The 56,995-nt window shown below is 69.8% G+C and carries 46 protein-coding genes (2 of these 46 cut by a window edge); 24 read left to right on the forward strand and 22 right to left on the reverse strand.

Going from position 1 to position 56,995, the window contains the following annotated elements:
* A protein-coding gene (locus tag D7Y04_RS29870; protein WP_121761471.1) for a hypothetical protein crosses the window boundary here: on the forward strand, positions 1-1,309 show its final stretch. It extends 1,808 nt beyond the left edge of the window; 1,309 of the gene's 3,117 nt are visible here — the last part of the coding sequence; its start codon lies off the left edge, out of view; its stop codon occupies positions 1,307-1,309.
* On the opposite strand, the gene nadD is transcribed toward D7Y04_RS29870, so the two are convergent.
* The 5 genes from nadD to D7Y04_RS29895 form a co-directional block, all read right to left on the reverse strand.
* Positions 1,306-1,866: a nicotinate (nicotinamide) nucleotide adenylyltransferase gene (gene nadD / locus D7Y04_RS29875; RefSeq protein WP_120598149.1), complete on the reverse strand. Its 561-nt coding sequence runs from the start codon at positions 1,864-1,866 to the stop codon at positions 1,306-1,308. The two genes, D7Y04_RS29870 and nadD, sit on opposite strands and share 4 nt — an antisense overlap.
* Before the next feature lie 10 nt (positions 1,867-1,876).
* On the reverse strand, positions 1,877-2,551 hold the full coding sequence (locus D7Y04_RS29880; RefSeq protein WP_121761472.1) for a hypothetical protein: 675 nt from the start codon (positions 2,549-2,551) through the stop codon (positions 1,877-1,879).
* Positions 2,552-2,558: 7 nt separating this feature from the next.
* Positions 2,559-3,749, reverse strand: coding sequence for an exo-beta-N-acetylmuramidase NamZ domain-containing protein (locus tag D7Y04_RS29885; protein ID WP_121761473.1), 1,191 nt, complete (start codon positions 3,747-3,749; stop codon positions 2,559-2,561).
* A gap of 44 nt (positions 3,750-3,793) precedes the next feature.
* A complete protein-coding gene (locus D7Y04_RS29890; RefSeq protein WP_121761474.1) occupies positions 3,794-5,077 on the reverse strand; it encodes an adenylate/guanylate cyclase domain-containing protein in 1,284 nt (427 codons plus the stop codon).
* Positions 5,078-5,144: 67 nt separating this feature from the next.
* Positions 5,145-5,879 carry a hypothetical protein gene (locus D7Y04_RS29895; RefSeq protein ID WP_120599754.1) on the reverse strand — a complete coding sequence of 245 codons (735 nt, stop codon included), beginning with the start codon at positions 5,877-5,879 and terminating at the stop codon, positions 5,145-5,147.
* Between the two features lie 75 nt (positions 5,880-5,954).
* Between D7Y04_RS29895 and D7Y04_RS29900 the strand changes: the two genes are divergently transcribed.
* The 7 genes from D7Y04_RS29900 (at position 5,955) to D7Y04_RS46610 (ending at position 20,308) form a co-directional block, all read left to right on the forward strand.
* Positions 5,955-8,360, forward strand: coding sequence for an endonuclease MutS2 (locus D7Y04_RS29900; RefSeq protein WP_120599755.1), 2,406 nt, complete (start codon positions 5,955-5,957; stop codon positions 8,358-8,360).
* A 79-nt stretch (positions 8,361-8,439) separates the two neighbouring features.
* Entirely contained in the window at positions 8,440-10,626 is a 2,187-nt protein-coding gene (locus tag D7Y04_RS29905) for a putative metal-binding motif-containing protein (RefSeq protein WP_120599756.1), read from the forward strand.
* A gap of 56 nt (positions 10,627-10,682) precedes the next feature.
* Positions 10,683-12,929 (forward strand): putative metal-binding motif-containing protein, encoded by a 2,247-nt coding sequence (locus D7Y04_RS29910; protein ID WP_121761475.1) that lies wholly within the window; start codon positions 10,683-10,685, stop codon positions 12,927-12,929.
* 56 nt (positions 12,930-12,985) lie between these two features.
* The gene (locus tag D7Y04_RS29915; RefSeq protein WP_121761539.1) at positions 12,986-15,163 is read left to right on the forward strand and encodes a putative metal-binding motif-containing protein; all 2,178 of its coding nucleotides are present in this window, start codon (positions 12,986-12,988) and stop codon (positions 15,161-15,163) included.
* 132 nt (positions 15,164-15,295) lie between these two features.
* The gene (locus D7Y04_RS29920; RefSeq protein WP_121761476.1) at positions 15,296-15,880 is read left to right on the forward strand and encodes a DUF642 domain-containing protein; all 585 of its coding nucleotides are present in this window, start codon (positions 15,296-15,298) and stop codon (positions 15,878-15,880) included.
* Between the two features lie 273 nt (positions 15,881-16,153).
* Positions 16,154-16,741 (forward strand): DUF642 domain-containing protein, encoded by a 588-nt coding sequence (locus D7Y04_RS29925; RefSeq protein WP_121761477.1) that lies wholly within the window; start codon positions 16,154-16,156, stop codon positions 16,739-16,741.
* A 186-nt stretch (positions 16,742-16,927) separates the two neighbouring features.
* A complete protein-coding gene (locus tag D7Y04_RS46610) occupies positions 16,928-20,308 on the forward strand; it encodes an ATP-binding protein (RefSeq protein WP_121761478.1) in 3,381 nt (1,126 codons plus the stop codon).
* 4 nt (positions 20,309-20,312) lie between these two features.
* Here the strand turns inward: D7Y04_RS46610 and D7Y04_RS29935 are convergent, their stop codons facing one another.
* A complete protein-coding gene (locus tag D7Y04_RS29935; RefSeq protein ID WP_121761479.1) occupies positions 20,313-22,718 on the reverse strand; it encodes an ABC transporter permease in 2,406 nt (801 codons plus the stop codon).
* 167 nt (positions 22,719-22,885) lie between these two features.
* Between D7Y04_RS29935 and D7Y04_RS29940 the strand changes: the two genes are divergently transcribed.
* The 4 genes from D7Y04_RS29940 to D7Y04_RS29955 all read left to right on the forward strand — a co-directional run bounded on the left by D7Y04_RS29940 (position 22,886) and on the right by D7Y04_RS29955 (position 25,426).
* Positions 22,886-23,668: a class I SAM-dependent methyltransferase gene (locus D7Y04_RS29940; RefSeq protein WP_120598739.1), complete on the forward strand. Its 783-nt coding sequence runs from the start codon at positions 22,886-22,888 to the stop codon at positions 23,666-23,668.
* A gap of 15 nt (positions 23,669-23,683) precedes the next feature.
* Positions 23,684-24,142, forward strand: a complete 459-nt coding sequence (locus tag D7Y04_RS29945; RefSeq protein ID WP_120598740.1) for a YdeI/OmpD-associated family protein — start codon at positions 23,684-23,686, stop codon at positions 24,140-24,142.
* An 80-nt stretch (positions 24,143-24,222) separates the two neighbouring features.
* On the forward strand, positions 24,223-24,867 hold the full coding sequence (locus D7Y04_RS29950) for a hypothetical protein (protein WP_147477219.1): 645 nt from the start codon (positions 24,223-24,225) through the stop codon (positions 24,865-24,867).
* Positions 24,868-24,910: 43 nt separating this feature from the next.
* The gene (locus D7Y04_RS29955; protein ID WP_120598742.1) at positions 24,911-25,426 is read left to right on the forward strand and encodes a hypothetical protein; all 516 of its coding nucleotides are present in this window, start codon (positions 24,911-24,913) and stop codon (positions 25,424-25,426) included.
* On the opposite strand, the gene D7Y04_RS29960 is transcribed toward D7Y04_RS29955, so the two are convergent.
* The gene (locus D7Y04_RS29960; RefSeq protein WP_121761481.1) at positions 25,393-26,355 is read right to left on the reverse strand and encodes a bifunctional 2-polyprenyl-6-hydroxyphenol methylase/3-demethylubiquinol 3-O-methyltransferase UbiG; all 963 of its coding nucleotides are present in this window, start codon (positions 26,353-26,355) and stop codon (positions 25,393-25,395) included. The genes D7Y04_RS29955 and D7Y04_RS29960 overlap by 34 nt on opposite strands.
* 24 nt (positions 26,356-26,379) lie before the next feature.
* Positions 26,380-27,408, reverse strand: coding sequence for an NAD(P)-dependent alcohol dehydrogenase (locus D7Y04_RS29965; protein WP_233601635.1), 1,029 nt, complete (start codon positions 27,406-27,408; stop codon positions 26,380-26,382).
* Positions 27,409-27,519: 111 nt separating this feature from the next.
* Here D7Y04_RS29965 and D7Y04_RS29970 point away from each other — a divergent pair, with 111 nt between their 5' ends.
* Entirely contained in the window at positions 27,520-28,428 is a 909-nt protein-coding gene (locus D7Y04_RS29970; protein ID WP_121761483.1) for a LysR family transcriptional regulator, read from the forward strand.
* On the opposite strand, the gene D7Y04_RS29975 is transcribed toward D7Y04_RS29970, so the two are convergent.
* The gene (locus D7Y04_RS29975) at positions 28,421-29,644 is read right to left on the reverse strand and encodes an MFS transporter (RefSeq protein WP_121761484.1); all 1,224 of its coding nucleotides are present in this window, start codon (positions 29,642-29,644) and stop codon (positions 28,421-28,423) included. The two genes, D7Y04_RS29970 and D7Y04_RS29975, sit on opposite strands and share 8 nt — an antisense overlap.
* Positions 29,645-29,721: 77 nt before the next feature.
* Here D7Y04_RS29975 and D7Y04_RS29980 point away from each other — a divergent pair, with 77 nt between their 5' ends.
* A complete protein-coding gene (locus D7Y04_RS29980; RefSeq protein WP_158627608.1) occupies positions 29,722-30,615 on the forward strand; it encodes a LysR family transcriptional regulator in 894 nt (297 codons plus the stop codon).
* A 4-nt stretch (positions 30,616-30,619) separates the two neighbouring features.
* Here the strand turns inward: D7Y04_RS29980 and D7Y04_RS29985 are convergent, their stop codons facing one another.
* From D7Y04_RS29985 to D7Y04_RS29995, 3 genes are all read right to left on the reverse strand, one after another.
* Entirely contained in the window at positions 30,620-31,501 is an 882-nt protein-coding gene (locus D7Y04_RS29985; RefSeq protein ID WP_121761486.1) for a sigma-70 family RNA polymerase sigma factor, read from the reverse strand.
* Positions 31,488-31,949 carry a carboxymuconolactone decarboxylase family protein gene (locus D7Y04_RS29990; protein WP_120598749.1) on the reverse strand — a complete coding sequence of 154 codons (462 nt, stop codon included), beginning with the start codon at positions 31,947-31,949 and terminating at the stop codon, positions 31,488-31,490. Before D7Y04_RS29990 ends, D7Y04_RS29985 begins: the two co-directional genes overlap by 14 nt.
* A gap of 99 nt (positions 31,950-32,048) precedes the next feature.
* Positions 32,049-32,510, reverse strand: coding sequence for a carboxymuconolactone decarboxylase family protein (locus tag D7Y04_RS29995; protein WP_120598750.1), 462 nt, complete (start codon positions 32,508-32,510; stop codon positions 32,049-32,051).
* Between the two features lie 117 nt (positions 32,511-32,627).
* On the opposite strand from D7Y04_RS29995, the gene D7Y04_RS30000 reads away from it, so the two are divergent.
* Positions 32,628-33,239 (forward strand): pyridoxamine 5'-phosphate oxidase family protein, encoded by a 612-nt coding sequence (locus D7Y04_RS30000; protein WP_121761487.1) that lies wholly within the window; start codon positions 32,628-32,630, stop codon positions 33,237-33,239.
* A 3-nt stretch (positions 33,240-33,242) separates the two neighbouring features.
* Here D7Y04_RS30000 and D7Y04_RS30005 read toward each other — a convergent pair whose 3' ends face one another.
* From D7Y04_RS30005 to D7Y04_RS30015, 3 genes are all read right to left on the reverse strand, one after another.
* Positions 33,243-34,277 carry an ABC transporter ATP-binding protein gene (locus tag D7Y04_RS30005; protein WP_172817028.1) on the reverse strand — a complete coding sequence of 345 codons (1,035 nt, stop codon included), beginning with the start codon at positions 34,275-34,277 and terminating at the stop codon, positions 33,243-33,245.
* Positions 34,277-35,935, reverse strand: a complete 1,659-nt coding sequence (locus D7Y04_RS30010; RefSeq protein ID WP_121761489.1) for an iron ABC transporter permease — start codon at positions 35,933-35,935, stop codon at positions 34,277-34,279. The genes D7Y04_RS30005 and D7Y04_RS30010 overlap by 1 nt, the downstream gene beginning before the upstream one ends.
* 463 nt (positions 35,936-36,398) lie before the next feature.
* Complete coding sequence (locus D7Y04_RS30015; RefSeq protein WP_121761490.1) at positions 36,399-37,445, reverse strand: ABC transporter substrate-binding protein; 1,047 nt, start codon at positions 37,443-37,445, stop codon at positions 36,399-36,401.
* A gap of 158 nt (positions 37,446-37,603) precedes the next feature.
* Between D7Y04_RS30015 and D7Y04_RS30020 the strand changes: the two genes are divergently transcribed.
* Positions 37,604-38,596: an aldo/keto reductase gene (locus D7Y04_RS30020; protein ID WP_121761491.1), complete on the forward strand. Its 993-nt coding sequence runs from the start codon at positions 37,604-37,606 to the stop codon at positions 38,594-38,596.
* Between the two features lie 73 nt (positions 38,597-38,669).
* The gene (locus D7Y04_RS30025; RefSeq protein ID WP_120577795.1) at positions 38,670-40,028 is read left to right on the forward strand and encodes a family 16 glycosylhydrolase; all 1,359 of its coding nucleotides are present in this window, start codon (positions 38,670-38,672) and stop codon (positions 40,026-40,028) included.
* A 60-nt stretch (positions 40,029-40,088) separates the two neighbouring features.
* Here D7Y04_RS30025 and D7Y04_RS30030 read toward each other — a convergent pair whose 3' ends face one another.
* On the reverse strand, positions 40,089-41,297 hold the full coding sequence (locus tag D7Y04_RS30030; RefSeq protein ID WP_121761492.1) for a polysaccharide deacetylase family protein: 1,209 nt from the start codon (positions 41,295-41,297) through the stop codon (positions 40,089-40,091).
* A gap of 102 nt (positions 41,298-41,399) precedes the next feature.
* On the opposite strand from D7Y04_RS30030, the gene D7Y04_RS30035 reads away from it, so the two are divergent.
* From D7Y04_RS30035 to D7Y04_RS30050, 4 genes are all read left to right on the forward strand, one after another.
* A complete protein-coding gene (locus D7Y04_RS30035; protein ID WP_233601636.1) occupies positions 41,400-42,269 on the forward strand; it encodes an ABC transporter substrate-binding protein in 870 nt (289 codons plus the stop codon).
* The gene (locus D7Y04_RS30040; RefSeq protein ID WP_121761494.1) at positions 42,266-43,060 is read left to right on the forward strand and encodes an ABC transporter ATP-binding protein; all 795 of its coding nucleotides are present in this window, start codon (positions 42,266-42,268) and stop codon (positions 43,058-43,060) included. Before D7Y04_RS30035 ends, D7Y04_RS30040 begins: the two co-directional genes overlap by 4 nt.
* Positions 43,057-43,992, forward strand: coding sequence for an iron ABC transporter permease (locus D7Y04_RS30045; RefSeq protein ID WP_121761495.1), 936 nt, complete (start codon positions 43,057-43,059; stop codon positions 43,990-43,992). The genes D7Y04_RS30040 and D7Y04_RS30045 overlap by 4 nt, the downstream gene beginning before the upstream one ends.
* Positions 43,993-44,134: 142 nt before the next feature.
* On the forward strand, positions 44,135-44,974 hold the full coding sequence (locus D7Y04_RS30050; RefSeq protein ID WP_121761496.1) for a tetratricopeptide repeat protein: 840 nt from the start codon (positions 44,135-44,137) through the stop codon (positions 44,972-44,974).
* Positions 44,975-44,995: 21 nt separating this feature from the next.
* Here D7Y04_RS30050 and D7Y04_RS30055 read toward each other — a convergent pair whose 3' ends face one another.
* The 3 genes from D7Y04_RS30055 to D7Y04_RS30065 all read right to left on the reverse strand — a co-directional run bounded on the left by D7Y04_RS30055 (position 44,996) and on the right by D7Y04_RS30065 (position 50,044).
* Positions 44,996-45,214, reverse strand: a complete 219-nt coding sequence (locus tag D7Y04_RS30055; protein WP_171807549.1) for a DUF3185 family protein — start codon at positions 45,212-45,214, stop codon at positions 44,996-44,998.
* Between the two features lie 50 nt (positions 45,215-45,264).
* Complete coding sequence (gene rnr, locus D7Y04_RS30060) at positions 45,265-48,516, reverse strand: ribonuclease R (protein ID WP_121761497.1); 3,252 nt, start codon at positions 48,514-48,516, stop codon at positions 45,265-45,267.
* 127 nt (positions 48,517-48,643) lie between these two features.
* Entirely contained in the window at positions 48,644-50,044 is a 1,401-nt protein-coding gene (locus D7Y04_RS30065) for a protease inhibitor I42 family protein (protein ID WP_121761498.1), read from the reverse strand.
* A 162-nt stretch (positions 50,045-50,206) separates the two neighbouring features.
* On the opposite strand from D7Y04_RS30065, the gene glp reads away from it, so the two are divergent.
* From glp to D7Y04_RS30080, 3 genes are all read left to right on the forward strand, one after another.
* Positions 50,207-51,436 (forward strand): gephyrin-like molybdotransferase Glp, encoded by a 1,230-nt coding sequence (gene glp / locus D7Y04_RS30070; RefSeq protein WP_121761499.1) that lies wholly within the window; start codon positions 50,207-50,209, stop codon positions 51,434-51,436.
* A 122-nt stretch (positions 51,437-51,558) separates the two neighbouring features.
* Positions 51,559-52,233 (forward strand): GTP cyclohydrolase II, encoded by a 675-nt coding sequence (gene ribA / locus D7Y04_RS30075; protein ID WP_121761500.1) that lies wholly within the window; start codon positions 51,559-51,561, stop codon positions 52,231-52,233.
* A gap of 34 nt (positions 52,234-52,267) precedes the next feature.
* Positions 52,268-53,074, forward strand: coding sequence for an MBL fold metallo-hydrolase (locus tag D7Y04_RS30080; protein WP_120596764.1), 807 nt, complete (start codon positions 52,268-52,270; stop codon positions 53,072-53,074).
* Positions 53,075-53,080: 6 nt separating this feature from the next.
* Here the strand turns inward: D7Y04_RS30080 and lipB are convergent, their stop codons facing one another.
* From lipB to D7Y04_RS30095, 3 genes are all read right to left on the reverse strand, one after another.
* Positions 53,081-54,166: a lipoyl(octanoyl) transferase LipB gene (gene lipB, locus D7Y04_RS30085; protein WP_121761501.1), complete on the reverse strand. Its 1,086-nt coding sequence runs from the start codon at positions 54,164-54,166 to the stop codon at positions 53,081-53,083.
* Positions 54,163-55,923, reverse strand: a complete 1,761-nt coding sequence (locus D7Y04_RS30090) for a ClpX C4-type zinc finger protein (RefSeq protein WP_121761502.1) — start codon at positions 55,921-55,923, stop codon at positions 54,163-54,165. The genes lipB and D7Y04_RS30090 overlap by 4 nt, the downstream gene beginning before the upstream one ends.
* Positions 55,924-56,022: 99 nt before the next feature.
* A protein-coding gene (locus D7Y04_RS30095) for a dihydrolipoamide acetyltransferase family protein (RefSeq protein ID WP_120596762.1) crosses the window boundary here: on the reverse strand, positions 56,023-56,995 show its 3' portion. The gene runs 290 nt beyond the window's last position; only the last 973 of its 1,263 coding nucleotides appear in the window; its start codon lies off the right edge, out of view — the gene reads right to left on this strand; its stop codon occupies positions 56,023-56,025.

Consider the following 56,995-nt stretch of genomic DNA (forward strand, 5'->3'; position numbering starts at 1 on the left):
GACCGCACCGGCACCGGAGACGGAGGCCGCCGCACAGGGCACGGAGGCACAGGAGGGCTTCGTCGCCTTCCCAGGCCAGCCCGCGCCTCCGACGGATGCCCCCACGCAGGCCGCTGCCGACGTCCCCCTGGCACCGGTGGCGCCGCCGCCCCTGCCCGTGGATCCCGCCCATGACGTGGACGCGCCCGTGACGCCTCCGGCCGTCGTCGGCCACGCGGTGGACGTGCTGACCGACGAGCCCTACTCGCCGCTCGAAGGCTTCTTCATCCCGAACTACCGCGTCCCCTACTTCTACACGGTGCCCAACGACGTCGACGAGAACGACCCGTACTTCGCGGGTGGCATCTCCATCGCGGGCCAGGACCGGTTGGGCTTCAACGCCTACGCGCTCACGCTGACGTATGACATGAAGGAGAAGCAGCCCGGCGTGTCGTTCGCGTACGGCAACGCGATGCTGTCGCCCTTCTACCTCCAGGTCTCCGCGTCACGCCTGCGCGAGAACGAGCGCACGGACCTGCAGGCCACCGTGTTCGCGTCCCGCACGTTCTGGACGACCCCCGTGAGCTTCGGCGTGCTCGCGCTCGACCGCCGCTTCGACGCCACGGATCGCCGGCCGTCCATCACCACGCGCCTCATCGGACCGGAGGTCGCCGCGTCGTACTTCGCCGGAGAGGGCACGTCCTACGGCGGCACGCAGCGCGGACTGGGCCTGTCCGTGAGCGGCGGCATCTTCCCGAAGGCCTTCGCGCGCGACTCCACCGTGGGCGACGTGCGCCTGGGCGTGGACGGCTACCTGGGCGGCCTGCCCTTCATCGGCAAGGACAACCTCCTGCTCTCCGTCGCGGGCCGCGCCCTGCCCGGCGCGCCGGATGACCTGCTGGAGGTCGGCGGAATCCTCCCGGGCCAGGCCTTCTTCATCAACCGCGACAGCACCACCGAAGGGGGCCTGCCGCTCCAGCTCCAGCCGGGCCTCGCCTTCAGCGAGTACCTGCGCGGCTACGAGGACCACACCTTCCGCGCGCGCAACGTGCTGCTCGCCAACGCGCGCTACCGCTACCGCTTCATCATCGACTACGGCTGGGCATCCACCCTGTGGGTGCTGCCGTCCCTCTTCGTCAGCCAGCTGGAGCTGGACGCGTTCGGTTCGCTCGCGCGCACGGACAACCGGACGAACCACGGAGCGGTGGGCGGCTCCGCCACGCTGCGGCTCACCATGGGACAGGCCTACGCGCTCTCGCTCTTCTACCAGTACGCCCACCGCTTCGATGACGGCTTCGGCGACCTGCACATCATCGGGATGACCTTCTAGCGAGGCCCGCGCAGGCCATACAGGCCTTCATCGCGCGCCACCTGGAGCACCGCGGAGGGCACCAGCTCCGACGGCTCCAGGCCGCGCGTCAGCTGGTCGCGCACCTGCGTGGAGGACACCTCCGCCAGCGGCGGCCCCACCGTGTCCGGCGCCGGGTAGCCCGCGCGGTAGAGCACCGTCACGTGCGCCATGCGCTGGATGCGGTCGAAGTCCTTCCACTGCGGCAGGTCCCTCAGGATGTCGCTGCCGATGATCAGCGAGAACCGCGTGTCCGGGTGGCGCTCCACCAGGTACGCCAGCGTGTCCACCGTGCGTCCGCCGCCGCCCAGCTCGCGCTCCACCAGGCTCGTCTGGAGCCAGCCGGACGTCTCGCGGCAGAGCGCCTCGCACATGCGCACGCGCGCCTCGAAGGGCTCCAGCTGCTTGCCGAACGGATGGTGGAACGTGGGCATCAGCCAGACGGCATCCACGCCCTGCGTCGCGTGGACGTAGGAGGCCGCCATCAGGTGGCCCACGTGCGGCGGGTTGAACGAGCCTCCGAGCAGCGCGACCTTCACGGCGGGCCTCTTATTTGACGGTGAGCTTCGTCGAGCGCGAATCGACCAGCAGCACCCGGGGCGGCAGCACCAGGTGTCCATCCAACCGGAACGCGGAGAAGCTCAGGTTGCGCTCCGCCTTCTCCAACAGGCCGCACGTCTGCTCCGCGGCCCCCACCAGCCGGCCCGGCGTCACGAAGTAGCGCGGGCCAATCTGCACCACCGCCGGCTCGGACTCCTTGCCGTGGATGAACACCTGCGCGTTGAGCAGGTCGTCTCGCACCAGGTCGTTCTTGTCATGCACCACGCAGCAGAGCGTGTCCCCCACCAGGTCCATGGCCTTGTTGGCCACGGCGGGGTCCCGGTACGCCAGCGAGTCGCGGTCCGGCACGCGCACGAAGCGCTCCATCACCAGCCGCCGGTCGTCCTCGGACGCCAGGTCCGAGGGGGCCTCGCGGGACGCGGGCGTGCGCCCGAGGCCGTCCTGGGGCGCCACCAGCCACTGCGTCACGTCCGCCAGGAAGTCCGCGTCCGAGTACTCGCGCCCTCCCCGGCTCTTCTTGCGGCGCCACAGCACCCACTCATCCAGGTCCGTGTAGCGCGCGCCGGTGAAGAGGAAGCGCCGGGCGCCCTTCGCACGCAGCAACTCATAGGCGGCGTCGAAGGCGTCCAGGTCGCCATGCGTATCGGAGAAGACACCAATCACGTGGAGGTCACCGCGAGGAAGCGTACAGCAGGGCGGGCTCGCGGCGCTTGCGGAAGGCCTCCGTCTGCGCCTCGAAGCCTTCGAGCATCCGGTCCAGGGACCACCCCTCCTCGATGCCGCGACGCACCTGGTCGGTGCCGCACAGCAGGTCGAACGCGGGCACGTCCTCCACGAACTCGTACGCGTCCGCCCGCCAGGCGAACTGCCCCGGCCCGATGTCGTGCAGCGCCTGGGTGATGGCGATGCCCGTGCGCAGCGGCTGGAACGACTTGCGGTCCGTGACGTGGATGAAGGCCCCGCTGCACGACTGGCCCGTGTACTTGTCGAACGTGGGGGTGAAGCCCACCGGACGGAACGCCACGCCCGGAAGCCGCTCCCTGTCCAGCCGCGCCATCAGCTGATCCGTGTCCACCCATGGCGCGCCGAACTGCTCGAAGGGCCGGCAGGTACCGCGGCCTTCGGACACGTTGGTGCCCTCCAGCTGGCACATGCCCGGGTACACCAGCGCCGTGTCCGCGGTGGGCATGTTGGGCGACGGCGGCAGGAACGGCAGGCCCGTGTCGCTCCAGTGCATGTCGCGCGTCCAGCCCTCGCACGGCACCACCGTGAGCTCACAGCCGAAGCCCTCCTGCGCGTTGAACAGCCGGGCCAGTTCCCCCGCCGTCATGCCGTGGCGGTTGGGCAGCGCGTACAGCCCCACGAAGGAGCGGAACTTCTCCCCCACGAGGTTGCCCTCCAGCGTCACCCCATCCAACGGGTTGGGCCGGTCCAGCACGTAGAACGGCACGCGGGCCTGGGCCGCGGCCTTCATCGCCAGGGCCATGGTGTAGACGTAGGTGTAGTAGCGGCTGCCGACGTCCTGGATGTCGAACACCAGCGCGTCCAACCCCTTCAGCCACTCCTGGCGCGGGGAGAGCGACTCGAAGGTGGAGCCATAGAGGCTGTGCACCGGGACGCCCGTCTTGCGGTCGCGCGCCTCGTCCACGGCCACCATGTACTGGGCTTCACCGCGGATGCCGTGCTCCGGCCCGAAGAGCGCCGCCAGCGTCACGCCGTCCGTGCCGGCCAGCAGATCCGCCAGGTGGCGGAAGCGCGAGTCCACGCTCGTGGGATTGACGATGGCGCCCACGCGCTTGCCCTTGAGCGCGGAGAACCCCTGCGCCGCCCACACATCCAGTCCCGTCTTCACCTTCGTCACGTTCAGTCGCCTCGTCCCGCGGATACGCGCGGGCGCAGGAAGGGTCAGTTCGCGGGGAGACGCTTGAGCGCGTCCGCCGCCGCCTGCTTCGAGTCACACGTGCCCAGGCCGAGGAACCCTCCGGACGACCCTTCGTTCGGGCCTCCGTCGTCGGCCAGGGACTTCAGCGCGCCGCGCGCGTCCTCCAGGCGCAGGCTGCCCACGGCCGTCGCCGCGCTGGAGCGCACGCCGCACTGTTCGTGCTTCAGCAGCGAGATGAGCCGGGACTCCGCGCGGCTGTTGCTGTCCTTGCGCACCGCCGCCGCGTAGAGGCCCACCGCGGTGCCCCATTTGCCCTGCGCTTCATCCAGCCGCCCATTGAGGTAGTTGCGCTGGTCCGCATCCTCCAGATTGATGAGCCGCCGCGCTTCGCTCACGCGCTGGGTCTTCTCCGGGCCGGAGGCACCCTCCACGTCGCGGATGGCCCGCATCGCGGGGCCGCCTCCGCTGACGAGCAGCCCCCCGCCCACCAGCACCACCCCCAGCATCCCCGCGCACACGCCCCAACCCGCCACGGTGGACGACACCTTCGTCGTGATGGCGGGCGGCAGCTTCGCGTACACGCGCGCCCAGAGCGCATCCGTCGCGGTGCGCGCCTGCTTGCCCAGCACCGTGGCCCGCTGCCCCACCGCCACCGCGCCCGCCGCCGCGCGCTGACCCAGGTCCAGGTTCGAGTCCACGCGTGCCAGGGCCAGGTTGCCGTAGGGCGGCAGCGAGGCCGCCTCTTCCGGCGAGGGCAGCACCGCGTCGGGCGCCGCCGGCGCCAGCACCCGGTAGGGCGCGCGCGGCACGCGGAAGACGCGGATCTTCCCGGGGATGCCCTTCAGCTCGAACGAGCCCACCTCCTGCGACGGAACCTCCGCCTTGTTCATGGAGAGGTAGACGGCCTCCGTGAAGAAGACCTCGTCCGCGTCGGTGATGCCCTCCACGCGGGCGGCGATGTTCACCGGCTCGCCGAAGATGTCGTTGTTCTCCACCCGCACCTCGCCCACGTTCACCGCGACGCGCACGTGGATCTGCTCGTCCTCCAGCAGATGCCGGTTGTGGTGCCAGAGCCGGTCCTGGATGGCGATGCCGCTCAGCACCGCCTGGGTGGGGGACTCGAAGGTGACGAGGAACGCGTCCCCAATCGACTTGATGATGCGTCCACCGAACGCCTTGAACAGCGGCGCGAGCAACGCGTCGTGCACCTGGAGCAGACGCTGGTTCTCCTCCAGCGTCTGCCGACTGGTGCGTTCGGTGAAGCCCTTGATGTCGGTGAAGACGATGGCGAGGTTGGCGGTCTTCAAAGCGGGGGCAGTGTATGCAGCGCGTCGCGCGAAGCAATCGCCACGGACCGCGCCCCGCCGCTCGCTGTCAGCGCTTTGAAGGTTTGAGGGCCCGCATGTTGCGCTTCTCTGGCGCCGTCAGCTGCGCCCTCACCTTCGCTGCGAGCTGGGGCCTGTCCGTCCGCTCGTAGAAGGCCGCCAGGGTCCTCAGGACGCCCGGGTTGTCCGGCTGGGCGTCGCGCGCGGCCAGGAACTCCCGCTCCGCGTCCAGCGTGCGGCCCTGCTTCTCCAGCACCGCCGCCAGCTGCATGCGCACCTGCACCCACGCGGGCCGGGACTTGGACAGGGGGCGGTAGTGCAGCTCCGCCTTGAGCCAGTCCCCCGCCTGCGCCCAGAGGCCCGCGAGCCGGAAGCGCGCGTCGTCATAGGACGGGCGCAGGGTCACCGCCTTCTCATAGGCGCGGATGGCGTCGAAGGTGGCGCTCTTCTCCTCCAGGAGCTGCCCCTGGAGGAAGTACACGCGGGGGTTGTCCGGGGCCTCGCGCAGGGCCGCGTCCAGGTGGCTGCCCGCGCGCGCCAGCTCCGGGGCGCTGCCTCCCTTGAGGAGCAGCCGCGCGGCCTCGAGCCGGGGCAACTCCCAGCGGGGCTGGTTGGTAATCAGCCGCTCCAGGGCGACGAGTGCACCCGCGTCGTTGCCCGAGGTCTCCAGCGCCAGCGCATCCGCCAGCGGACTGGGGGCCGGAGCCGCTTGCGCCGTCAGGACCGGAGAGGCCGGTGCGTCGGACGCGCCCGCCAGCAGCGCCGCCACGAGAACCCACATCATGGTTGGCAGATAGCAGGTCCCGGTGGGCCACCTCAATACTTCCTCTTGACGGACACCCGGCCTCGCATGAAACCCATGAGCGTGCAGATTTCCCAAAGGACGTTGGAAGACCTTGGTTTCCCGGAAGTGCTCCGCGCGCTGACGCAGCGCTGCCGCACCGAGCCAGGAAGGGAGCGGGTGCTGGCCCGTCCATTCCTGGACACCGAGACGGAGGTGACCGAAGCGCTGGCGCTCGTCGACGAGGCCCGCTTCCTCTCCCAGCAGCAGTTCTCCATGCCCCTGGGCGGCGTGACGGACCTGCGCACCGCGGTGGGCCACGCGGAGAAGGGCGGCGTGCTGGAGCCCCGCCAGCTCATCGACGCGGCCCAGCTGCTCTTCGCCTTCGCCCGCACCCGCGAGGCCCTGGACGAGCGCAAGGAGCGCGTCCCCCGCCTGGTGGAGATCTCCAAGCGCCTGCCCTTCCTGGAGGCCATGGCGCGCCGGTTGGATCAGTGTTTCGAACCGGACGGAACCATCTCCGACCGCGCCAGCCCCGAACTGAAGGAAGCGCGCGACCGAGCACGCGGCCTGCACCGGCGGATCAAATCGCGCCTGGACGAGATGCTCCACGACCTGACGTTCACCACCAAGCTGCGCGAGAACTACTACACGCTGCGCAACGGGCGGTACGTGGTGCCGGTGGTGTCGAACTACCGCGCGGAGGTGGACGGCATCGTCCACAACGCCAGCCAGACGGGGCAGACGCTCTTCATGGAGCCCCAGGCGATGGTGGGCCTGGGCAACGACCTGGCCATCGCGCAGTCGGAGGTCGCGGAGGAGGAGCTGAAGGTCCTCCAAGAGCTGAGCCGGCTCGTGGGCCGCGAGTCCGCGCGCATGCTGGAGGGCCTGGAGGCGGTGGCGGAACTGGACGAGGTGGAGGCCATCGCCATCCTGTCCGCGGACCTGGACGCCACGACGCCCACCTTCGTGGATGTGAAGGAACTGCAGCTGCGCGCGCTGCGCCACCCGCGCCTGGTGCTCAAGGGCACGGAGGTGGTGTCCAACGACGTGACGCTCACCGAAAGCGCCCGGGCGCTGGTGGTGTCCGGCCCCAACGCGGGCGGCAAGACGGTGACGTTGACGGGCGTGGGGCTGTGCGCGCTGATGCTGCGCGCGGGCCTGCCCATCCCGGTGGGCGAAGGGTCGCGGATGCCGCTGTACCGCTCCGTGCACTCCACCGTGGGAGACACGCAGGACCTGTCCCAGGGCCTGTCCTCGTTCAGCGGCCACGTCACCCTGCTCCGCGACATCCTGGCGGCGGTGGGGACGGACTCGCTGGTGCTCATCGACGAGATCGCCTCGGACACGGATCCGCGCGAGGGCGCGGCCATCGCCATCGCGGTGCTGGAGGAGCTGTTGGGCAAGGGGGTGTACGTCCTGGTGACGACGCACCTGGAGGAGCTCAAGGCGCTGGCGCACATGGATCCGCGCTTCCTCAACGCGCGAGTGGGCTTCGACTCCAAGCGGATGGCGCCCACGTTCCGGCTGCAGATGGGCGCGTCCGGCCAGTCGTCCGCCATCGACGTGGCGGCGCGGGTGGGCCTGCCCACCTCCGTGTGCGAGCGCGCGCGGGAGCTGTCGCTCAACGCGGGCGGCCCGCTCACCAAGGCACTGGCGGCGGCGGAGGACGAGCGGCGCAAGCTCTCCGAGGAGCTGGAGAAGGCGCGCATCGCGGCGAAGGAGGCGGAGGCCCTCCGCGCGGACCTGGAGAAGCAGAAGGTCGCCTTCGAGCGCGAGCGCAAGGGCCGCATGATGCAGTTCAACGAGGACGTGCACGCGGCCAGCGAGCACGCCGCCCAGGAGGTCCGCGACCTGCTGGTGAAGCTGCGCTCGGAGCAGAACGAGAAGGCACTCTCCGAGGCACGGCAGCAGTTGCAGCAGCGCTCGGACGAGGCGCAGAAGCGCGCGGCGGCGGCCAAGGCGGAGCTGTTCCAGGTGGAGGCCCCGGGGCCCGCGACCCTCAAGGTGGGCGCGTGGGTGCACCACTCCGGCCTGGGCCGGGACGTGGAGATCCTGGAGCTGACGGAAGGCCAGGCGGTGGTGTCCGCGGGCGGCGCGCTGAAGATGCGCGTGGCCACGACGGAGCTGTCCGGTTCGCGGGGCAAGAAGCCGCAGCAGGCGAAGTTCCCGGAGCAGCGGAAGGGCGAAGCGGCCCTGAAGCGAGCGGCCTCCGCTGCGCCGTCGCAGGTGGAGGCCACGAACTTCCGCTGCGACGTGCGAGGCATGCGCGCGGACGACGCGCTGGCGGAGCTGGAGACGTTCCTGGACCAGGGCCTGCGCAAGGGTGAGGAGGCCGCGCTCATCATCCACGGCCACGGCACCGGAGCCCTCAAGCAGGCCATCCGGGACCACCTGGCCGCCTCGCCCTACATCCGCATGTTCCGCCCCGGCGAGAGCCACGAGGGCGGCGACGGTGTCACCGTGGTGGCCCTGCGCGGCTGAGTTCCCCTGTTGACGGGGAGTCGGGGTCTTACCGGCCCCGCTCCCCTGCCCCGGGAAGTGTTGAGTACAGTGCAGCGCCATGTATCGGCTCTGCCTGTTGGGATGTGTGGTGTTCCTGGCCGCCTGTGGGGAGAAGGCTCCCGACGAAGGCGCCATCCGTGTGTCCGTGAAATACGGCACCTTCAAGCCCGCGTGCGTGCGCGTGGAGGTGGAGGACACGAACGGGCATGGGGACCGGACGGACATCCTCTCCAGTCAGTTCAAGAACGCGGAGAAGAACGAAGTCCTGGTCGCGGTGCGCCGGAAGGCGGACTGGGACACAGCGCTGAACGTGACGGCGTCTTCATACGCGTCCGCGACCGCGACCGGTTGTGACGGCCCCTTCGTGGAGCAGCATTCGAGCGGTGGGCCCCTCTCCATCGTCGCCAAGAAGTTCACGAACTTCGATGTGAAGTTGAAGGCGACGGACGGGGATGGGGACGGCCATCTGGCCGGGGCCATGTGGGACGAGCCCGAGGACTGCGATGACTCGGACCCGGCTAGGTACCCTGGCGCCGTGGAGACCTGTGGTTCGACCGTGGACTTCAACTGCAACGAGCGGACGGGCTGCCAGGAGGCGAACTGCTGGGGCAATCCTTGCGACGACGGCAATGCCTGCACGACGGGGGACCGCTGCGAGGGCTCGGGCCTGGATGCGAAGTGCGTGCCCACGCAGACGACGATGTGTACCCAGCCCACGGGCGTCTGCGACGCACGTCAGGCGTGCAATCCCGCCTCCGGACTCTGCGAGGCCACAGAGTCCACGGTCGGCAAGACATGTGACGACGGGAACCTCTGCACGAACGCAGACAAGTGCGGGGCCGACGGGAAGTGCGCGGGCACCGCGCGCACGTGCGACAACACGACGGCTCAGTGTCTGGCCAATCAAGGTTTGTGCAATCCGGACACTGGCAATTGTGTCTTCACCCCGCTTCCGGCCACCACCTCCTGTCAGGACCCGCTCACGTGCACTACGGGCGACCACTGCGATGGAAGCGGAAACTGCGTGGGCACGCCTGGAATCTGCACGCCAAATCCCTGCTATCGCGTGAAGCAGCAGTGCTCGGCGAACAACGAGTGCGAATACGAGGTGGACCTCAACGGGGCCTGCACGACTTCGGGTGGAGTTCCAGGCGTGTGCATGGCGGACGCCAGCTGCTCTTCGTTCCCCTATCAGCCCTCCAACTTCGATCCGAACACCATCGCGGGCGCGGACATTGGTGAGCTCAGGACCTCCGGGAATGTGACGTTCGATACCACCAGTCGGACCTGGTCTCCGCAAGGCCAGGTCCCGACCCGGGACACGATCAAGTTCGTGCTGCTTGACCAGGGCGCCGGAAACCCACAGGCCGTGCTCATCCCGGTGAAGGTCCTTGAGCTGAATGGAAGCCTCACCATCACCGGTCCCAACCCCGTCATCTTCGCCGTCTACGGATCGGCGACCGTGGCCCAGTCGATTCTCGCCACGGGCACCATCGACAACCCCAGCACCGCGTGCGGTACGTCCCAGGGCGGCGCGGGGACCGTCGTCGGCAGTACGGGTGGTGGCGGTGGCGGTGCGGGCAACGGCACCGCCGGTGCGGACGGGGGCAAGTCCTACAACAACAATAACAACCAGGGCACTGCGGGCATCAACCGCGCCACCGGGCCCGTACCGCTTCTGGGTGGCTGCCCGGGTGGAAACGGCGGTGCGGGCTCGTCCAGCAGCAGCAAGGGCGGACCTGGAGGAGGTGCCATCCAGCTCTCCGTCGCACGCACCCTGACGATTGATAAGACCCTCTCCTCGAGTGGGAATGGTGGAGCCGGCGGCACCGCGGGGGGCGGCGGTGGTGGCGGCAGCGGCGGCCAGGTGGCGGTGGAAGCCTTTCAGCTGAATCTCACCGCCGCCGCTCGCATCACTGCCAATGGAGGCGGTGGTGGTGAGGGCGGAACGACCACCAGCAACGCGGGGAACCCTGGAGCCAACGGCAGTCAGGACTCAGCAACTCCTGCCGGTGGCGGAACGGGGCGAAATGACACCGGGGGCGCGGGCGGTGCCGGCGGCGCTGGGACGGCGCCCCCCGCCAAGGGCACGGATGGAACCCGGGACGGCTTCGGCACTGAAGGGTCTGGCGGTGGCGGTGGCGGTAGCGTCGGCATCATCCACCTGCGCAGCGTGCAACCCTGCGCGTTGGCCACCGGGCATGTCATCAGTCCACCCGCCTCCACTTCCTGCACGCAGCCCTGACCTCTCCCCTTCCGCCAGGTTTCAGCGGAGAGGGGACGGCAGGTACAGTAGGAGTCATGTATCGGCTCTGCCTGTTGGGATGTGCGTTGCTGCTGGCCGCCTGTGGCGCGAAGGCTCCCGACGAGGGAGCCGTCCGCGTGTCCGTGAAGTACGGCACCTTCAAGCCCGCGTGCGTGCGCGTGGAGGCCAAGGACGCGAAGGGGAACCAGGAAGCCACGGACATCCCGTCCGGCCAGTTCAAGAACGCGGAGAAGAATGAAGTCCTGGTCGCGGTGCGCCGGAAGGTGGACTGGGACGCGACGCTGGGCATCACGGTGTCGTCGTACGCGGTGACCGAGGGCAACCGATGCGCGGGGGAGCCGGTGGAGCGATTCACGAGCCCCGCGCTCACCGTCGTCCCCAAGGAGTACACGCGCTTCGACGTGGCATTGATGGCGTTGGACGGCGACGGCGACGGCTCCCCTACCGGCATCGATTGGGCTGGCATCTCCGACTGCGACGACACGCGGGCCGACGTCCGACCGGGCGCGGTGGAGCAGTGCGACACGTCCATCGACTACGACTGTGATGGGAAGAAGGCGTGCGCGGACAGTGACTGCGCGGAGAAGACGTGCACGGACGGCGACCTGTGCAACACGGGCAAGCGGTGCATCGGCGTGGGGACGGCGGCGCAGTGCGGAGGTGGCACACCCAAGTGCACGCAGCCCGTGGGTCAGTGCCAGTCGACGGTGACGTGTGAGACCTCCACGGGTGCGTGCATCGAAGGGAACGTGCAGGTGGGCGCCGCCTGCGACCCCGGCAACCTGTGCATGACCGATGGCCGTTGCACGGCCGACAAGCAGTGCGTGGGCACCCTGAAGACGTGCACCACGCCAGCGAACTCCCAGTGCCAGGAGTCCACGGGCACCTGCAATCCGACCAATGGCACCTGTGCGTACGCCTCCAAGCCGGTCACCACCTCCTGCACGGACGGCGACGCCTGCCATGATCCGGGCTTCTGCAATGGCAATGGCACGTGCATCGGGACGGACACGCCCTGCCCTCCCACGGAGTGCAATACCGTCGCGGGCTGCACGGCGAACAACTCCTGCGTCTACGCGGGGGACCCGGCGCAGCTCAACCAGCCCTGCAGCGAGAACAACTCGGGGACGCCGCGCGTGTGCACCGCGACGGGCTTGTGCATCGCGTTCCCCTACACGCCCAGCAACTTCAATCCGAACGTCATTCCTGGCGGTGAGATCGGCGAACTGAGGACCACCGGGCCGGTGGTGTTCGACACGGGGACGCGAACCTGGACGCCCCAGGCGAACGGAGGCCCGGACACCACCGCCTTCAAGGTCCTCACGCAGCCCCAGTCGGGCGGTGCCCCGGAGATCCTGCTCATCCCGGTGCGGACCCTAGCCCTGGGCGGCGAACTGCGCATCGTGGGCACCCGTCCGGTCATCCTCGCCGTGTATGGGGATGCGACGCTGAACCACGACATCCTGGCCAGCGGGCGCATCGTGAACGGTGCGCCGGTTCCGGGCGGCGGCGGCAATCAGCAGTGCGCGTCGTCGAAGGGAAAGGACGGAGCGTACAGCGGGGGGCAGGGCGGCGGAGGTGGTGGCGCGGGCGGAGCGACGGCTGGAGCGAATGGAGGAAGGGGCTACAACGCCAATGCCACTCGGGGCGACGCAGGCCCACAGCAGTCCTCGACATTCACGCCGCTCATCGGAGGGTGCCAGGGAGGCAATGGCGGAGGCACGGGCACCACGGCCGGTGGACTGGGCGGTGCTGGCGGTGGCGCCCTCCAAATCTCTGTCGCCAGGACGCTCACCGTCGGGAAGGTCCTTTCCGTGAGTGGTGGCGGCGGCCTGGGCGGTAAGGCGAACACCTCCCCCACCCAGGCGGCGGGCGGTGGAGGAGGCGGAAGCGGGGGCCGCATCGTGCTGGAAGCCTTCCTGGTGAACCTGAGTTCGGATGCGCGACTCACCGCCAATGGTGGCGGCGGCGGTCAGGGCGGCGGCGCCAGTGGCATTCTCGCGAACAACGGCGGGGATGGCGCGAGTGGCAGAGAGAACAGCGGAAGTAGCGCGGGAGGCGGCACAGGCGACAGCGTTACGGGTGGCGGCGGCGGCGCAGGTGGCGCTTCGAGCAATCCCGTCACAGGCACTGATGGGACAACAGCCCTTGGCGCAAACGGCGGTGGCGGCGGCGGCGGTGGCGCCGTGGGCTCCATCCACCTGCGCAGCGTCCAGAGCTGCACTCAGGCAGCCGGGCATGTGATCAGCCCCGCGGCCACGGGAGGCTGCATCCCTCCCTGACCTGCCTCCCGCCTGGAATTCCAGCAATGGAGTGCTGGCGGGTACAGTGCGGCACCATGCGTCTGTTCTGTCTATTGACCTGCGTGGTGCTGCTGTCCGCCTGCCGTACGAAGGATCCCGCCGAGGGCGTGCTTCGCGTGACGGTGAAGTACGTCTCCCTGGAGCCCCGCTGCGTACGCGTGGAGGTGGAGGACGGCGTCCATGAAGTGAAGACAGACGTCCCCTCCAGTGAGTTCCAGGATCCCGGCGCCAAGGAGTTTCGGCTCGCCATGGTCCGCAAGGCGGACTGGAACCGGCTGATGCATCTCACGGTGACTTCGTTCAGCGCGGTCAGCGGCACGCAATGTGCGGGAACGGTCGTGGAGGTTCGCCGCAATCCCTCGATGGACGTCCCCCCGGGGACCTCCGCCGACTGGAGCGTGACGCTGCGGGCAACGGACGCGGATGGTGATGGCTACTTCGCGGAAGCGCCTGGATCGGAGAGGCCCGACTGCGACGATTCGAACCCGGCCGTGCACCCGAACGCCCCGGAGTCCTGCGGTTCCACCGTGGACTTCAACTGCAATGAATTGGTGGGCTGCCAGGAGGCGAACTGCTTGGGCACGCAGTGCGACGACGGCGATGCCTGCACGCTGAATGATCGCTGTGTGGGCACGGGCATCGAGGCGCGGTGTGCCCCCGAGAGAACGAAGACCTGCCCCCAGTCCGGCGGCGCGTGCCAGCCACGGCAGGAGTGCAAGCCCGACACCGGCATGTGCGAGACCGTCAGTTCCCCCGAGGGACAGGCCTGCGACGACGGCAACAAGTGCACGAACGCAGACAAGTGCGACGCCAACGGGACGTGCTCGGGCACCCCGCTGTCTTGCACCACCACGGAGAAGTGCTTGGCGGCCCAGGGCACCTGCAACGTGAACACCGGCACCTGTGAATTCACGCCGAGCCCCAACACGACGCCCTGCCAGGACAACATCACGTGCACCGAGCCGGACCTCTGTGATGGGAACGGGAAGTGCGTGGGAGTGCCCAGGGCCTGCACGCCGCCGCGGTGCCAACGGGTCAAGCAAGTCTGCACGGCCACGACCGAGTGCGAGTTCGAGCCCGATGTCAACGGAACCTGCACGACCTCAGGAGGCGTTCCCGGCGTGTGCCAGGCGGACCTCACGTGCGCCCCGTTCCCCTACCGGCCCTACAACTTCGACCCGAACTCCATCGCGGCCGCGGACATCGGTGAGCTCAAGACCAGCGCGGACATCACCTTCAACACCGCCGACCTGAGCTGGAACCCCGCCAGTGCCATCTCCACCGTGGCGTCACTCAAGATCGTGTCGATGCCGCAGCAGAATGGGAATCCGCCCGTGCTGCTCATCCCGGTACGGACCCTCGAGCTGAATGGAACCCTGCGAATCACGGGCCCCTCCCCCGTCATCCTGGCTGTCTATGGCGACGTAAGCCTCAGCCAGTCGATCCTGGCTTCGGGCAGCATCACGAACCCCACTGCGGCCTGCGGCACCTCCCAGGGAGGCAACGGCACGTACAGCAACAAGAGTGGCGGTGGTGGCGGCGGCGCGGGAAATGGCACCCCTGGCGTGGACGGAGGCAAGGGCCTCAATAGTCAGAACCATGGTACCGCAGGTACCTTCCGGCCCACCGGGGCCGAGCCCCTTCTGGGAGGCTGCCCGGGCGGCAACGGTGGCGGCAATGGTTCCGCAACGCCCGGCACGGGTGGAGCCGGAGGAGGCGCCATCCAACTGTCGGTCGCGCGCAACCTGACAATTTCGAAGGCCGTCGGCGCGAGCGGTTTCGGAGGCCAGCAGGGCATCGGCGGTGGCGGTGGCGGTGGCGGCAGCGGCGGCCGGGTAGTGCTCGAAGCCTTCCAAGTGACGCTCACTGTGAGTGCTCGCATCACCGCCAATGGCGGCGGCGGCGGCCAGGGGGGTTCCAGCACCAACAATGATGGCGTGAGTGGAGCCAATGGCAGCGAGGACTCCGCGACGCCGGCCGCTGGCGGTACCGGGGGGACCGCCACAGGAGGCGCTGGCGGTGCCGGTGGCGCAGGCATTTCTGCACCCGTCAAGGGCACTGACGGAATCAGGGATGGCTTTGGCACCGAAGGTAGCGGCGGCGGAGGCGGAGGCGCCGCGGGATTCATCCACCTGCGCAGCGTCCAATCCTGCTCCCTGGCTGCCGGACACCTGATCAGCCCCCCAGCCTCAGGCGGTTGCATGGCCCCCTGACCCGCCTGGGCACCAACAGACCCAGCAACCACCAATGTGAAGTTTCACACACTTCATGTGAAATCATGTACGGTATGTTTCGCCTGTCGCACGACGCGCGGGCGAAACACATCTCAGGGGGAATCACATCATATGAATGGCAAGCAAATGCTGCGTCGCGGCGCGGTGGTGGGCTTTGGCTTCTTCGCGCTGATGGGCTGTGGGGGCCCGGATTCCGTGATCCAGGAGCCGGAACTCGGCAACGTCGAGCAGGGCATCCTCGTGTCGACCAACGGCAGCTTCGAGAACAACGCCATCGGCAATTTCAACTACGTGGTCCTCAACGCCGGTAGCACGGCGCTGCCGGGATGGACCATCACCGCGGGCATCAAGGTGATGAAGAACACGTACAAGACGCCGCAGAACGGCGTGCAGTCCATCGACCTCAACGGCCTGGGCGCGGGCTCCCTGTACCAGGACGTGCCCACCGTCGTCGGGGGCGGCTACACGGTGACGTTCTACGTGTCCAACAGCCCCGCCTGCGCCACCGTGTCCCGGTCGGCCACCATCAACTACGGCCCGTCCAGCGCCAGCTTCTCCAACGCGTCCGCGTCCTGGGGCCTGCGCACCTACGTCTTCAACGCCACCAGCACCACGTCGCGCATCACCCTCACCAGCACCTCCGGTGGCGTCGGCTGCGGCTTGGCCATCGACAACCTCCAGGTGAACGGGCCGTGATGCAAGCGGTCCGCTGATCCATGCGGGCTCAGGGCCGCTGCTCCCCTACTCGTGGGGCGGCGGCCCTCTCTGCTCCTGGACGGTGGACCCGGGGTCGCATGGCCGCCCTGCTCCATTCCACAGGCGCAGCCTCCGGTTCTGACCCGCCTGGAGGGCAGCAGTCAGCGCAATGACATCACCCGCCAAGCCATACACACTGGGAGTGAACACACCTAGAGTGTGTTTCGCCCGTCATGAAGCACGGGCGACACATCTCAACGGGAATCACACCACATGAATGGCAATCACATGCTGCGTCTTGGCACCCTGGTGGGCTTTGGCCTCTTCACGCTGGCGGGCTGTGGAGGGCCGGACGCCGCGCTCACCGAGCCGGAGCTGAGCAGCGTCGAGCAGGGCATCAACGTCGCCACCAATGGCAGCTTCGAGACCCACGCCATTGGCTCGGTCAACTCCGTCATCCTCAACGCCGGGAGCACGGCACTGCCGGGGTGGACCATCACCTCCGCCATCAAGGTGATGAAGAGTCCGTACAAGGCGGCGCAGGATGGGGTGCAGTCCATCGACCTCAACGGCTACGACTGGGGTTCCTTGTACCAGGACGTCCCCACCGTGGTCGGCGCCTACTACTCGATCACCTTCTACGCATCCGTCAGCCCTGCCTGCGCCACCGTGAGGCGGGAGGCTACGATCAGCTACGGCCCGAAAACCTCCGCGTTCTCCACGACGTCCGGCGCATGGAGCCAACCGCGCATGTACGGGTTCACCGCCACCAGCACCACCACGCGGATCGAATTCACCAGCACCTCGACGTTCACCAACTGCGGTCTGGCCATCGACAACTTCAAGGTGAGCGGACCGTGATGCGCGCGGTCCGGTGACCTGGGCCGCGGACGGTTGCCTGGTCACCCTCCAGGCGACCGTCGTTCATCGATGCACGTTTCGCCAGGGCCTCAACTCTGCGCACTGGCCATCGCCCCGCGAAACCCCGAAGTTCCATGACCCAGCAGTGGCCTCCACTCTTGAAGGCGCGCCTGGGCGTGGAGGCACATGGGCGCGGTGGACGACATCCTGCGAGGCGGTGGCGCGTGTGGCGCCCTGCTTCGGCAGGTGGACTGGGCGAAGACGTCCCTGGGCCCCGTGGAGACCTGGCCCCAGTCGCTGCGCACGGCCGTCAGCATCGTGCTCGCGTCCGACTATCCGCTCTACGTCGCGTGGGGTCCGGAGTTCGTCCAGTTCTACAACGACGCGTACCGGCCCATCTGCGGGCGCACGAAGCACCCCGCCGCCTTGGGGCAGGCCGCGGCCGTCACCTGGCCGGAGGTCTGGCACATGCTCGGCCCCGGCTGGGAGCGCATGCGCCAGACCGGCGAGGCCATCTTCGTCAATGACCTGATGATGCCGCTCGACCGCAACGGCTTCGTCGAGGAGTGCTACTTCACCTACAGCCACTCGCCCGTGCGCGACGAGTCCGGCGACGTGGCGGGCATCTTCGCGGCGCTCACGGAGACCACCGGACAGGTGGTGGGCACGCGGCGGCTGGACATGCTGCGCGAACTGGGTGCCTCCACCGCGGACCGGGCCACCACGGACGACGCCTGTCGCGAGGCCATGCGCGTCATCGCCGCGGCGCCGCTCGACGTGCCCTTCGCCCTGCTCTACCTGGTGGACGACGCCACCGGCACCGCGCGGCTCGCCGGGACGAGCGGGATAGCGGCGGGGGATGCGCTCGCTCCCGAGTCGATTCCCCTCCCGGACAGCACGGGCCAGTCGCGCGCGGATTGGCCCCTGGGCTACGCCGCGAGCACCCGCGCGGCTTTCCTCTGGGAGAGGCTGCCAGGGGAGACAGGCACCGTCTCGGTGGGGCCGTGGCCGGAGGGAACGGCCTCCGCGTGGGTGCAGCCCCTTCCGCGCGTGGAGCATGCGCGGCCCGCGGGCTTCCTGGTGACAGGGCTGAGCCGCAGGCTGGCGCTGGATGAGAAGTACCGGGGCTTCCTGGAGCTGCTGGCCCGGGGCGTGACGACGGCCATCTCCCAGGCCCGAGCCCGCGAGGAGGAGCGTCGCCGCGTGGAGGCGCTGGCCGCGTTGGATCGCGCGAAGACGGACTTCTTCAGCAACGTGAGCCACGAGTTCCGCACGCCGCTGGCGCTGATGCTGGGGCCGGTGGAGGACGGCCTCCAGGACCCGCTGGAGCCGCTCGGTCCCCGGCAGCTCGAACGGCAGCGGACGGTGCACCGCAATGGCTTGCGGCTGCTCAAGCTCGTCAACACGCTGCTGGAGTTCTCCCGCATCGAAGCGGGCCGCCTGCACGCGACCGCGGTGCCCACCGACCTCGCCGCGCTCACCCGCGGGCTCGCCAGCGGCTTCCGCTCCACCGTGGAGCGCGCGGGCCTGACGCTCGACGTGGACTGTCCCCCGCTGCCGCACCCCGTGAAGGTGGATCCGGATCAGTGGGAGAAGGTTGTCCTCAACCTCGTCTCCAACGCGTTCAAGTTCACGCACCAGGGCGGCATCCGCGTGAGCCTGCGCTGGCAGGGAACGCAGGTGGAGCTGCGCGTGGCGGACACCGGCACGGGCATTCCACCGGAGGAGCTGCCGCTCATTTTCGACCGCTTCCACCGCGTGCAGGGCGCGCAGGGACGCAGCTACGAGGGCAGCGGCATCGGGCTCGCGCTGGTGCGGGAGCTGGTTCGCCTGCATGGCGGCGACGTGCAGGCGGAGAGCCGTCCCGGCCAGGGCAGCACCTTCACGGTGACGCTGCCCGCGGAGGCGTCCTCCATGGCTGACGCTCCACGGGAGACGGCGGAGTCCACGTCCGCGCGCGTCCCGACGAGCGCGACCGCCGCGGCGTTCCTGGAGGAGGCGTCCGGCTGGTTGGGGCCGGAGAGTACGCCGGCCATGCTCGCGGTCGACGCGGCCCCCGCGCCCCTCATGAGGACCGTGGGCGGCCATGTCTTGTTCGCGGACGACAACGCGGACATGCGCGCGTATGTGCATTCGCTGCTCGCGGACCGCTTCGAGGTGACGCTCGCGGCGAACGGGCTGGAGGCGCTGGAGTCGTGCAGGGCCCGGATGCCGGACCTCGTCATCAGCGATGTGATGATGCCGGAGCTGGATGGTTTCGGGCTCCTGCGGCGGCTGCGCGAGGACCCGGCGACGGTGCACGTGCCCGTCATCCTGTTGTCCGCGCGCGCCGGCGAGGAGGCCACGGTGGAGGGCCTGCGCATGGGCGCCACCGACTACCTGGTGAAGCCGTTCTCCGCGCGGGAGCTGCTGGCGCGCGTGGAGGGCAACCTCGCGGCGGCTCGGGCGGGCCGGGAGCAGCGCCTGGCGGAGAGGGAGCGCGAGAAGCTGATTGCCGTGGTGGAGCAGTCCTCGGACCTCATCGGCATTGGAGGACCGGACGGACGGGCGCTGTTCGTCAACGAGGCGGGCCAGCGGATGCTGGGACTGGAGGGGCCGGAGGCGGTGCGGATCACGCACCTGTTCGACTACTTCCTGGAAGAGGACCGCGCCTACGTGCGCGACGTCATCCTGCCCAGGCTGCGCGAGCACGGGCGCTGGGACGGCGAGTTCCGTCTCCGCCACTTCCGCACCGGAGCGGCGATCCCCGTCCACTACAACTTCTTCACGCTGCGCGATGCCGCGACGGGCGAGGACATGGGCATCGCCACGGTGAGCCGCGACATCACCGAACGCCACCGGCGCGAGGCGGAGGCGCGGGAGCAGCGGGAGTTCGAGCAACAGCTCATCGGCATCGTCAGCCACGACCTGCGCAATCCGCTCAACGCCATCCTCCTGTCGGCGAATGCCCTGCTCCAGCGCGATGACCTGGGGGATCGCGCGACCAAGAACACCGGTCGCATCATCAGCAGCGCCGAGCGCGCCAACCGCCTCATCCGCGACCTGCTGGACGTGACGCAGGCGAGGCTGGGCGGAGGGCTGCCGGTGCAGCGGCGCCGCATGGACTTCCACGAGGCCACGCGCCACGCGCTGGAAGAGGTCCAGGTGGCGTTCCCGGAGCGGCAGGTGCTCCTGGATCAACAGGGCGACGGCCTGGGCTCGTGGGACGAGGAGCGGCTGGGCCAGGTGGTGCAGAACCTGGTCACCAACGCCCTTCGCTACGGCGAGCCGGGCTCCACGGTGCGGGTGTCCACGCGCGAGGAGGGGGACGACCTCGTCCTGGAAGTCCACAACCGGGGCCGGCCCATTCCGCCGGAGATGCTGCCCACCCTCTTCCAGGCCATGCGGCGCGGCCACCATGACGAAGGCCGCTCCTCGCGCAGCGTGGGGCTGGGGCTCTACATCGTGCAGCAGGTGGCGCGCGCGCACGGAGGCCACGTGAGCGCGACCTCCAGCGAAGAGGCCGGAACGACGTTCACGGTCCGCATGCCGAGGGAAGCGCCCCCCGCCTACGACACCGTGTCCTGAAGCCCTATTCGTCCGCCCGGAGCGCGATGGCGGGCGTCACGCGCAACGCGCGGCGTGCGGGCAACCAACTGGCCACGAGCGCCACCGCGCCCAGCAGCAGGGGCACGCCTCCGAACGTCAGGGCGTCCAGCGCGCCCACGCCGTAGAGCATCCCCGCGAGGCCGCGCGCGAGCACCGCCGCTCCCACGAGCCCCACCCCCACGCCGATCGCCGCCAGCCGCAGCCCCTGCCCCACCACCAGCCACAGCACCTGCCGGTCCGTCGCGCCCAGCGCCATGCGGATGCCCAGCTCGCGCGTGCGCTGGCTCACCGTGTACGCCAGCACGCCGTACAGCCCCACGCCCGCCAGCGTCAGCGCGAGCACCGCCATGGCCGTGAGCAGGCCGCCCATCACCCGCGTGCGGCCCAGGCTCTCCTCCACCACGGCCTCCAGGTCGCGCACCTGGACCAGCGGCAGGTTTGGATCCACTGCGCGAAGCTGTTCGCGCAGCGCGGGCAGCAGCGCCTGTGAGTCCCGGGTGGCGCGCACGGCGACGACCATGAACAGGCCCTCGAATTGATCCATGGGCAGGTACACCTCCGCGCGCGGCTCCTCCGCGAGGCTCGCGTGGTGCACGTCGCCCACGACGCCCACCACCTCCCGGAACGGCTCGCCATTGAGCGTCAGCCGTGCGCGCTGGCCCAACGCGGAGCCCTTCGACAGGAAGCGCCGCGCGAAGGTCTCGTTGACCACCATCACCGGCGCCGCGCCTGCTCCGTCCGTGGAGTTCACGTCGCGGCCCTCCTTCAGTGGGATGCGCAGTGTGGCGAAGTAGCCGTCGCTCACCGCGCGGAAGTTGACCGCTTCGCGCGCCTGGGCCTCCGCCTCTGTCTCACCGGGAAGCACCACCGCGCTGAAGCCGTTGCGGTTCCACAGCGGCAGCGTGCTGGCCAGTCCTGCCGACTGCACCGAAGGCAACGCCCGCACCCGCGTCAGCAGCTCCGCGCTCACCTGCCGTCGATGGGTGTCATCCCTCCCGTAGGCCTCGCGGGGGAATGACAGGTCCATCGCGCTGACGCCTCGCGGGTCGAAGCCCGGCGCCACGGAATGCAGCGCATGGAGCGTGCGCAGCATCAGGCCCGCACCCACCAGTGGCACGAGCGCCAGCGCGACCTGCGCGACCACCAGCACGGCCCTCGCACGCATCGGTCCGGTCGCGCCCTTCCCTCCGCGAAGCCCCCCGAGCGCCCCCTTCGCCTCCGCGCGGGATGCGCGCAGCGCGGGCACCAGGCCGAAGAGGACGCTGGTCGTCAGCGACAGGCCCGCCGCGATGGCGAGCACGTGCGGCTCCAACCGGAGCTCCTCCGGCGACACGACCTCTCCGGGGACGAACACACGCAGGAGGTCCATCCCCCACAGCGCCAGCAGCAGACCCGCCGCGCCGCCCATCAGGGCCAGCACCGCGCTCTCCACCAGGAACTGCCGCACCAGCCGTCCCCGGTCCGCGCCCAGCGCCGCGCGCACCGCCACCTCGCGCTCGCGGGCACTGGCGCGCGCGAGCAGCAGGTTCGCCACGTTGGCGCACGCCACGCACAGCACCAGCGCCATCACTCCGGCCAAGAGCCACAGTTGCTCGCGCGAGGTCTCCACCACCTGCTCATGCAACGGCACCAGCCGCACCCCGGGCGCCGCTTCACGCCCGCCCATCGTCGCGGCCCATGCGCGCGAGTGCTCCTCCAGCTCCGCGCGGGCGCGCTCCAGCGGGACACCCGGCCGCAACCGGCCCACGCCCCGCAGGTACAGCTCCTCCGAAGCCTGCCCCGGGGGCGCGGGCATCAGCGGCTTCCACAGGTCCACGCCCGGCCAGAAGCGGAACGACGCGGGCAGCACGCCCTGGACGACATGGGGCGCACCATCCAACGTGAGCGTCTGGCCCACCACGTCCGCGCGTCCACCGAAGTGGCTCCACCAGAAAGCGTGGGACACGAGCACGCTCCGGTCTCGCCCTGGCCCCTGGGACTCCGGTCCGAAGTCCTGTCCACGCTCGGGCCGCACGCCCAGCAGTGACAGCAGGCCCGGCGTCGCGAGCCCCGCGCGCACCCGCTGCGCCGCGCTCGGGCCGGTCAGCGTGTAGTCCATCGCGGTGGCGCCCTCGATGGCCTGGAACGCGCCCGGACGCTCGCGCCACGCCTGGAGGTACGAGTACGCCACACCGCCCCGCTCACGCTGCGGCGTGGACTGGTAGAGGCGCAGCAGCTCCTGGGGTTCGGGGTACGGCAGGGGCTTGAGCAGCACCTGATACACGAGGCTGAAGACCGCGGTGGTGGCCCCGATGGCGAGCGCGAGCGTGGCCACCACGACCGAGGTGAACACGGGCTCGCGGCGCATCCGGCGCAGCGACAGGCGGACGTCTTGGAGGAGCTGGGACATGGCGTCGGTCCGGGGCGGGCTGCAACTCTAGCGCCACGGCCGCCTGGTGGGGCCGAGGGCCCAGGGGACGGACGCGCGGTGTCCGCTCGTGGCACGTGGTGTCCCGCAAGCGGACAGTGACCTTCTTTTCGGAAGGCAGGCGCGGGTGCGGGCGATATGGATCGCCCATGCGAAATGCACTGATGGCGGCATCGTTCCTGGCCCTCGCGGGCTGTTCCCACTCGACGCCCACGGCTCCGGTGGCCTCCACCCAGACGCAGGCGACGGCCGTGTCCGCACAGGCGCTGGTGGATGCGCCGGACCGCACGGAGGCGGACCGCAAGCTGGACGCGGGCCGGCATCCGGCCGCCCTGCTGGAGTTCGTGGGCGTGAAGCCCGGCATGCACGTGGCGGAGCTGATGGCGGGTGGCGGCTACACCACGGAGCTGCTGGCGCGCGCGGTGGGGCCCGAGGGCAAGGTGTACGGCGAGAACCCCAAGGTCGTGCTGGAGCGGTTCGCGGAGAAGCCTTGGCAGGAGCGGCTGGCGCGGCCGATGAACCAGAACGTGGTGCGCCTGGACCGTGAGCTGGACGCGCCCTTCCCGCCCGAGCTGAACGGCACGCTGGACGCGGTGGTGAGCCACATCATCTACCACGACACGGGATGGCTGGGCGTGGACCGGGCGAAGATGAACGCGGCGGTGTTCCAGGCGCTCAAGCCGGGCGGCGTGTACGTCATCCTCGACTCCAGCGCGAAGCCGGGCACGGGCATCACGGAAGGCCAGACACTGCACCGCATCGACGAGCAGCTGGTGCGTGACGAGGTGCAGGCCGCGGGCTTCCAGTTCCAGGGGGAGAGCAAGACCTGGCGCAACCCGGAGGACACGCGCGACTGGAGCTCCAGTCCGGGCGCCGCGGGAGAGCGCCGGGGCACGAGCGACCGGTTCGCGTTCAAGTTCGTCAAGCCGTAGGCCAGGGACACGCTCATGGCCGCGCGCAAGTTCAAGGCGAAGCTCGAGATTGCCAACGACCAGGGAGGCCGGTTCGTGCGCTGTCCGTTCGACAGCCGCGAGGAATACGGCGAAGCCCGGCCGCCCGTGGTGGGCACCGTCAACGGCCAGCCCTTCCGGAGCCGGTTGATGGTGTACGGAGGCATCACCTACCTGGGCTTCACCAAGGATGTGCGCGAGGCCGCGGGCGTCGAGGACGGCGCGATGCTGAGCATCACGCTGGAGAGGGACACGGCACCTCGGGAGATCGAGGTGCCGGAAGACCTCCAGCGTGCACTGGACGCGGAGCCCGCGCTGCGGGACGTCTTCACGAACCTGGCGTTCACGCACCGCAAGGAGTTCGTGAAGGCGCTCACCGAAGCGAAGAAAGAAGAGACCCGCGCCCGTCGCCTGGCCCAGACGCTGGAGAAGCTGCGCGCCAAGGTGGCAAAGTAGCCTCGGAGGCACACGAAGACATGGTCCCCAGGTGGCTTCGACTCGAGGAGGAAACGACCCTGTGGCGGGCAGTGCCCATCGTGGCGCTGCTGCTGCTCCTGGTCGCGGTGGTGTCCTTCGCCCCGTTTCCCCAAGCGCTGCGGATGGGTTACAGGAACAGCCCGCTCGCGGCCGCGACGGGGCTGTCCTTCGTCCTGGCCATCGCGGCCATCCTGTCACGGGCACTCAAGCCGAGCCGGCTGCTGTCGGTGCTCTCAATGCTCCTGGCCGTACCGGTGTTCCTCTTGATGCTCCTGGCGACGGCGGTGGCCTTCGGCCCGTTTGCTCTGCTGCTGCCGGATTTCCCATTCGTGCTCGTGGCGGGGCTGTTCTTCGCCCTGGCCGTCCTGGAAATCCTGTCACGGACGTCCAAGCCGAGCCGGCGGTTGTCGGTGCTCGCACTGCTCCTGGCCGCACCAGTGTGCTTCTTCTTCTCTGGCACGGCATACCAGCTCCGCGGGCTGTACCGGCTTCATGCCGTGGCGACCGAAGCCTGCCGGGCCGCTCGCGAGAATGCCCAGCCGACGTCCGATGACGCCTTCGAACATGCCGTCAGGCTCGCGAAGCTGTCGCCCTCACAAAGCGCTTCCATGGTGCTGAGCTGCAACAGCCAGTTCGATCGGGTCTACATCACCAATGGCTTCGACCCGGTGTGGGGGATCTCCGACGACGGGGTCCTGCACTGAGCCCTCGATGGACCGCCAGGGGAATGAAGTAGCATCCGCCCCGATGACCTCTCCTCGTCCAGCGCCTTCTGCCCACGCCCAGTCCCAACAGAAGACGCGCCTCCTCGCCTGTGGCGCATCGGCCCTGCTCTTCGTGCTCGCCTGTGCGACGCCCGCGATGACCGTGTTCAACGCGAACAAGCGTGACGAGGAACAGATGTGGGGCCTGGCGCTGCTGCTCATGGGTTGGTTGGGGGTGTTCACCATGCAGTTCGGTTGGTTCGCGAACCCCCTGATGTGCGTGGCCTTCGTCATGCTCCTGGTGGGTGCGGACCGGAAGGCGCTCTGGGTCGGCGGCGCGGCGTGCGTCCTCGGACTGACGTCGCTCACCTGGTACATCAATCCCATCCCCGCGGATGAAAGCGGCGGGGACCGCTACCTGGAGCTGCTCTACCCCTCCATTGGCTTCATCTTCTGGCTGGGCAGCCTGCTGGTGATTCCTCTCACCGCCCATCACCTCTCGCAGCCCGAGGCGGAGTCCAAGGCTCAGGCGTCTTCGTCACCCGAACCGGAAGCCTGACCTCTCACCGCCGTGAGCAGCAGGTCGTACTTGCCGCCCAGGAACGTGCGGAAGCCGTGCTGGTGCAGATAGCGGCGGTAGAAGGACAGGTCCTTCACCAGCAGCGACAGGTCCGGCTCGCGCAGGTTGCGCACGCGCGCGCCGTACACGACCTCCCCATCGCGGAAGCGTGAGTTGGGGAAGCCCAGCACCAGCGACGCCTTGGGTTCCAGGTGCTCCTGCACCAGCTTGCGCAAGAGCGCCCGGTCATCCACGCCCGGGCTCTGCAACGTGCCCACCGACACCACCGCGTCGAAGCGGCCCAGGTCCGAGGGCAACGCGTTCAGGTCCGCCTGCACGAACGCATGGCGCGGATCCGGGAACGCCGCCCGGGCCTCCACCAATGCGCTCGCACTGTGGTCCACGCCGACGAAGCGGATGCCCTCCACCTCCGCGAACGCGGCCAGCTCATCCCCCCGGTTGACGCCCAAATCCAGGAGCCTCGCGCCCGGTGGCAGCGCCAGCCGCCCTACCGCCTCCAGCCAGGGCAGCAGGAAGCCCGCGTCCTCGAACTTCCGCACGCGCGAGAAGTCGGACGTGGCGCCATAGCGCTCCTGTGGCGCGTCCGTCCGTGTCCCGCCTCCCGCGTGCCACGAAGCCTCCGAGCCCAGCGGCTCGAACGTGAGCCGCACGTGCGTCGCATCCACCCCGCGAGGCGTGCGCAGGCGGCACGACAGCCCCTCCGCCAGATCGCACCAGCTCCGCAGCGGCCGGTGCACGAGCCCACCCTCCACGCGCTCGCCGGGATAGCGCCCGTGGCCCAGGTCCGGATCCGGCACGTCGATGGACACGGGCCCGGACGACACCAGCGCCTCCAGGTGGCGCAGGACGACGACCAACGGCTCGTCTTGGAAGCGGCGTGGGCTTTCGGCGGAGGGATGCGACGACATGCGCCGCACCCTACTCCGCGTGGCTCAGTGGGACTCCACCACGATCTTCCCGAACGCGCCCTTCCGCAGGTGCTCCAGCGCGGCGGGCAGGGCCTCCAGCGGATAGCGCGCATCGATGACCGGCTTGAGCCCGGTGGCGTCCACCGCGCGCACCAGGGACTCCAGCGCCCTCCGGGTGCCCACGTTGATGCCTCGAATCGTGGGCTCCTTGAGCAGGAGCGGCCCGGACGGCCCCGTCACCGTGAAGCCCTCGAACACGCCAATCACGGAGATGGTCCCGTGCAGCGCCACCGCCTCGATGGACCGGCCCAGGTTCGGGCCGCCCGCCAGCTCCAGGATGTGGTCCACGCCCCGGTCCGCGGTGATGCGGTAGACGGCCTCCACCCAGTCCTCGCGCTCGCGGTGGATGACATGCGTCGCGCCCAGCGACTTCGCGCGCGCCAGCTTCTCGTCGCTGCCCGACGTGACGATGACGTCCGCGCCCTGGGCCCGAGCGAGCTGCAACCCGAACAGCGCCACGCCGCCGGTCCCCTGCACCAGCACCGTCTGTCCCGGACGCACCGGGCCGTTCTCGACCAGCGCGGTCCACGCGGTCAGTCCCGCGCACGGCAGCGTGCTGGCCTCACCCGCGTCCAGCGTGGTGGGCGCCTTCACGAACCAGTCCTCCGGAAACGCGACGTACTCCGCGAGCACGCCCGGGTACGCCCCACCCAGCGTCTTGTACGGAGGCACTCGCGCCGTCCCCAGCGCTGGCCCGTCCAGGCGCCCCGGCGAGAACGTGGAGATGACCTTCTCTCCCACCGCGAACCGCGTCACGCCCGCGCCCACGGCCGACACCACGCCCGCCAGGTCCGAGCCCGGCGTGAACGGGAACGCCAGGGACAGTCCCATCCCGCTCTCCATCACCAACAGGTCCCGGTAGTTCAGCGACACGGCCGCGACCTTCACCAGCACCTCGCCGGGACCGGGCTCCGGAACCGCCACGGTCCGCAGGTGCGGTCCATCACGTCCCACGGCATCCAGCTCCCAGCGCTTCATCGTCGAAGTCCCCACGCGCACGGCTCCTTGCAACAGGTTCGCAGGGGAAGGTATTGGCGAAGGAATTTCCCCGGTGGCGACAAGAATTCCTTTCACTGTCGCCGCCAGGGCGACAATGGGTGGACCATGAGCGATCCCCTGCAGGGCGTGGCCGTCTTCGTGGAGGCCGTGGAGGCTGGCGGCTTCTCCGCCGCGGCCGCGAAGCTGAACCTGTCGCGCTCCGCCGTGGGCAAGACGGTGGCGCGACTGGAGGAACGGCTGGGCGTGCGCCTCTTCCACCGCACCACGCGTTCGCAGGGCCTGACCCAGGATGGTCAGGCCTTCTACGAACGGTGCCTGCGCGCCCTGGGTGAACTGCGCGCGGGCGAGGCCCTGCTCGAATCCGGCAAGCAGGAGGTCGCGGGTCGCCTGCGCGTCAGCATGCCCGTCCTCTACGGCCGCCGCTGCGTGGCGCCCATCCTGCGCGACCTGGCCCGCGCGCACCCAAAGCTGGAGTTGGATCTGTCGTTCAGCGACCGCCTCGTGGACCTGTTGGAGGACGGCTTCGACCTGGCCATCCGCAATGCCGGCATCCGTGGACTCGACACGGGCAATGGCCTCACGGGCCGCCGCGTCGGCTTCCAGCGCATGAGCGTGTGCGCGTCACCGGCCTACCTCCGCAAGCACGGCACGCCGCGCACGCTGGAGGCGCTGTCCGGGCACGAGTCCATCCGCTACGTCCGCTCGGGGGCGACGCGCACCTGGCTCTTTCCCCAGGAGGACGGCTCGAACGTGGAGCTCGCACCAGCCTCACGGCTGCGCTTCGACGACCTGGAGGCCATCCTGGACGCGGCCGTCGCGGGCATGGGGCTGGCGTGGCTTCCCTGCTGGCTCATCCAGGACGCCGTGCGAGACAAGCAACTGGTGCGCGTTCTGACGGACCAGCCGGGACTCTGCTTCGACGTCCACGCGCTCTGGCCCACGACGCCCCACCTGCCCGTGCGGGTGCGCGCCGCCATCGACGCGCTCGCGAAGAAGCTGCCTTCGGTCAAGTGACGGAAGGCGAAGCGGCGGCCCGCCGCGCCTGGACCTGTTCCCACACGAACGCGAGGACCAGGAACCCACCACCCACCGCGCACACGCCCCGCCAGCCCGCGTGGTCCCACGCGATGGCGGAGAGCGCGGAACCGCAGGCACCGCCCACGAAGTAGAACATCTTGTAGAGCGTGTTGAGGCGCGTCTGCGCGGTGGGGTGCAGGCGGTACAGCTCCGTCTGGTTGGACACCGTGGCGGCCTGCGCCCCCAGGTCCAGCAGCACCACGCCCGCGATGAGCCCGGCCCACAGCGTGCCGAAGACGGCGAACACCCCGAAGGCCGCCAGCATCGTGACGATGCACGCCCGGACGATGCGCCGAGCACCAATGCGCTGCGCATGCCGGCCCGTGACGTTCGCGGCGAGCGCCCCCACCGTCCCGATGAGCCCGAACATGCCCGCCGTACCCGGCCCCTGATGGTACGCGTCACTGCTCAGGAAGAACGCCAGCGAAGCCCAGAACGCGGAGAGCGCCGCGTACATCAGCGCGCCCGTGAGCGCGATGGCCCGGAGCCCCGGCACGTCCCGCTGCAGCGTCCACAGCGACTGCAGGAGGCGCGGATAGGTCAGCCGCGTGGAGGACTCGTAGCGAGGCAGTCCCAGCCGCAGCGTCATCGCCAGACCCACCATGGTCGCGCCGGCCGCGAAGTACACCCCGCGCCAGCCCAGGTGCGTCGCCACGAAGCCGCTGAGCGTGCGGGAGATGAGCACGCCCACCAACGCGGCGCTGAGCACCACGCCCAGGTTCCTCCCTCGCTCCTCGGGCGAGCTGAGCGCCGCGACGAAGGGGATGAGGATCTGCACCAGGACCGACGTGAGCCCAATGGCCACGCAGGCAGCCAGGAACAGCGGGAACGAGGGCGCCAGGCCCGCCGCGAAGAGCGCCGCCGCCGCGAGCCCCAGCATCGTCACCAGCAGACCGCGCTTCTCCAGCACGTCGCCCAGCGGCGTCAGGAGCACCAGTCCGGCCACGTAGCCCAACTGCGACATCATCGGCACGGAGCCCACGGCGGAGGCGGACAGGCCGAAGGTCTGCGCGATGACGCCCAGCAGCGGCTGGCTGTAATAGACGTTGCCCACCGCGAGCACCGTCGCCGTCGTCATCGTCCACAGCAGCCGGCGATCCATCGGCGCGGCCTGGGGCACGGCGACGGGGAGCACGGCGGAGGAAGTCTCCATGCGACATGCCTAGCGCTCCCCCACCCATACTTCCAATATATCCTGGGTCTGGAATCCAGACCTGGAGCATATGGACCATGGAGCTGCGCCACCTGCGGTACTTCGTCGCCGTCGCGGAGGAGCTCAGCTTCACCCGCGCCGCGAAGCGTCTGCACATCGCCCAGCCGCCGCTCAGTCAGCAGATCCGCAAGTTCGAAACCGAGCTGGGCGGCGCCCTCTTCGAACGCGAAGCCCGCGCGGTGCGCCTCACGAAGCTGGGACGCGAGCTGCTGCCGGAAGCGCATCAACTCCTGGAGCGCGCGAAGCGGTTCCAGGAACACGCGGCGCGACAGGCCCGGGGCGAACAGGACGTGCTGGTGTTGGGCCTCATCTCGTCGTTCGCGACGCCCCGGTTCGCCACGATGCTCCGCGCCTTCCAGAAGAAGGTGCCAGGGGTCCACATCGAGCTGAGCAATCATCCGTCCGCGTGGCAGTTGGAGGCGCTGGAGCGGGGCACGTTGGACGTGGGCATCCTGCGCCCGCGCGAGCGGATGCCTCCGAACGTCGTCTCCCACCTCATCCGACGGGAGCCCTTCCGGCTGGCGGTGCCCTCACGGCATCCGTTCGCGAAGCGGAAGGCGGTGGCGTGGAAGGACCTGCGGGATGAGCCGCTCATCCTGGTGGAGCCCGGCGTCGCGCCGCCGGACTACTACGCGGCGTTCTTCGACCGGCTCCGCGACGCGGGGGTCGAACCGGCGGTGCGCCAGTACGCGCAGAACGTCGCGACGAAGATCTGGTTCGTCTCCGCGGGCTTCGGCATCGCGCCCATGCCGCACACGCCCGACACGGAGCACCACTCCGGCGTGGCCTTCATCGACCTGCCGGACGATGCGCCGGTGACGAACACCGCCATCGCCTGGCGCAAGGCAGGAAGCACCCCGGCCCTGCTCCGGTTCATCGAGTTCGCGCGCGAGTCCTTCGCCGCGCACTGAAGCCCTACGACGGCTCCCCTTCCACCATCCGCCGGATGCCCTTCAGCTTGTCGGGGTTGCGCGTGATGTAGAGGGCGACGATGCGGCCATCCTCGATACCGAGCGCCGTCGTCTGCAGCGTCCCGTCCGGCTCCAGGGTGACGAACGCGGGCAGGCCATCGATGGTGCCCTCATGCACGAGTTGCGATGCGTTCGCGCCCGCGCGTCGGACGAACGCCTCGAGCATGCGCACGATCTTCTCCTGGCCGAAGATGGGATTGAGCACCGCCTTCGTCTTGCCGCCCCCGTCCGCGTAGAGCACGACATCCTGGGCGAGGAGCGCCTGGAGCGCGTGCGTGTCACCGCTCCGGGATGCGGCATAGAACGCCGAGGCCAGCTCATGGCCCCGGGCCTCCGTCACGGGAAAGCGGGGCCGTGCCTCCTGCACGTGGGCCCGCGCCCGGCTGGCGAGCTGACGGCAGGCCGCCGGATCGCGGTCGATGGCCTTCGCCACCTCCTCGAAGTCCATGCCGAACACGTCGTGCAGGAGGAACGCTGCCCGCTCCAGCGGAGACAGGCGCTCCAGGGCCATCATCAGGGTCAGCGTCAAGTCGTCGCCCTCCACCACCGGCTCGATGAGGGGCTCTGGAAGCCAGGTGCCCACATACTCCTCGCGGCGGACGCGCGCGGACTTCAGGACGTCCAGGCACAGGCGCGTCACCGTGCGGACGAGCACGGCCTCGGCGTCCCGCACGGCCGCGCGGTCCGTCTGGTGCCAGCGAAGGTACGCCTCCTGCACCACGTCCTCCGCCTCCGCGACGATGCCCAGCATCCGGTAAGCGATGCGGAGCAGGCGGGGGCGGAGCGGGTCGAAGACGTCTGCGGGGTTTTCGTCAGGCGGCTTCACTGCGAGCGGTCACCGGGTGGATGGCCCGGAAACCGATGGCGAACCGGTTCCAGGAGTTGATGACACCAATCATGAGGGTCAGCTTCACGATCTCCTCTTCGGTGAAGTGCGGCTTGAGCGCAGCGTAGTCCTCGTCCGGGGCGTGTGTCGTGGAGATGAGCGTCAGGGCCTCGGTCCAGCCCAGGGCCGCCCGCTCGCGGTCGGTGTACAGCGGCGACTCGCGCCAGCCGTCCAGCAGATAGATGCGCTCCTCGGTCATCCCCAGGGCTCGGGCGTCGCGGGTGTGCATGTGGATGCAGAAGGCGCAGCCGTTGATCTGGGACGAGCGGATCTTGACCAACTCGCGGAGGCTGGGCTCCAGCCCCAGGGCCTCCACCTTCTTGCTGAACTCCACCATGAGGTTGACGGCGTCCGGCGCGACGGCGAACGCATTCATGCGGGTCTTCATGAGCAACTCCTCGTTCTTGGGGACAAAGCGCCTTCCCGTCTCCAGGACGACGCAGCGGGTGCCGCGTGTGACATGGACATTCAAAAAGCGGTTCGAGGCTCAGGCGGCTTCACTGCGAGGGGTCACCGGGTGGATGAGCCGGAAGCCGAGGACGAGCCGGTTCGCGACGTTGATGACGCCAATCATGAGGGTCAGCTTCACGATCTCCTCTTCGGTGAAGTGCGGCTTGAGCGCGGCGTAGTCCTCGTCGGGTGCGTGCGTCTGGGAGACGAGTGTCAGGGCCTCGGTCCAGCCCAGGGCCGCCCGCTCGCGCTCGGTGTACAGCGGCGACTCACGCCAGCCGTCCAGCAGGTAGATGCGTTCCTCGGTCTCCCCATGTGCGCGGGCGTCGCGGGTGTGCAGGTGGATGCAGAAAGCGCAGCCGTTGATCTGGGACGAACGGATCTTGACCAACTCGCGAAGGCTGGGCTCCAGCCCCAGGGCCTCCACCTTCTTGCTGAACTCCACCATGGGCTGGAGGGCGTCCGGCGCAACCGCGAAAGCATTCATCCGGGTCTTCATATGTAGGTCCGAGTGCTAGGGGGCGAAGTGCCCTTCCCTCCCGAGGACGACGCAGCCGGTGCCACGTGTGACATGGCCCTCTTGAATGCATAAAAAGGCCCCGGGAGGCGCACCCGGATGAAGACCGTGAACGATGTGGAGACGCTCGAACGCCTGTACGGCGTTCCCGGAAAGTCGTCTGTCCTCAAGGAGGTGGACCATCTCCACCTGGCGTACCGGCCCTTCATCGAGCGCTCGCCGTTCATGGCGCTCGCCACCTCCGGCCCCGAAGGGCTGGATGTATCGCCTCGCGGGGATCCCGCGGGGTTCGTGGTCATCGAGGACGCGCACACGCTGCTGCTGCCCGACCGCCGAGGCAACAACCGCTGCGACTCGCTGCGGAACATCCTGGCGGACCCGCGCGTCGCGCTGCTGTTCTTCGTCCCGGGCGTGAACGAAACCCTGCGAGTCAACGGCCGGGCGAGCATCGTCATCGAACCGTCGCTGCTGGAGCGCTTCACCTTCGAGGGCAAGCTCCCGCGCTCCGTGCTGCGCATCACCGTGGAGACGGTCTACTTCCAGTGCAGCCGCGCGTTGATCCGCTCCGGCCTCTGGGACCCGGCCCGACAGGTCACTCGCGCCGAATTCCCGAGCCCCGGCGCCATCCTCGAAGCGCTGAGCCCGGAGAACTTCGACGGCAGCGAGTACGACCGCGAGCTGCCGGGCCGGTTGAAGACGTCGCTCTACTGAGCCTCAAGCGCCCGCGTCGAACACCGTGGCCTTGCGCACGCGCACCCGGAGCGTCTGGCCGGCGCGCACGCCCTCCAGCGCCGGCCCGATGACGCGCAGGAACGCATCTCCCACGGGGAAGCGGTACTCCGCCGCGTGCCCCAGGAACAGCCGAGCGGAGAGCACCAGCGGCGTTCCGGTCTCGCCCAGCTCCAGATCCTCCGGACGCACGACCAGCGTTCCCGGCCCGGGCTTCGCGGCCACGGGCAGCTCGAACGAGGTCTCCGTCCCCGCGCAGTGGAAGGCACCTGCGCGCACCTCGCCTCGCAGCACGTTCGCGCCTCCGACGAAGCCCGCGACGAACGGAGTCGCCGGTTCCCGGTACAGCCGCTCCGGAGTGTCCACCTGTTCGATGACGCCCCGGTTCATCACTGCGATGCGGTCCGACAGGGCCAGCGCCTCGCCCTGGTCATGCGTGACAAACACGAGCGTCGTGCCCAGCCGCGCCCGCAGTGCGGCGATCTCCGCGCGCAGCTCCTCGCGCAGGGCCGCGTCCAGGTTGGACAGGGGTTCGTCCAACAGCAGCACGCGAGGCCCCGCCACCAGCGCCCGCGCGAGCGCCACGCGCTGCAACTGTCCGCCGGACAGTTCGTGCGGCATCCGCGCCGCGTAGGCCTCCAGCCGCACCCAGCGCAGGGCTTCGCGCACGCGGGAAGCCACCTCGTGGCGGGGCACCTTCCGGATCGACAGGGGATAGGCGACGTTCGCCTCGACGCTGCGATGCGGCCAGATGGCGTAGCTCTGGAACACCATGCCCAGGCCGCGCTTCTCGGGAGGAACGCGCACGCCGGGTCCAGCAACCAATTCATCCCCCAGGCGGATGACGCCCGCGTCCGGATGCTCCAACCCCGCGAGCATCCGCAGCGTCGTCGTCTTCCCGCATCCAGAAGGGCCCAGCAGGGACACCAGCTCGCCCTGCCCCACTTGAAGGCTCAAGCCACGCACCACGGGCGTCCCGCCGTACGCCTTGACCAGGTCCTCCAGGACGATGGCCGCCATCACCGCACCTCCGGAACTCGACGCCGAGCCCACGCCAGCACGGCCTGTCCCGCGACCACCAGCGCCACGAACGCGCAAGCGAGCACGGCCGCGGCGGCCGGATCCGCGTAGCTCTGCAATTCGAACAGCAGCGTGCCCAGGACCTCGGAGCCCGCGGGCACCAGCAGCACGGACAGAGTGATTTCCGTGGCGCACGCAAGGAACGCGAGCACGAACGCCACCACGAGCGCGGGCCGAAGCAACGGAAGCGTCGCGTCCACGAACGCACGCACGGGCCCGGCACCACCGACGCGCGCGGCCTCCGCGAGCGAAGGATCCACCTGGGCCAGGGCCTCGGAGCTGTTGCGTTCGCCGAGCGCCAGGTACTTCCCCACGTAGCCCACGAGCATCAGCCACGGCGTATGCGCCAGGGCCAGCACGAACGCCACGCGGTCCAGCACCACCAGCCGCCAGTCCCGGGAGAACGCCACCAGCAACGCGAGCGCCAGCACCGTGCCCGGAACCGCGAAGGGCCACACCGCCATCGCCTCCACGGCCGCGCCGCCGCGACGAAAGGCCCGCCGAAGGAGCGCACCTGCAAGGCCCAACCCCACCACCAGCAGGCCCGCCCCCGCGGCGAGCAGCACACTGCGCCCCGTGGCCCGCAGCGTACGTGCGTCCCACAGCACCCCAGACCAGTGCGACAGCGTCAGCGTGTCCCAGGTCAGCGCCGCGCCGAAGCTGCGCTGCAACGAAGTAAGCAGGATGGCCGCCAGGGGCAGCACCACCAGCACCCCGCCCACGAGGCCCACTCCGGCGAGCGCGGCGGTCCGCCACGTCCCCAACCCAAGCACGCGAGGAGACACGCCCTTCCCCGCGTTCAATCGCACCCGTCCGCTTCGGCCCAGCACCCAGGTCAGTCCCAGCGCCAGCGGAGTGAGCAGCAGGAGGAACGACGCGAGCACTGACGCACGAGGCAACCCCTCCTCGCTGCCCAGCAGCACCAGTTCATAGATGCGCGTGGTGAGGACGCGGGTGGGCGGAGACGCCGAAACGCCCAGCAGATACGGCACGCCGAAGGACGATGCTGCCATGAGGAACACCATCACCGCGCCCGACAACAGCGCGGGCATCACCAGGGGAACGGTGGTGTTCAGCACGGCGCGAAGCGGCGAAGCGCCACACACCCGGGCCGCTTCTTCCAGAGCCGGGTCCACGCGCCGCAGCGCCGCCGCCCCCGCGAGCAGCACCAGCGGCAGGCCCGATAGTCCCTCCACGAACGCGATGCCCGCCGCGCCATAGAGGTCGAACACGTCCGCGCCCAGCATGCGGTTCAGGTAGCCGGCACGAGGGCTCGCGAGCGACAACCACCCCATGCCCCAGATGAACGCGGGGATGGCGGACGGCAGCGTGAACAGCACGGTGAACGCGCCACGCAGGGGCAGGTCCGTGCGGAACAGAAGGAAGGCCAGCGGAGCCCCCAGGCACAGCGCCCACGCGGTCGCGCCCAGCGAAATGCCCAGCGTGTTCAGCAGCGCCCCGGACTCCGCCGCGAGCACCGAACCCAATCCCCCCGTCGCCGCACCCACGCCCCGCACCAGGAGCGCCACGACCGGGACGACCGCGAAGAGCAGCAGCGGCACGAGCCACAAGGCCAACGCAATCCACCGCCCCCTCATCGCGCGCCTCCATCAAGGCTCACGCGCTGGCGCTTGCGGTACGCCAGTCCCGCGGACAGGCCGCCAATCCAAGCAGATGAGAAAGGAAGAATCCTGAAGAGGCGCCCCGGCGGGGGCCCACCGAAAAAACCTGTCCGACTGTCCGACAGGTTTGGACCACCGCACGAACCTGTCCGACTGTCCGACAAGCCAGCCCCACCGCATGAACCTGTCCGACTGTCCGACAAGCCAGCCCCATTGCTCGAACCTGTCCGACTGTCCGACAGGTTTGGACGGCCGCCGGGGACCCCGCGTGCTGACGGCATCCCGCTGTCGTTCCCCATCGTTCCGGCTGCATCCGTCGCCAGGACGGAGGTGCTCCCTTCCCAACCAAGCAGCGAAAACCTGTCCGACAGTCGGACAGGTTTTGATCGCGCCGCTCCGGCGGGGGCCCACTCCCGTCCTCCGGTGGGGCGTTCCTGACTCATCGCGCGAACGCCCGGCTGAAGGCTTCCTTGATGTCGCCGCCGTGCAGCAGCCCCTGATCCAGCAGTTCCGGCGTCCAGGGCTGCGCGCGGCTCAGCAATCCGGCCACGCCGGACTCTCCACGCGGACCGCTCAAGCGTGGGTCCACGGCGTGCATGTCCCCCTTCTCCACGATGATGCGCTGGCCCTCGGGCGACAGCAGCACGTCCACCAGCGCCTTCGCCGCCACCGGATTGCGAGTCGACGCGAACAGTCCCACCGGTCCCGGGATGACCACCGCGCCGTCCTCCGGCCAGACGACCTCGATGGGACTGCCCTTCGCCTTCGCCGTCAGCGCGTTCTCCAGCAGCAGCACGCCAGCGTCGACCTCGCCGCTCTCCACCTTCTGGAGCACCGCCGCGTTGCCACCCGCCACCACCGCGCCCCGCTCCCTCAACCCGGCGAAGTAGGCATCTCCGCGCCGCGCGTGCAGGAACACCGCCCACGTGAACGCGGTACCCGATGTGAGTGGATCCCCAATGGCCACCCGTCCCTTCCAGCTTCCATCCACCAGCGCCGCGAACGACTTCGGCGCATCGCCCGCGCCCACGCGGTGCACCAGCACCATCGTGGACAGCCGCACCGCCGCGTACCTCGCGTCCAGATCCAGCAGCGTTCGCGGAATGCGCAGCGCGTTCACGGACGCGTAGCGCAGGAACGCGCCATCCCGCGCCAACCGCTCGTAGAGAAACGGATCCGACGTCATCAACACGTCCGCTCGCACCGCGCCCGCGGCCCGCTCCGCCTCCAGCCGGCTGGCCACCTTCTCACTGCCCGCCTGGTACCAGTGCACCTGCACGCCGGGCAGCCGCTCCTTGAGTAGGGGCTCCATCGCATCCAGCACGTGCCGGTACATCGACGTGTAGACCCACACCTCGCCGGATGGGGTCGAGGCCTGCGCCACGGCGGCGCCTCCCGACGGCGCGGCGGATTCGATGCGGCACGCGGCCAGGAGGATCAGCGCGAGGAGCGGACCCACGCGCCGCACAAGGAGGGGAATGCGCATGCGGGTGTCGATTATGCGGCACACGCCCGCCCTGCACACGCACTCCGCAGCGGTGGCTCCTGCACATTCGACCCTCGCGCCCGTTGTCCCGGGCGTCGCTCGGTCCCAACGTCGGCCTCCCAGACGCTGCCTGCCCTCTGGAAGAAGGACGCCCGCGCATGACCCGGAAGGAATTCCTCGCCGCGACGCTGTCGCTGATGGTGGCCACGCCCGTGCTCGGGGCTTCACCCGCGAAGGCGAAGAAAGCGTCCGCCGTGCCCCGCCGCAAGCTGGGCCGCACCGGCCAGGAGGTGTCGTGCATCGGGCTCGGGGGCTTCCACATCGGCAAGCAGACGGAGGAGTCGGAGAGCATCGCGCTCATCCGCGGCGCGTTGGACCAGGGCATCAACTTCCTGGACAACTGCTGGGACTACAACGACGGCAAGAGCGAGGAGCGCATGGGCAAGGCGCTGCGCGACGGCTACCGCGCCAAGGCCTTCCTGATGACCAAGGTCGACGGCCGCGACAAGAAGACCGCCGCGAAGCAGATCGACGAATCCCTCCAGCGCCTCCAGACAGACCACCTGGACCTGCTCCAGCTCCACGAAGTCATCCGAGACAACGACCCCGACCGCGCCTTCGCCGAAGGCGGCGCCATCGAGGCCATGAAGGATGCGCAGAAGGCCGGCAAGGCGCGCTTCCTGGGCTTCACCGGCCACAAGTCCCCGGACATCCACCTGAAGATGCTGGAGACCGCGAAGAAGCACGGCTTCCGCTTCGACACCGTGCAACTGCCCCTCAATGTGATGGACGCCCACTTCAACAGCTTCGAGAAGCGCGTGCTGCCCGTGCTCGTGAAGGAGGGCATCGGCGTGCTCGCCATGAAGTGCATGGGCGACCCGTTCATCCTGGACAGCAAGACCGTCACCGCGCCCGAGTGCCTCCGCTACAACCTGTCCCTGCCCGTCAGCGTCGTCATCACCGGCATCGATTCGCAGGAGCGACTGCAGCAGGCGCTGACCGCGGCGCGCACCTTCAAGCCCTTGAGCGAAAAGGACGTCCAGGCCCTGCTCGCCAGGACGAAGGACGCGGCCCAGGACGGTGCCTACGAGAAGTACAAGACGAGCCACCACTTCGACGGAACCGTCCAGAATCCCCAGTGGCTCGGATGAGGTGCTTCCGGACTTCCTGGCAAGACGCGTTAGAACCGGCAAATATGAATGCTCCCCCTACCCCGGAGCATTCATGCACCGCCCTTTTCGAGCAGGCCTCGTCGCCGCAGGACTCCTGACCACCCTCTCCGGCTGTTCTCCCGAGCCGGAAGCCGCCGCCCCGGTGGAGGCGGAAGGCTACGGCCAGACGCAGCAGGGCGAGCGCGCGTACGACCCGGGCTCGGGGTGGTCGCTGTCGTGGCAGGACGACTTCACGGGCACGGCGCTGAACACGGGCGCGTGGAACGTGCTGACGAGCAACTGGGATCCGGTCACCAACAACTGCAACTTCGGCACGGGTGAGCTGGAGTTCCCGCGCGCGCAGAACGTGGCGGTGGCCAACGGCAAGCTGATCATCTCGGCGGAGCGCACGGCGGACAACCCCACGGACTCACGCTGCGCGGGGCAGTACCGGTCGTTCTATTCCGGCCGCATCCACACCAAGGGCAAGGTGGAGGGGCGCTACGGGAAGATCGTCGCGAGCATCAAGGTCCCGCCGGGCTACGGCATGTGGCCGGCGTTCTGGACGCTGGGCTCGAACATCCAGAGCGCGGGCTGGCCGGCCGCGGGGGAAATCGACATCCTGGAGTGGAAGTCCACGGAGCCCACGTGGATGAAGTCGGCGCTGCACTGGCACAACGGCGGCAACGCGGACTGGGGCACCGGCGCGAGCCGTGGCGTGGACCTGTCGCAGGACTTCCACACGTACGAAGTGGAGTGGAACGCGAACACCATCGTGTTCCGCCTGGACAAGGACTTCGTCTCCACGGCGACGTTCAACCACAACGAGTCGGAGTTCCAGCAGAACCACTACCTCATCCTGAACCTGGCGCTCGGCGGCGTCTGGTACGGAAACCCGGCGCCGGCCTCCATCGACCTGGCCTGGGGCGCGAAGAAGACGATGGAGGTGGAGTGGGTGCGCTGGTACCAGCCGGGCGGCTCGCAGTCGCTGGGGCTCACCAACCCGGGCTTCGAGAACGGCATGACGGGCTGGACCACCTGGAGCCCGAATGGCACGGGCACGGCGGCGTTCTCGGAGACGTACAACGGGGGGCACTCGGGCAGCTTCCACCTGACGCAGTGGACGTCCGCGGCGGCCTACGAGGCGTGGACGTACCAGACGAAGTCCGGTCTGGCGTCCGGCAACTACAAGCTGCGCGCCTGGTTCCGCAAGGGAGGCACGTTCGACTTCGCGCGCTTCCAGGTGAAGAACTGCGGTGATTGCGCGCCGGCCATCACCAACCTGGGCACCTACGGCAACTACACGCTGCTGGAGACGCCCGCCATCAACGTCACCAACGGCTACCTGGAGTTCGGCCTGCACAGCAAGTCGCCGGCCCACAACGGCTCCAACTTCATCCACATGGATGACGTGGAGCTGATCAAGCTGTAGGCCCTGATTGTCTTCACGCGCGCGCCGGAGAGGACACCGGCGCGCGCAGTGGCGCTGCGACTACGGCACGAGCACGAAGTCGTCCACGTACAGCGTGCCCTGATCCGAACCCGATTCATCCATCACGTAGAAGTCATCCACCGTGCCGGACGTCGCGCCCAGGGCGCTCAGCGGGATGGAGACCTTCTGCCAGGTCCCCGCCGCGATGGGATGCCCCAGCGCCGTCTCCAGGCTGATGCTGCCCAGCGGCGTGCTGCCGTTGTAGAGCGCCAACCGCACCTGCTGTCCACCCGTCGTGCCTCCGTGTACCCAGAGGGCGATGGACTGGTACAGCGACAGGTCCAACCCCGAGTGGTGGAACATCAGCGCCTCCCAGTAGTCCGGCTCGAAGCTGACCGCCGTGGACCCGGAGTGCACCGTGACGGACTGGTCCAGGTCGTGCGTCGCCCAGCTCCAGTCCTGGAAGCCGCTGCCCATCGCGTCGTCGTAGACCACCGTGCCCACTGACGGCGGCGCCTCAGTAAGACCGTCCGTCAGCGCGAGCCCCTGCTCCACCGTCACCGTGCGGATGCCCGTCGACTGCACGTAGTTGAGGATGTTGGTGAAGTTGGTCGTCCGGTACTGCGTCTCTCGCGTGGGCGTGCTGCTGGTGAACTCGTGGAAGAGGATGATGAGCCAGCTCTTCTCCGCGATGGCCTGGTTGATCCACCCCTTCACCGTCGCCACCGTCACCGCGCTCGACACGTCGTTGGCGCGCAGTTCGTAGATGACCGTGTCCTTGAAGTTGCGGCCCGCGTTGATGGTGCGGTGGCTGGCGTACTCCGTCTTCAGCGCCGTCATCACCGTCGCGTTGTACGCGCCGTAGGGTGACGCGAAATCCTTGCCGCACGTCGCCCCCACGTTCGTCTGCAGCCACGTGCGCGAGTCGTGCAGCTCCGACGTCAGCTGCGCGGGCGTCAGCGACGTGAGGTCCGCGTGCGTGCGCGTGTGGCTGGCGATTTCATTGCCCTCCGTCTTGAGCGTCTGCACCTGCGCGAGGCTCATGTAACCGCCCCACCCCTGCGCCACCGCGTCGGTGACCAGGTAGTACGTCGCGGGGATGTTTCGCGACTTCAGCGCAGGCCGCGCCAGCGTGTACTGCGTGCTCCAGCCGTCATCCAACGTGATGGAGATCATCCCTTCCGCGAACGGCGACGCGGCAAAGGCCGAGGAAGTGCAAAGCAGCGCCGCGGCGCATAGCGCGCGGGACGTCCAATTCATCCAGGTCATGTCCGGGTATCCCCTCTGTGAGGAGTTCCCAGGATAAGCGAAACCCAGACACCGCTTCCCGGACACCCGTCCGTGACGCGCGTGCTAGAAGTCGGCCCGCCCATGAGTCTCTTCCGCCTCCCCTCCCTGCTGTGCGTGGTGCTCGCGCTCGCGGCGGGCTGCCAGCGTTCCGCGCCTCCTGCTCCGGAAGCCCAGGCGCGGCGGATCGTCTCGCTGTCTCCCTCCGTCACGGAGACGCTGTTCGCGTTGGGCGCGGGCTCGGAGATCGTAGGCGTGTCCGACTACACCGCCCTGCCCCAAGGCACGCCCGCTCTTCCCAAGGTGGGCACCACGTTCGCGCCGAACTTCGAGGCCATCGCGAAGCTCAAGCCCACGTTGCTCGTGGATCAACAGGTGAAGCAGGCCCCCGCGGAGGCGCTCTCCGCGCTCGCGCCGCTGAAGGTGCTGCCGTGGACGTCGCTCCAGGAGATCGTCGGCAGTGTGAAGGAGCTGGGCCGGCTGAGCGGCCGCGAGCCCCAGGCCGCGGCGCTCGCGGAGAAGCTGAATCAGACGCTGTCTCGCCCCGCGCCGAAGGATGCTCCCCGCGTGTTGCTGGTGCTGGGCGACACGGCGGGCACGCTGTCAGAGGTCTGGTACATGAAGCGCGCGTCACTGCACGGCGCCGCGCTGGAGGCGGCGGGGGCTCGCAACGCCGTCGCGGAGGACGTCACGGGGCCGCCCAACCTGTCGCTGGAGGGCATCATCGCGCTGGATCCGGACGCGGTGCTGGTGCTGATCAGCGCGCCGGCCCTGGATGCCGCGAAGCAGGCGCAGCTCCTCGCTCCGTGGAAGCAGCTCACCGGCCTGCGCGCGGCGCGAGAGGACCGGGTGCGGCTGGTCATCGGGCCCGACGTGCAGTCCACCGGGCCCGCCATCCTCGACGTCGTCGAGCGGCTCCGCGCCGCCCTGGGCACCCTGCCCTCCGCGCGATGACGGCCGGGCTGATGCTGGACGCGGTGACGGTGCGGGCTCGGGGGCGGACGCTGCTGGACAGCGTGTCCCTGCGCGTGGCCCCCGGTGACTTCGTGGCCATCGTCGGGCCCAACGGCGCGGGCAAGTCCACGCTCCTGCGCGTGGCGCTGGGCCTGCTGCGTCCGGATGCCGGGCATGTGTTCGTGGACGGGCAGGACGTGTCGGGCCTCGCCCCCCGGGAGCGCGCGGCAAGGCTCGCGTGGCTGCCCCAGAGGCTGGAGGCGGCGGAGCCCATCACCGCGCTGGAGCAGGTCGTGTCCGCGCGCTACCGCTTCCCTGAATCCCGCCGCGCCTCCGAGACAGCGGCGCACCAGGCTCTGGCGGAAGCAGGCGCCCAATCCTTCGCCCTGCGCCCCATCACGGAGCTGTCCGGCGGTGAGCGGCAGCGCGTGGCGGTCGCGGGGCTGCTCGCGCAGGAGACCCCGCTGGTGCTGCTGGACGAGCCCGCCAACTTCCTGGACCCCGCGCAGCAGTTGGAGCTGTACACGCGCATGGGCCACCTCTGGCGCGCGGGACGCGGCATCCTCTGCGTCACCCACGACGTCAACGTGCTCTCGCACGCCCACGCTCCGGGCACGCGCGCCCCCCGCGTCGTGGGCCTGTCCCAGGGCCGCGTGGCCTTCGAGAAGAACCACGACGCCCCCGACCTGGGCGAACAGCTTGGCGAGCTGTTCGGCGTGCGCATGCACGGGACATTCGTGGAAGGCCATCGCGTCTTCGTGGGCCTGCCCCGGAGCGGAGGCGCCTCGTGAAGACCTGGGTCCTGGTGGGGGTCTGCGTGGCCGCGTGCGCGGTGGCGCCGTTCATTGGCCCGGGGCTCTCCCCGGACTCGATGGACTTCGTCTTCTGGCAACTGCGCGTGCCCCGCACGCTGATGGCCATGCTGGTCGGCGGCACGCTGTCGCTGGTGGGCGCGGTGTACCAGTCCCTCTTCGCGAACCCGTTGGCCGCGCCCAGCACCGTGGGCACCACCGCGGGGGCGACCCTGGGCGCGCTGGTGGCCATCATCCTGGGGGCACGGCTCGCGCCGGGGGGACTGCCAATCATCACCGCCGCGGCCTTCATGGGGGCGCTCGGCGTCAGCCTGGTGGTGGCCGCCATCGCCGCGGGCCGCCGCGTGCGGATGAACGACGTGGTGCTCGCCGGCATCGCGTGCTCCATGGCGGCGGGCGCCATCTCCACCGGCTTGCAGTTCACCGCGGACTCCGCCGAGCTCATGGCCGCCATGCGCTGGTCGCTCGGCCACCTGCCGCAGGTGGGCTACGCGGGCGTGCGCCTGCTCACCCCGTTCGCGGCCGTCACCATCGTGGGGCTGCTCGCCCTCACCCGCGCGCTGGAGGTCTTCATCGCCGGAGAGGAACACGCCGAGTCCCAGGGCGTCCCCGTCCGCCGCGTGCGCACCGTGGCCATTGGCCTGGGAGCGCTGGGCGTCGCCGCCTGCGTGGCGTGGTGCGGCCCCATCGCCTTCGTGGAGCTCATCGTCCCGCACCTGGTGCGCCGGACGCTCGGTGTGAGTCGCCGGGTGCTGCTGCCCGGGTCCGTGGTGGTGGGGGCCGCGTTCCTCGCGTTGTGCGATGCGTCGGCGCGGTTGATCCTCCCCGGGCGTGAATTGCCCGTGGGAGTGGTGACGGCCGCCCTGGGCGCGCCCCTGCTCGTCTCCCTACTCGCGCGCGCACGCTCCTGAAGCGCCCTGCCGGACAGGGCCACCCGGAGCGCAGCCCCGCCTTCAGGACGAGGGGTACCCGAGGCGAGTTCGGGTATATTCCGCGCCGCGTGGGGCCCCCGGTCGGGACGTGCCCCCTGGAACTTCACGAAAGGCTTTGGGCATGAAGCGACTGGGTAGCGTGGGTTTGATGCTGGGTGTGCTGACCCTGGGCGGTTCCTTCGGCTGCGCCGATGAGAAGGAAGAGAAGGCCAAGGAGCACCGGGTCAAGGGCACCAACTTCCTCGCCGACAAGAACTACGCGGAGGCGGTGAAGGAGTACGAGGAGTCGCTGAAGATCGACCCGAACCAGGAGAAGGTCTGGGAGAAGAAGGCCTTCGCGCACATGCAGGCGGGCCAGACGGAGGAAGCCGCGCAGGCCGCGCTGAAGCTGGTGGACTATGCGAAGACGCCCGCTGAGAAGGCCGACGTCTACCGCAACGTCGCGGCGATGTACGCGAAGAGCGGCCCGCTGGACAAGGCGAAGCAGTATTTCGAGGAGTGCCTGAAGATCAACCCGAAGGACACCGACGCGCTCGGCTGGATCGCGGAGGTGCACTCGCAGCGCGGTGGCGCCCGCTCCATGTCCGCGCCCGCGGTCCCCGCGGAGCTGGAACTCGCGCTGAAGACGTATGATCAGGTCATCGCCATCAACCCGGACCTGCCCAACCCGTACCTGAACAAGCGCGTCGTGATGTTCAAGTACATCGAGCATGAGAAGGCCATGATGCAGGCCGCCGATCAGGAGGCCGTCGAGGCCGCCACGCCGCCCAAGCCGGAGAAGGGCAAGAAGCCCGTGGTGGATCCGACCGCCGCGGAGCGCGTCGCCGCCGCCAAGGCCAGCTCCGCCGCGCACGCCAAGCGCATCGAGGAGCTGACGGCACAGGCCAACGAGGCGACCAAGCAGTTCGGCGAGGCGACCAAGCGCGCCAAGGCCGCTCAGGCCTCGGGCGCCACCAAGTAGTCCCGGTGGAGGGGACGGGGCCTAACGTCGGCCTCGTCCTCCCCCGAAGAGGGCCAGCAGCACGCCGCCCACGAGCGCGGCGCCACCGCCCGCGACGTAGAGCGTGGTCTGCTCGGTGTTGCGGCCGGTGAGGAGCTCGGAGGCGCGCTCCGTGAGCGAGTCCCGCGCCTTGAGCCCGGTGAACAGCAGCACTCCGCCCGCCACCGCGAGCATCAATCCCACGATTCGCACAGCACCCACACGGCCTCCTTGAGTGGAACGGCTGCGTGGCCGGAAGGTCGGCCCCGCGTTCAGCGCTTGCGCTTGCCCGGGGCGCCTCGCCCCTGCTTCTTGCTCGCGCCCTTCGAGCCACCGGCCTTCGTCGGCGCGGACTTCTTCGAGGGCTTCGCCTTCGCGCCAGGGGGCGCCTTGCGGACCTTCTTGGACGCGCCCGCGCGGCCCGGAGCCGCCTCCGTGGAGAGCTGACCCCGCTGCGCGGCCAGCGCACGGATCCGGTCGAAGCCCGGGTGCGGTGAAGCGGCTGGAGCGCTGTCGTCGGAGTCGAAAGCAGGCGGAGTGAATGTCTCGCGAGAAGGCTTCGCGCGGGAAGCAACCGCGTCGCCCGAACTCTCCGCGTCCCAGGCCTCACGGGAGCGCTTCGCGTCGCGCACGGCCTCGTCGCCGGAGCGGTCCGCGCCGGAAAGCTCGTCGCGGGACGTCGTGCCGGACTCGATGCCCTCATCGACCGCGGGGAGCGAGGGACGGATGACCTTGCGCTTGCCCTTGGCCGGGGTGGCGGGCTCCGCCTTCGGCGCGGGGGCCTCTTCCGTGCGGGGCCGCAGGAAGCGGGACGTGGCGCGAGCAGGCGCGGCCTCTTCGCGGCGCCCTTCCCGGCTGAAACGTCCTCGCGGACGCGACGCGGCCGGCGCTTCTCCCAGGACTTCATCGCCATAGCCAGAGACCGTCGCGGCCTCTACCGTGGCGGCGTCCTCGGGCGTGGGCGGCTCCCACGCCTTCTTCACGCCGAACGGCGTCTCCTCCGACTCGCCGAGCGACCGCCACTGCTCCGCGTCCGCGGCCTGGTCCGCCCCGGCGGGCTTGCGCGACGGCGTGCGGCCCGTCTTCGCGGCCTCGCGCTCGCCGCGTCCGGGCCTGCCACCCTTGTGACGGCCCGGCGCTTCGTTCACGTACTCGCGGCGGCGCGGCGCGGGACTCGCTCCGGTGGTCCGCTGGAGCGGGGCCTCGTCCGCGAACTGGAGCGCCTCGAAGTCGATCTTCCGCGACGTCGTGTTCGCGGACAGCAGCCGCACGCGCAGCTTCTGCCCCACGCGCACGCGCCGGCCATTCGAATACACGAGCGAGTGCGTGCGCTTGTCCAGCTTGGAGCCCGGCCCCAGCGACTCCGCCTTCACCAGGCCCTCAACGTGGACCTCGTCCAGCTCCACGAAGAAGCCGAACTCGGCGATGCCCGCCACGGTCGCGTCGAACTCCTCGCCCACGCGGTCCTTCATCATCAGGGCCGCGTAGAACGCCACCACCTCGCGCTCCACCGTCATGGCCGCGCGCTCGCGCTCCGAGCACTGCTGCGCCATGCCCTCGAGCCGCTCCTCCTCGCGGTCCAGCTGCGCATCCGAGGGCTTCTTGCCCTTGCGCGCCCACACCGCCTTCAGGATGCGGTGCACCAGCAGGTCGGGATAGCGCCGGATGGGCGACGTGAAGTGAAGGTAGTTCTCCGCAGCCAGGCCGTAGTGACCCACGCGCGTCGCCGTGTACACGGCCTGCATCATGGAGCGAAGCAACAGCTGGTTCAGCGCCCGCTGCTCCGGGTGTCCCTGCAGCTGTGTGATGAACGCGTCCAGCTCCTTGGACGAAACGCCGTCCTCCACGTCGAGTTGGAAGCCATACGCCTCCGCCAGCACCGCGAACGCCGCCAGCTTCTGCGGATCCGGCTCACCGTGGAACCGGTACACCGTGGGCAGGCCCTCATCCTGGAAGTACGTGGCCACCGCCTCGTTGGCGGCCAGCATGCACTCCTCGATGAGCCGGTGGCTGTCCTTGCGCTCGCGCTTCTCCATGCGCTGCGGCAGGCCGTCCTCGCCCAGCATCACCTTGTGCTCTGGCACGTCGAAGTCGATGGCGCCTCGCGCCTTGCGCATGCCCATCAGCGCGCGCGCCAGCGCCATCAACTGCTCGAACTGGGGCTTGAGGAAGTTCCGGTGCGGCACGTCCTTGCCGTCGAGGACGTCCTGCACCTCGTTGTACGTGCAGCGCGCCACGCTGCGCATCACCGCCGGGTACAGCTCGTGCGTACGCCGCTGGCCGTGGCGGTCGAACGTCATGTCCGCCACCATGCACAGCCGGTCTTCGTCCGGGCGCAGCGAACAGATGCCGTTGGACAGCCGCTCCGGCAGCATGGGCAGCACGCGGTCCGGCAGGTACACGGACGTCGCGCGGTTGAGCGCCTCCGCGTCCAGCGCGCTGCGCTCCTTCACGTAGTGCGACACGTCCGCGATGGCCACCACCAGCCGCCAGCCTCCGGCCTGGGGCTCCGCGTACACGGCGTCGTCGAAGTCGCGCGCGTCCTCACCGTCGATGGTGATGAGCGGCATCTTGCGCAGGTCGCGGCGGTTGCCCTCCGTGGCCTCCGCTTCGGTGACCTTCACCGCGAACGCATCCGCCTCGTCCATCACCTCTGGCGGGAACTCGTCGGAGAAGCCGTGCGCGAACGCGGACCCCAGCACCTCCGCGCTCGGGTCACCCGGCCGGCCCAGCGAACCGGCCACCTCACCGAACAGCCCCTGCCCGGGCTCCAGCAGGTCCGCGCCCACGCCCAACCGGACCTTCACCAGGTCGCCGTCGCGCGCCATCTGCGTCGGCGGCACGCGGATGGGACCCGGCAGGCTCGTGTCCGTGGTCATCACCAGCGAGTGCCGGCCCTGCGCCACGTACGTGCCCACGGCCAGCTCACGCCGCCGGTTGATGACGCGCACCAGCCGGCCCTCGAAGCGGCCCGGCCGTCCCGCCACCTCCACGATGACGCGGTCGTTGTCGAGCGCCCGCTGCGCCTCACCGGGCGGCAGGAAGATGTTCTCGCCCTCGCCCGTCACCGGGTGCACGAAGCCGAAGCCGTCCCGGTGCATGTGGAGGATGCCCTCCACCGCGGGCTGCCCGGAGTCCTCGAAGCGGTCGTCCCGGAAGCCACGCTGCAGCGAGCGCCGGACGTCGCCGCCGCCACGGAAGCCCGGACGGTCGTCGCGGAAGCCGCCGCGGCGCTCCTCGCGTCCGCTGCCCGGGGCGGGGCCCCGCTTCTTGAAGGGCGGCGTGGAGGTGTCCCGGCGCGATTCGGAGCTGGCCTCGGGCGCGCGGGGCACGCGAGCGCCTTCCAGGCGGAAGCGCTTGCCGTCCTTGACGATGGTGCCCTCGCGCACCAGTTCACGCAGGGCGCGCTTGAGTTCGGTCTGCTGGCCGGGATTCAGCCCCGCGACGCGAAGGAGTTCCTTCACGCCCAGGGGGTGATCGGCTTCAGCGAGCAGCTGTCGGATGTGATCTTGGGAGAGGCTCACGGTGGGGATGCGGCAAGGCCGCTGAGGGAACGGGTAAGCCCGAAGGGTGCGGGCGGGAACCCCCCGGCCCCCATTCGCCCTCCCTGGCAGACCTTGCGGTCCAGGGAGGGCCCGTGCGCCCAAGCCGTCAGGGCTTGACGGTGACGTTGATCTTGAAGGAGCGCTCCACCACACCCGGCGTGAACGCCTTGGCGAGGAAGAACTCCACTTCGAAGTTGCCGGGGTTGCGCGGCGTGAAGAAGAACTCGCGGGTGGCGGGGCCGCCGGCGGCGCCCTGCTCGAAGTTGGCCTCGCGCAGACCCACGCGCTTGGCCAGCGTCGGCTCGATGGCCCAGGTGGCGCCGGGCTGCTCCTGCAGGCGAACCGTGAGGCCGTGGTTGAGCTTCACGTCCACGGACGTGGGCACCTCGCCCTCGATGTGCACCAGCTCCATCTCGTCGCGCGACACCGAGCGCGCCTCGGACGGACGCGGCTCCACCGTCTCCGCGGTGATGCGACCACCCCAGCCGGACGTCTTGTCCACCACGCCCGTCACCTGGAGCGTCTGCCCCACGTGCTTGCGCAGGCTCTTCACCGCGGCCTTGCCCTCGATGGCGAAGGACACCTGCTGGCGCGTGCCGCCGTTGGACACGACGAGCACGAAGTCCTCGCCCATCATCTCCAGGTTGCCCCGGATGCTGGCGAAGCCCTTGATGCCGGCGCCCATGCCCGCGGCGACGGCCATGGAGACCTCGCCGGGCGACAGGTAGCGCAGCTTCGGCTCTGAATCCGACGGAGACGGCGCGACCTCTTCCACCTCGGGCTTCTTGGCGGAGTACTTGCGTACCTCCACCACGCCGCTGTGGTTGGTCGTCTTCTTGATGAGGCCGCTCACGGAGACCTTGTGGTCCACGTAGGCCGGCAGAACTTCCTGATCCGGTCCCTGCAACAGGAACGTCAGCTCGCGCTTGTCGCGGCCCACGACGACCAGGTGGGGCATCTCGCCGCTGAGGACGAGCCGGCCCTTGAGGCTGCCCTCGCCCGTCACGCCGCGGCCCTCGCCGGCGGTGAGCAGCTGCTCCATCTCACGCTTCGTGAGCGGCTCGCCCACGGGCGGCAGCTTCGTCGCGCGCGGACGCGGCTTCTCCACGGGAGGACCGGCGGGGACGGCCGACGGAGTCTTTCCCCCCGCCTTCCCAGCACCCTTCTTCCCGGCAGGGGCGGCGGGCGCGGCCTTCGCGGCGGGCGCGGTTTTGCCGGCCTTCGCGGGAGGCGTCGTGGGAGCAGGGGGAGCGACCTTGGCCGCCGCCTTCTTGGCGGCCGCGGGGGCCTTCTCCACCTTCTCCGCCACCGCCTTCTTCGCCGCCGCGACCTTTCCCTTCGCCCCTTCAGCCACCGCCTTGACGACCTTCGTCGCGGCCGTCGCCACCTTCTTCGATGCGTTCCTGATCAGATCCAGGCGGGCCGCGTTGTCCTTCTTCGCGGCAGGCTTCGCACCGGCTTTTGCAGCGGGAGTCGGCTTCTTCGCCCCGGACTTGGGCTTGGCCATCGACGCTGTCTCCTTGGAAATTTCCCGTGTGCTATCAACGGGTTGGCGGGACGCCCCTGCTGTTGGACGCGAGCCTCGCGATCACGATTGCTTGTAACGATGATCAGCTGGGCTGTCAAACTAACACTTGATTTTCCCACGGACTTTGGGTGGGAAAACAGCATGAGTGATGCCCCTGAATTGCTGCCGGTGGAGGAGGCCCGAGCGCGGATCCTCGGGCTGTGCACGCCACTGGCCACCGAGTGGGTGCCCGGGGATGACACCCTGGGCCGCGCGCTGGCCGAGGACGTCCCCGCCCGCCGCACCCTGCCCCCCTGGGACAACTCCGCCATGGACGGCTTCGCGGTCCAGGCCCGGGACCTGGCGGGCCCCCTACCTGTGCGCCTGACGGTGGGCGAGACGGTGTTCGCCGGCAGGCGCCCCACCCGGGAGGTCGTCCCCGGCACGTGCGCTCGAATCATGACCGGGGCCCCCCTGCCCCCTGGCGCGGACGCGGTGGTGATGCGCGAGCGCACCCGGCCCGTTCCGGGCGAACCGGACGCCGTGGAGATCCTGGAGGCCGTGGGGCCGGGGAACTTCGTCCGTCCCCGGGGCGAGGATGCGAAGGAAGGCGACGTCTTGCTGCGGCGCGGCACGCCCCTGGGCATCCCGGAGCTGGGGCTCCTGTGGGCACAGGGCCAGGGCACGGTGCCGGTGCCCCGCCGGCCGCGCGTGGCGGTGCTGTCCACTGGAGACGAGCTGTGCCGCGTGGACGAGCCCCCCGGCGACGGCATCGTGGACATCAACGCCCCCGCCCTGGCCCTGGCGGTGCGGCGCGCGGGCGGCGTGCCCACGCTCCTGGGCATCGCCCGGGACACGCGCCAGGCCGTCCAGGAGGCCCTGGGGCGCGCCGAGGGCTTCGATGTGGTGCTCACCAGCGCCGGCGTCTCCGTGGGCGACCACGACTTCGTGAAGGAGGCCCTGGAGGCCCTGGGCGTGGCGCAGCGCTTCTGGCGCGTGGCCATCAAGCCCGGCAAGCCGCTGGTGGTGGGCCAGCGCGGCTCCACCCTCTTCATGGGTCTGCCCGGCAACCCCACGTCTTCCCTGGTGACCTTCGAGCTCTTCGTGCGCCCCGCCCTGCGCCGGCTCCTGGGGCACGCGGACGTGGAGCCGCCTCGCGTCGCCGGCCGCCTGGAGGGACGGCTCTCCAAGGCCCCAGGGCTTGCCCACTTTGTGCGCGTCACGGCCACCTGGCGGGCGGGCGAGCTGTGGGCAAAACCCCTGGGGACTCAGACGTCGGGTGCCCTGCGTTCAGCTGCGGCAGCCACACATTTGCTTCACTTCCCCCGAGAATCCAACAGCTTGGCTGATGGCTCCCATGTGGAGCTGCTCCCCCTCTCGTGGGTCGCTTGAGCAACGCAGTCCACGTCCGCCGCATCCAAACAGGCGGGTTTCACCACACCCATCGGGGTGTCACCTTGACTTGCATCCAGGGGGGCGAGAAGAAACGGCCCCTCTCTGGGAGACGACCTACCATGTCCGACACGCGCTCACCCCAGGTCCTGCCGACCCATAAGCCGACCCAGCACCTGGAACGGTTCTCGGAGGCGGACGTGCCCACGGCCCGCGGGGTGCTGAAGACCATCGTCTTCCGCGACAAGCGGAACGGCCGCGAGCACGTGGCGCTGGTGGTGGGCGAGCCCAAGGGGCTGGAGGGGGTGCCGGTGCGCATCCACTCCGAGTGCCTCACGAGCGAGGTCTTCGGCAGCCTCAAGTGCGACTGCCGCGAGCAGCTGGACCGGGCGCTGGACTTCGTGACCCAGAACGGACTGGGCGTGGTGCTCTACCTGCGCCAGGAGGGCCGGGGCATCGGCCTGGGCAACAAGATCAAGGCCTACGCCCTGCAGTCCAAGGGCCTGGACACCTACGAGGCCAATCGCCAGCTGGGCTTCGCGGATGACTTGCGCTCGTACGACATCGCTGCGGAAATGCTGCGGTCGTTGGATGTGCGGTCGGTGGACCTGATCACCAACAATCCGCTGAAGATCGCCGGGCTGGTGGAGGAAGGCGTTGCGGTTCGGCGCCGAATCCCTTCCCGGACCGAGCACAATCCGCATAACGTCGACTATTTGAAGACGAAGCGCGAGCGTACGGGGCACCTGATTGAGCTCTTCGCGGAGGACGACGACACGGAAGCCAAGGCCGGCTGAGCGCCCGGCCCGGCGGAGCACCACGCGCTTCGAGGTGCGCTTCTGGGGGGTGCGCGGTTCCATCCCCTCGCCAGGTCCGGCGACGAAGCGCTACGGCGGCAACACGCCGTGCGTGGAGGTCCGCTGTGGAGATGAGCTGCTCATCTTCGACCTGGGCTCTGGAGCGCGCGGGCTGGGAGATGCGCTGGTGGCGACGCGAAAGCCCATCAAGGCGTCCATCTTCATCTCGCACTACCACTACGACCACCTGCAGGGCCTGCCGTTCTTCTCGCCGATGTTCTCTCCGGCGAACGACGTGACGCTGTACGGGTCACCTCGGGACGGCAAGTCGCTCAAGCAGATCCTGGCCGGGCAGATGGTGCACCCCTACTTCCCGGTGACGGCGGAGGAGGTGTTCCGCACGCGTCTGGCGTACCGGGACGTGGTGGTGGGCGAGGACATCCCGGTGGGCAAGGCGACGGTTCGCACGCTGGAGCTGAACCACCCCGGCGGCAACGTGGGCTACCGGGTGGACTTCGGCGGGCGCTCACTGGTGTACGCGACGGACGTGGAACACGGCACCGCGCTGGACGCGAAGCTGTTCGACTTCGCGCGGGGCGCGGACGCGCTCATCTACGATTCCATGTACACGGAGGACGAGTACCGCGGCCGCACGGGCTGGGGCCACTCCACCTGGGAGGCGGCGGTGCGCGCGGCGGACGCCAGCGATGTGAAGCAGCTGGTGCTCTTCCACCACGACCCGGGCCGCGACGACGCGGCCATGGACAAGCTGCTGCGCGAGGTGCGCAAGCACCGCAAGGACGCCATCGCCGCCAAGGAAGCGATGGTCATCCAGCTGTAACGGGCGTCACGGCCTGGGCGCGCTGAGCGCCCGGGTCACCGTCTCGCGCAGGCCCCGGAAGGGCAGCCGCGCGAGCGCCGTGGGCACGTCCACCCACTCGAAGGCGTCGTGCTCCGGGCCCAGGCGCACCTGGGTGTCCGGCGCGGCGTGCACCGCGAAGCCGTGCTCCTCCACCAGCTTCGGCGGAAGTGCTTCCCCCAGCGCGAACGCGTGGCGGTAGGCCAGGTCCACCACGGGGAGCTGAAGGCCCGTCTCCTCCGCCACCTCGCGGCGGGCGGCCTCCACGGGGGACTCGCCCGGCTCCAGGCGCCCCGTCACCGTCTGCCAGAAGCCTCCGCGCTCCGGCGTCCGGCGCAACAGCAGCACGCGCGCCTCAGGCCCCCGGCCGTGCATCACGGCGACGCTCACCGTGCGCAGATCCACCGTGCCGTCCACGCGTTGGGCATCGAAGACCTGGGTGAACTCGCGCGCGAGCACCTCCTCCACGTCCGGGACGGACACGGGGTGGCCCAGCTCGCGCTGCATGGACGTGACGCCCGCTTCGCGGATGCCGCACGGGACGATGAGCTGGAAGTGCTCCAGGTTCGTGTTCACGTTGAGCGCGAAGCCGTGCGTGGTGAGCCAGCGCGACAGGTGCACGCCAATGGCGCCAATCTTCCGCGCGTCCGGCGAGCCCTCCTGGCCCAGCCACACGCCCGGCCACTTGGGGATGGCGCCGGCGGTGAGACCGAAGGTCGCGAGCGTCTGGATGAGGCCGCGCTCCACGTCGCGCACATAGCGGCGCACGTCGCGGCGCTCCGGTGGCAACAGGAGGAGGGGGTAGCCCACCACCTGTCCGGGGCCGTGGTAGGTGACGTCGCCGCCGCGGTTGGTGTCGAACACCTCCACGCCCTCTTCCGAGAGGCGCGCGTCCGTGGCGGTGATGTTCTCGCGCTTCGCGGCGCGGCCCAGCGTGAGGACGGGCGGGTGCTCCAGCAGCAGCAGCGCGTCCCCGATGCGCTCCTGAAGGCGGGCCTCGCCGAACAGGTGCATCAGCTTCAGTCCGTCCTCGTACTCCACCCGGCCCAGGCGGAAGACGGTGAGCGTGTTCATGGTGATCCCTTTCGCCCCCCTCGTGGGTTGTGGGATGGCGCGGCGGGTGTCTGGGCCGCTTCCAGGCTCCAGCTGCCCGCGTAGACGCGCGACAGGAGCGCCTGGAGCTCATGCCCCGCGCGTGGGGAGCGGACCGCTTCGGCGGCGAACGCTCCCAGGACTTCTTCAGACAACGTCACTGCCGGCTGGCGCAAGGCCAGGGTGCGGCGGGCCACTTCGACCAGCTCCGGCACTGTCGGGCGGCGCACCGGGAGCAGCACCTGCACGCGCTCCAGGAGCGACACCGGCACGGTGCCCTGCACGGCTTCAATCATACCCGCGGTGGTGGGGACAGGCAGGCTGCCACCCTCCCCTCGCACCCACAGGCCCAGCGATGACACAGCGCCGCGAGCACTCATCACCACCGCGCACGCCGGGCGGTTCGCGAGGAACGCCGACAACGCGGCCTGGGCCCGGGGCTCCAGGCGGTCCACGTCCTCCACGAGGAGCGGCTCCGTGCCAGGGATGGACTCCAGGGCGTCCACGGACGCGAGCACGCCCTGGCCGCGCCGCTGGAGCGTCTGGAAGAAGAGACTCTTGCCGCAGCCCTCTGGGCCCACGAGCAGCAGGCAGCGCGCGCCCGCCTGGACCGTGCGCTCCAGCAGGGTCTTCACCTCGTCGTGGCCCACCATCTCCACGGCCCCGGCGCGCGGCTCCTCCACCACCGGCTTGCGCACGGGAGACGGAGCGACGACGTCGCCCAGCAGGCCCTGGGATTCGCCCAGGCAGCCCTTGCAGATGAACGCGCCCGCCGGGCCCGCCACCAGGTCGCCGACCTCACCCCGGGGCCGGCAGCAGAACGAGCACCATGCGTCCAGGGCCGGGTCCGCGCGGGTCGGGCCCCGCTCGATGATTCGCTTCTCGCGCCGGCGGCCCCGCGGGGGTTCGGCGTGCACGGGCGAGGTGTCCTCGTCCGGCGACCGCAGGAGTCCTCCGGGAACGACAGGGTCCTCGGCGCCCGAGGCGCGCAGCAGGCCCATCGCGGGGTCGAGCTCGTCCTCTTCCGGAGGCAGGAGCATTCCACCCGGGACGACGACGTCGTCGTCAGGGGCATTGCGCTGGCCGCCCGGACCGACGGCCTGCGTCCGCCCGGACAGCGGCCGCGACTCAGCCAAGGCGACACCCTCCGCTGACGGCGGCGAAGCATCGCGATTCGCAATCGAACGCGGCTCCCCGCCAGAAGCGGTGGCTTCCACGTCTTCGAGCGAAGCTCGCGGGCCACCGGCATCGATACCGGCGGAGCCCTCGGGGACGGAGGCCGTGCTCGTGGCTCGGGCGGCGGCGGCGGTCCCCTCATGCGGGGTGACGGCCTCGGCCGGGGACGGCGCACCGATGGCGGCGATCCTTCCGGCGAGCCTGGGCAGGCCGGGCTCGGTGGGTGGCTCCGAGCCGCTGTCCACGGTGGAGTCGTCCAGCGTGTGCGCCACGGCATCCGCCTTGTCGTTGAACGCGTCGGAGACGGCGTCGCCCCAGCTCACCGCGCGGAAGGCCACGGCGTCCTTGTTGCCAGTCATCGCCGCGGTGAAGGCCGGGCTGACGTCCGGGTCGCGGGCCTTCATCTGGCGCGCCTGCCGCAACAGCTGCGAGGCGCGCGAGGTGTGCCCGGACTTCTGGTACAGCGCGGCGGCCTGCTCCAGGCACTCCGCCGCTCGCGCGCGGTCCCCCTGGAGCTCGGCGGTCTGCGCGGCGCGGATCAACTCACGGGGATTGTCGGCCATCGCGGCTGCCCGCCTTCAACGTTGCTGTTCCGGAGGTCCCCCGCTTCCCGGCCGCCCCCCGGAGCAGGAGCGGTCGGGAGTGCCCCACGACGCGTGTCCTCACGCCATCGCGAGGAACAGCAGGTCCGGCGCTTCCAGGTACTTGATGATCTCGTACACGAAGCTGGCCGCGACATCGCCGTCGATGACGCGGTGGTCGCAGGACAGCGACAGGTTCATCATGTCCCGGACCACGACCTGGTCGTTCTTCACCGCCGGGCGCTTCTTCAGCTTGTGAACGCCCAGGATGCCCACCTCCGGGTGGTTCAGGATGGGCGTGGCGAACAGGCCGCCGCTCTGCCCCAGCGACGTAATCGTGAAGGTGCCGCCCGTCAGCTCCTCCATCTTCAGCTTGCGGTCGCGCGCCGCGACGCTCAGGCGGGTGATCTCCTTCGCCAACTCGCCCAGCGTGAGCTGGTCCGCGTTGCGCACCACCGCCACCGTGAGGCCGTCCGGCGTGGCCACCGCGATGCCGATGTTGTACTCGCCGCGCACCACCAGCTCCTGCGTCGCCTCGTCGAAGTTCGCGTTGAGGTGTGGGAACTTCTTCATCGCGGCGATGGTCGCCTTCACGATGAACGGCAGGTAGGTCAGCTTCGTGCCGTCACCGGCCGCCGCCAGCTGGCTGTTGAGCCGCGTGCGCAGCGCGACCAGGTCCGTGGCGTCCACCTCCTCCACGAACGCGAAGTGCGGCATCGTGAACTTCGAGCGCACCATCTTCTCGGCGATCTTCTTGCGCAGGCCGCGCAGCGCGATGCGCTCGTCGCCCTTGCCCGCGGACAGCGGCGCCGCCGGACGCGCGGCCTGGGGCGCGGGAGCCGCGACCTCGTTCTTCTTCGGCGCGCCGGTGCCACCCTCCAGCGCCGCCACCACGTCCGCCTTCGTCACGCGGCCCTGAGGGCCAGAGCCGGAGATCTCCGCCAGGTCCAGGCCGTGCTCACGCGCCATGCGGCGCGTGACGGGCGTGGCCAGCACCTTCGTGGCGGAAGCCGGGGCCGCGGGCGCCGCCGCCTGAGCGGGGCTCGAAGCCGGA

The organism is Corallococcus sp. AB038B (assembly GCF_003668955.1).
GTDB classification, from domain to species: Bacteria; Myxococcota; Myxococcia; order Myxococcales; family Myxococcaceae; genus Corallococcus; species Corallococcus exiguus.

What these genes read in the sequence shown, in the direction of transcription:
- D7Y04_RS29895 (WP_120599754.1), bottom strand. Translation starts at nt 5,879, where the DNA reads ATGATGTGGGTTCTCGTGGCGGCGCTGCTGGCGGGCGCGTCCGACGCA.
- D7Y04_RS29900 (WP_120599755.1), top strand. Translation starts at nt 5,955, where the DNA reads ATGAGCGTGCAGATTTCCCAAAGGACGTTGGAAGACCTTGGTTTCCCG.
- D7Y04_RS29905 (WP_120599756.1), top strand. Translation starts at nt 8,440, where the DNA reads ATGTATCGGCTCTGCCTGTTGGGATGTGTGGTGTTCCTGGCCGCCTGT.
- D7Y04_RS29910 (WP_121761475.1), top strand. Translation starts at nt 10,683, where the DNA reads ATGTATCGGCTCTGCCTGTTGGGATGTGCGTTGCTGCTGGCCGCCTGT.
- D7Y04_RS29915 (WP_121761539.1), top strand. Translation starts at nt 12,986, where the DNA reads ATGCGTCTGTTCTGTCTATTGACCTGCGTGGTGCTGCTGTCCGCCTGC.
- D7Y04_RS29920 (WP_121761476.1), top strand. Translation starts at nt 15,296, where the DNA reads ATGAATGGCAAGCAAATGCTGCGTCGCGGCGCGGTGGTGGGCTTTGGC.
- D7Y04_RS29925 (WP_121761477.1), top strand. Translation starts at nt 16,154, where the DNA reads ATGAATGGCAATCACATGCTGCGTCTTGGCACCCTGGTGGGCTTTGGC.
- D7Y04_RS46610 (WP_121761478.1), top strand. Translation starts at nt 16,928, where the DNA reads ATGGGCGCGGTGGACGACATCCTGCGAGGCGGTGGCGCGTGTGGCGCC.
- D7Y04_RS29935 (WP_121761479.1), bottom strand. Translation starts at nt 22,718, where the DNA reads ATGTCCCAGCTCCTCCAAGACGTCCGCCTGTCGCTGCGCCGGATGCGC.
- D7Y04_RS29940 (WP_120598739.1), top strand. Translation starts at nt 22,886, where the DNA reads ATGCGAAATGCACTGATGGCGGCATCGTTCCTGGCCCTCGCGGGCTGT.
- D7Y04_RS29945 (WP_120598740.1), top strand. Translation starts at nt 23,684, where the DNA reads ATGGCCGCGCGCAAGTTCAAGGCGAAGCTCGAGATTGCCAACGACCAG.
- D7Y04_RS29955 (WP_120598742.1), top strand. Translation starts at nt 24,911, where the DNA reads ATGACCTCTCCTCGTCCAGCGCCTTCTGCCCACGCCCAGTCCCAACAG.
- D7Y04_RS29960 (WP_121761481.1), bottom strand. Translation starts at nt 26,355, where the DNA reads ATGTCGTCGCATCCCTCCGCCGAAAGCCCACGCCGCTTCCAAGACGAG.
- D7Y04_RS29970 (WP_121761483.1), top strand. Translation starts at nt 27,520, where the DNA reads ATGAGCGATCCCCTGCAGGGCGTGGCCGTCTTCGTGGAGGCCGTGGAG.
- D7Y04_RS29975 (WP_121761484.1), bottom strand. Translation starts at nt 29,644, where the DNA reads ATGGAGACTTCCTCCGCCGTGCTCCCCGTCGCCGTGCCCCAGGCCGCG.
- D7Y04_RS29980 (WP_158627608.1), top strand. Translation starts at nt 29,722, where the DNA reads ATGGAGCTGCGCCACCTGCGGTACTTCGTCGCCGTCGCGGAGGAGCTC.
- D7Y04_RS29990 (WP_120598749.1), bottom strand. Translation starts at nt 31,949, where the DNA reads ATGAAGACCCGCATGAATGCGTTCGCCGTCGCGCCGGACGCCGTCAAC.
- D7Y04_RS29995 (WP_120598750.1), bottom strand. Translation starts at nt 32,510, where the DNA reads ATGAAGACCCGGATGAATGCTTTCGCGGTTGCGCCGGACGCCCTCCAG.
- D7Y04_RS30000 (WP_121761487.1), top strand. Translation starts at nt 32,628, where the DNA reads ATGAAGACCGTGAACGATGTGGAGACGCTCGAACGCCTGTACGGCGTT.
- D7Y04_RS30005 (WP_172817028.1), bottom strand. Translation starts at nt 34,277, where the DNA reads ATGGCGGCCATCGTCCTGGAGGACCTGGTCAAGGCGTACGGCGGGACG.
- D7Y04_RS30010 (WP_121761489.1), bottom strand. Translation starts at nt 35,935, where the DNA reads ATGAGGGGGCGGTGGATTGCGTTGGCCTTGTGGCTCGTGCCGCTGCTG.
- D7Y04_RS30015 (WP_121761490.1), bottom strand. Translation starts at nt 37,445, where the DNA reads ATGCGCATTCCCCTCCTTGTGCGGCGCGTGGGTCCGCTCCTCGCGCTG.
- D7Y04_RS30020 (WP_121761491.1), top strand. Translation starts at nt 37,604, where the DNA reads ATGACCCGGAAGGAATTCCTCGCCGCGACGCTGTCGCTGATGGTGGCC.
- D7Y04_RS30025 (WP_120577795.1), top strand. Translation starts at nt 38,670, where the DNA reads ATGCACCGCCCTTTTCGAGCAGGCCTCGTCGCCGCAGGACTCCTGACC.
- D7Y04_RS30030 (WP_121761492.1), bottom strand. Translation starts at nt 41,297, where the DNA reads ATGACCTGGATGAATTGGACGTCCCGCGCGCTATGCGCCGCGGCGCTG.
- D7Y04_RS30035 (WP_233601636.1), top strand. Translation starts at nt 41,400, where the DNA reads ATGAGTCTCTTCCGCCTCCCCTCCCTGCTGTGCGTGGTGCTCGCGCTC.
- D7Y04_RS30040 (WP_121761494.1), top strand. Translation starts at nt 42,266, where the DNA reads ATGACGGCCGGGCTGATGCTGGACGCGGTGACGGTGCGGGCTCGGGGG.
- D7Y04_RS30050 (WP_121761496.1), top strand. Translation starts at nt 44,135, where the DNA reads ATGAAGCGACTGGGTAGCGTGGGTTTGATGCTGGGTGTGCTGACCCTG.
- D7Y04_RS30065 (WP_121761498.1), bottom strand. Translation starts at nt 50,044, where the DNA reads ATGGCCAAGCCCAAGTCCGGGGCGAAGAAGCCGACTCCCGCTGCAAAA.
- glp (WP_121761499.1), top strand. Translation starts at nt 50,207, where the DNA reads ATGAGTGATGCCCCTGAATTGCTGCCGGTGGAGGAGGCCCGAGCGCGG.
- ribA (WP_121761500.1), top strand. Translation starts at nt 51,559, where the DNA reads ATGTCCGACACGCGCTCACCCCAGGTCCTGCCGACCCATAAGCCGACC.
- lipB (WP_121761501.1), bottom strand. Translation starts at nt 54,166, where the DNA reads ATGAACACGCTCACCGTCTTCCGCCTGGGCCGGGTGGAGTACGAGGAC.
- D7Y04_RS30090 (WP_121761502.1), bottom strand. Translation starts at nt 55,923, where the DNA reads ATGGCCGACAATCCCCGTGAGTTGATCCGCGCCGCGCAGACCGCCGAG.